Origin of the sequence: Aureimonas glaciei (genome assembly GCF_014643375.1) — a bacterium.
Classification (GTDB): domain Bacteria; phylum Pseudomonadota; class Alphaproteobacteria; order Rhizobiales; family Rhizobiaceae; genus Plantimonas; species Plantimonas glaciei.
In genome coordinates this window covers 166,653-223,031 of the sequence record NZ_BMJJ01000001.1, presented here as the reverse complement: position 1 = coordinate 223,031, position 56,379 = coordinate 166,653, and the positions used below count along the sequence as shown (strand labels likewise).

At 68.7% G+C, this 56,379-nt stretch carries 51 protein-coding genes and 1 pseudogene (1 of these 52 cut by a window edge); 35 read left to right on the top strand and 17 right to left on the bottom strand.

What is annotated here, in order from left to right:
- Window positions 1-584: 584 nt before the first annotated feature.
- The 5 genes from IEX88_RS01065 to IEX88_RS01045 all read left to right on the top strand — a co-directional run bounded on the left by IEX88_RS01065 (window position 585) and on the right by IEX88_RS01045 (window position 3,991).
- The gene (locus IEX88_RS01065; RefSeq protein ID WP_188848700.1) at window positions 585-920 is read left to right on the top strand and encodes a hypothetical protein; all 336 of its coding nucleotides are present in this window, start codon (window positions 585-587) and stop codon (window positions 918-920) included.
- Window positions 921-1,098: 178 nt separating this feature from the next.
- Window positions 1,099-1,410 (top strand): ATPase inhibitor subunit zeta, encoded by a 312-nt coding sequence (locus tag IEX88_RS01060; RefSeq protein ID WP_188848698.1) that lies wholly within the window; start codon window positions 1,099-1,101, stop codon window positions 1,408-1,410.
- Between the two features lie 181 nt (window positions 1,411-1,591).
- A complete protein-coding gene (locus IEX88_RS01055; protein ID WP_188848696.1) occupies window positions 1,592-1,882 on the top strand; it encodes a helix-turn-helix domain-containing protein in 291 nt (96 codons plus the stop codon).
- A gap of 100 nt (window positions 1,883-1,982) precedes the next feature.
- The gene (locus IEX88_RS01050) at window positions 1,983-2,636 is read left to right on the top strand and encodes a DUF1345 domain-containing protein (protein WP_188848695.1); all 654 of its coding nucleotides are present in this window, start codon (window positions 1,983-1,985) and stop codon (window positions 2,634-2,636) included.
- A gap of 191 nt (window positions 2,637-2,827) precedes the next feature.
- A complete protein-coding gene (locus IEX88_RS01045) occupies window positions 2,828-3,991 on the top strand; it encodes an HPP family protein (RefSeq protein ID WP_188849264.1) in 1,164 nt (387 codons plus the stop codon).
- A 346-nt stretch (window positions 3,992-4,337) separates the two neighbouring features.
- On the opposite strand, the gene IEX88_RS01040 is transcribed toward IEX88_RS01045, so the two are convergent.
- From IEX88_RS01040 to minC, 4 genes are all read right to left on the bottom strand, one after another.
- A complete protein-coding gene (locus IEX88_RS01040; RefSeq protein WP_188848693.1) occupies window positions 4,338-4,493 on the bottom strand; it encodes a hypothetical protein in 156 nt (51 codons plus the stop codon).
- Window positions 4,494-4,653: 160 nt separating this feature from the next.
- Window positions 4,654-4,929, bottom strand: a complete 276-nt coding sequence (gene minE / locus IEX88_RS01035) for a cell division topological specificity factor MinE (RefSeq protein ID WP_188848691.1) — start codon at window positions 4,927-4,929, stop codon at window positions 4,654-4,656.
- A complete protein-coding gene (minD, locus tag IEX88_RS01030; protein ID WP_188848689.1) occupies window positions 4,926-5,741 on the bottom strand; it encodes a septum site-determining protein MinD in 816 nt (271 codons plus the stop codon). Before minD ends, minE begins: the two co-directional genes overlap by 4 nt.
- 29 nt (window positions 5,742-5,770) lie before the next feature.
- A complete protein-coding gene (minC, locus tag IEX88_RS01025) occupies window positions 5,771-6,502 on the bottom strand; it encodes a septum site-determining protein MinC (protein WP_188848687.1) in 732 nt (243 codons plus the stop codon).
- A gap of 247 nt (window positions 6,503-6,749) precedes the next feature.
- Between minC and IEX88_RS01020 the strand changes: the two genes are divergently transcribed.
- Window positions 6,750-9,422, top strand: a complete 2,673-nt coding sequence (locus IEX88_RS01020) for a bifunctional acetate--CoA ligase family protein/GNAT family N-acetyltransferase (protein ID WP_188848685.1) — start codon at window positions 6,750-6,752, stop codon at window positions 9,420-9,422.
- A 105-nt stretch (window positions 9,423-9,527) separates the two neighbouring features.
- Here IEX88_RS01020 and IEX88_RS01015 read toward each other — a convergent pair whose 3' ends face one another.
- Together IEX88_RS01015 and IEX88_RS01010 are read right to left on the bottom strand one after the other, a co-directional pair.
- Window positions 9,528-9,809, bottom strand: coding sequence for a hypothetical protein (locus IEX88_RS01015; RefSeq protein ID WP_188848683.1), 282 nt, complete (start codon window positions 9,807-9,809; stop codon window positions 9,528-9,530).
- A 230-nt stretch (window positions 9,810-10,039) separates the two neighbouring features.
- Window positions 10,040-10,603: an NADPH-dependent FMN reductase gene (locus IEX88_RS01010; RefSeq protein WP_188848682.1), complete on the bottom strand. Its 564-nt coding sequence runs from the start codon at window positions 10,601-10,603 to the stop codon at window positions 10,040-10,042.
- A 344-nt stretch (window positions 10,604-10,947) separates the two neighbouring features.
- Between IEX88_RS01010 and IEX88_RS01005 the strand changes: the two genes are divergently transcribed.
- The 7 genes from IEX88_RS01005 to IEX88_RS00975 all read left to right on the top strand — a co-directional run bounded on the left by IEX88_RS01005 (window position 10,948) and on the right by IEX88_RS00975 (window position 17,771).
- Window positions 10,948-12,543, top strand: coding sequence for a peptide ABC transporter substrate-binding protein (locus IEX88_RS01005; RefSeq protein WP_188848679.1), 1,596 nt, complete (start codon window positions 10,948-10,950; stop codon window positions 12,541-12,543).
- A gap of 203 nt (window positions 12,544-12,746) precedes the next feature.
- Window positions 12,747-13,670, top strand: a complete 924-nt coding sequence (locus tag IEX88_RS01000) for an ABC transporter permease (protein WP_188848677.1) — start codon at window positions 12,747-12,749, stop codon at window positions 13,668-13,670.
- 59 nt (window positions 13,671-13,729) lie between these two features.
- Window positions 13,730-14,587, top strand: coding sequence for an ABC transporter permease (locus tag IEX88_RS00995; protein WP_373289541.1), 858 nt, complete (start codon window positions 13,730-13,732; stop codon window positions 14,585-14,587).
- A gap of 250 nt (window positions 14,588-14,837) precedes the next feature.
- Window positions 14,838-15,893, top strand: coding sequence for an ABC transporter ATP-binding protein (locus tag IEX88_RS00990; protein ID WP_188848674.1), 1,056 nt, complete (start codon window positions 14,838-14,840; stop codon window positions 15,891-15,893).
- A complete protein-coding gene (locus IEX88_RS00985) occupies window positions 15,890-16,969 on the top strand; it encodes an ABC transporter ATP-binding protein (RefSeq protein ID WP_188848672.1) in 1,080 nt (359 codons plus the stop codon). The genes IEX88_RS00990 and IEX88_RS00985 overlap by 4 nt, the downstream gene beginning before the upstream one ends.
- 276 nt (window positions 16,970-17,245) lie before the next feature.
- Window positions 17,246-17,488 (top strand): type II toxin-antitoxin system ParD family antitoxin, encoded by a 243-nt coding sequence (locus IEX88_RS00980; protein ID WP_188848670.1) that lies wholly within the window; start codon window positions 17,246-17,248, stop codon window positions 17,486-17,488.
- Window positions 17,469-17,771 (top strand): type II toxin-antitoxin system RelE/ParE family toxin, encoded by a 303-nt coding sequence (locus IEX88_RS00975; protein ID WP_188848667.1) that lies wholly within the window; start codon window positions 17,469-17,471, stop codon window positions 17,769-17,771. The genes IEX88_RS00980 and IEX88_RS00975 overlap by 20 nt, the downstream gene beginning before the upstream one ends.
- Before the next feature lie 18 nt (window positions 17,772-17,789).
- On the opposite strand, the gene IEX88_RS00970 is transcribed toward IEX88_RS00975, so the two are convergent.
- The 3 genes from IEX88_RS00970 to IEX88_RS00960 form a co-directional block, all read right to left on the bottom strand.
- Window positions 17,790-18,572: an ATP-binding cassette domain-containing protein gene (locus tag IEX88_RS00970; protein WP_188848666.1), complete on the bottom strand. Its 783-nt coding sequence runs from the start codon at window positions 18,570-18,572 to the stop codon at window positions 17,790-17,792.
- Entirely contained in the window at window positions 18,569-19,669 is a 1,101-nt protein-coding gene (locus tag IEX88_RS00965; protein ID WP_188848664.1) for an ABC transporter permease, read from the bottom strand. Before IEX88_RS00965 ends, IEX88_RS00970 begins: the two co-directional genes overlap by 4 nt.
- Before the next feature lie 284 nt (window positions 19,670-19,953).
- Complete coding sequence (locus tag IEX88_RS00960; RefSeq protein ID WP_188848662.1) at window positions 19,954-20,988, bottom strand: sugar ABC transporter substrate-binding protein; 1,035 nt, start codon at window positions 20,986-20,988, stop codon at window positions 19,954-19,956.
- Window positions 20,989-21,368: 380 nt separating this feature from the next.
- On the opposite strand from IEX88_RS00960, the gene IEX88_RS00955 reads away from it, so the two are divergent.
- The 6 genes from IEX88_RS00955 (at window position 21,369) to IEX88_RS00930 (ending at window position 29,098) form a co-directional block, all read left to right on the top strand.
- Complete coding sequence (locus tag IEX88_RS00955; RefSeq protein WP_308423811.1) at window positions 21,369-22,631, top strand: ROK family transcriptional regulator; 1,263 nt, start codon at window positions 21,369-21,371, stop codon at window positions 22,629-22,631.
- Window positions 22,632-22,736: 105 nt separating this feature from the next.
- Window positions 22,737-23,126: a GFA family protein gene (locus tag IEX88_RS00950; protein WP_188848660.1), complete on the top strand. Its 390-nt coding sequence runs from the start codon at window positions 22,737-22,739 to the stop codon at window positions 23,124-23,126.
- 217 nt (window positions 23,127-23,343) lie between these two features.
- Window positions 23,344-23,967, top strand: coding sequence for a transcriptional regulator BetI (gene betI, locus IEX88_RS00945; RefSeq protein WP_188848658.1), 624 nt, complete (start codon window positions 23,344-23,346; stop codon window positions 23,965-23,967).
- Window positions 23,968-24,039: 72 nt separating this feature from the next.
- Window positions 24,040-25,704, top strand: a complete 1,665-nt coding sequence (gene betA, locus IEX88_RS00940) for a choline dehydrogenase (RefSeq protein ID WP_188848656.1) — start codon at window positions 24,040-24,042, stop codon at window positions 25,702-25,704.
- A gap of 9 nt (window positions 25,705-25,713) precedes the next feature.
- Window positions 25,714-26,706: a small ribosomal subunit Rsm22 family protein gene (locus IEX88_RS00935; protein WP_244639756.1), complete on the top strand. Its 993-nt coding sequence runs from the start codon at window positions 25,714-25,716 to the stop codon at window positions 26,704-26,706.
- A 235-nt stretch (window positions 26,707-26,941) separates the two neighbouring features.
- Window positions 26,942-29,098 carry a malate synthase G gene (locus IEX88_RS00930; RefSeq protein WP_188848654.1) on the top strand — a complete coding sequence of 719 codons (2,157 nt, stop codon included), beginning with the start codon at window positions 26,942-26,944 and terminating at the stop codon, window positions 29,096-29,098.
- Between the two features lie 25 nt (window positions 29,099-29,123).
- Here the strand turns inward: IEX88_RS00930 and sugE are convergent, their stop codons facing one another.
- On the bottom strand, window positions 29,124-29,447 hold the full coding sequence (gene sugE, locus IEX88_RS00925) for a quaternary ammonium compound efflux SMR transporter SugE (RefSeq protein WP_188848652.1): 324 nt from the start codon (window positions 29,445-29,447) through the stop codon (window positions 29,124-29,126).
- Window positions 29,448-29,967: 520 nt separating this feature from the next.
- The gene (locus tag IEX88_RS00920) at window positions 29,968-31,587 is read right to left on the bottom strand and encodes a pilus assembly protein (protein ID WP_188848650.1); all 1,620 of its coding nucleotides are present in this window, start codon (window positions 31,585-31,587) and stop codon (window positions 29,968-29,970) included.
- 137 nt (window positions 31,588-31,724) lie between these two features.
- On the opposite strand from IEX88_RS00920, the gene IEX88_RS00915 reads away from it, so the two are divergent.
- A complete protein-coding gene (locus IEX88_RS00915; protein WP_188848648.1) occupies window positions 31,725-32,417 on the top strand; it encodes a ceramidase domain-containing protein in 693 nt (230 codons plus the stop codon).
- 104 nt (window positions 32,418-32,521) lie between these two features.
- On the opposite strand, the gene IEX88_RS00910 is transcribed toward IEX88_RS00915, so the two are convergent.
- Window positions 32,522-33,310: a L,D-transpeptidase gene (locus IEX88_RS00910; protein ID WP_188849261.1), complete on the bottom strand. Its 789-nt coding sequence runs from the start codon at window positions 33,308-33,310 to the stop codon at window positions 32,522-32,524.
- Window positions 33,311-33,552: 242 nt separating this feature from the next.
- On the opposite strand from IEX88_RS00910, the gene cueR reads away from it, so the two are divergent.
- The 7 genes from cueR to IEX88_RS00875 all read left to right on the top strand — a co-directional run bounded on the left by cueR (window position 33,553) and on the right by IEX88_RS00875 (window position 40,410).
- Window positions 33,553-33,972 carry a Cu(I)-responsive transcriptional regulator gene (gene cueR / locus IEX88_RS00905; RefSeq protein ID WP_188848646.1) on the top strand — a complete coding sequence of 140 codons (420 nt, stop codon included), beginning with the start codon at window positions 33,553-33,555 and terminating at the stop codon, window positions 33,970-33,972.
- A gap of 65 nt (window positions 33,973-34,037) precedes the next feature.
- Window positions 34,038-34,529, top strand: coding sequence for an MmcB family DNA repair protein (locus tag IEX88_RS00900; RefSeq protein ID WP_188848644.1), 492 nt, complete (start codon window positions 34,038-34,040; stop codon window positions 34,527-34,529).
- A 512-nt stretch (window positions 34,530-35,041) separates the two neighbouring features.
- On the top strand, window positions 35,042-36,964 hold the full coding sequence (gene dnaK / locus IEX88_RS00895; RefSeq protein WP_188848642.1) for a molecular chaperone DnaK: 1,923 nt from the start codon (window positions 35,042-35,044) through the stop codon (window positions 36,962-36,964).
- A 301-nt stretch (window positions 36,965-37,265) separates the two neighbouring features.
- Complete coding sequence (gene dnaJ / locus IEX88_RS00890) at window positions 37,266-38,417, top strand: molecular chaperone DnaJ (protein WP_188848640.1); 1,152 nt, start codon at window positions 37,266-37,268, stop codon at window positions 38,415-38,417.
- 142 nt (window positions 38,418-38,559) lie between these two features.
- A complete protein-coding gene (locus IEX88_RS00885; protein WP_188848638.1) occupies window positions 38,560-39,171 on the top strand; it encodes a class I SAM-dependent methyltransferase in 612 nt (203 codons plus the stop codon).
- A gap of 31 nt (window positions 39,172-39,202) precedes the next feature.
- Window positions 39,203-39,814, top strand: a complete 612-nt coding sequence (locus tag IEX88_RS00880; protein ID WP_244639755.1) for a class I SAM-dependent methyltransferase — start codon at window positions 39,203-39,205, stop codon at window positions 39,812-39,814.
- The gene (locus IEX88_RS00875; RefSeq protein WP_188848636.1) at window positions 39,811-40,410 is read left to right on the top strand and encodes an NADPH-dependent FMN reductase; all 600 of its coding nucleotides are present in this window, start codon (window positions 39,811-39,813) and stop codon (window positions 40,408-40,410) included. Before IEX88_RS00880 ends, IEX88_RS00875 begins: the two co-directional genes overlap by 4 nt.
- 143 nt (window positions 40,411-40,553) lie before the next feature.
- Here the strand turns inward: IEX88_RS00875 and IEX88_RS00870 are convergent, their stop codons facing one another.
- Window positions 40,554-41,312 (bottom strand): SDR family NAD(P)-dependent oxidoreductase, encoded by a 759-nt coding sequence (locus IEX88_RS00870; RefSeq protein ID WP_188848634.1) that lies wholly within the window; start codon window positions 41,310-41,312, stop codon window positions 40,554-40,556.
- Window positions 41,313-41,507: 195 nt separating this feature from the next.
- On the opposite strand from IEX88_RS00870, the gene IEX88_RS00865 reads away from it, so the two are divergent.
- The 5 genes and pseudogenes from IEX88_RS00865 (at window position 41,508) to hrpB (ending at window position 48,371) form a co-directional block, all read left to right on the top strand.
- Complete coding sequence (locus tag IEX88_RS00865; protein ID WP_188848632.1) at window positions 41,508-42,728, top strand: ABC transporter substrate-binding protein; 1,221 nt, start codon at window positions 41,508-41,510, stop codon at window positions 42,726-42,728.
- 42 nt (window positions 42,729-42,770) lie between these two features.
- Complete coding sequence (locus IEX88_RS00860) at window positions 42,771-43,112, top strand: HVO_A0114 family putative DNA-binding protein (RefSeq protein WP_188848630.1); 342 nt, start codon at window positions 42,771-42,773, stop codon at window positions 43,110-43,112.
- Between the two features lie 296 nt (window positions 43,113-43,408).
- Window positions 43,409-45,094, top strand: coding sequence for an ABC transporter permease (locus IEX88_RS00855; RefSeq protein ID WP_188848628.1), 1,686 nt, complete (start codon window positions 43,409-43,411; stop codon window positions 45,092-45,094).
- Window positions 45,091-45,729, top strand: a pseudogene (locus tag IEX88_RS00850) (ATP-binding cassette domain-containing protein); the annotation flags it as partial. The gene IEX88_RS00855 and the pseudogene IEX88_RS00850, both read left to right, overlap by 4 nt.
- A 146-nt stretch (window positions 45,730-45,875) precedes the next feature.
- Window positions 45,876-48,371, top strand: coding sequence for an ATP-dependent helicase HrpB (gene hrpB, locus IEX88_RS00845; protein WP_188848626.1), 2,496 nt, complete (start codon window positions 45,876-45,878; stop codon window positions 48,369-48,371).
- 149 nt (window positions 48,372-48,520) lie between these two features.
- Here hrpB and bdcA read toward each other — a convergent pair whose 3' ends face one another.
- Complete coding sequence (gene bdcA / locus IEX88_RS00840; protein ID WP_188848624.1) at window positions 48,521-49,234, bottom strand: SDR family oxidoreductase; 714 nt, start codon at window positions 49,232-49,234, stop codon at window positions 48,521-48,523.
- Window positions 49,235-49,307: 73 nt separating this feature from the next.
- Here bdcA and IEX88_RS00835 point away from each other — a divergent pair, with 73 nt between their 5' ends.
- From IEX88_RS00835 to IEX88_RS00825, 3 genes are all read left to right on the top strand, one after another.
- Complete coding sequence (locus IEX88_RS00835; RefSeq protein ID WP_188848621.1) at window positions 49,308-49,901, top strand: TetR/AcrR family transcriptional regulator; 594 nt, start codon at window positions 49,308-49,310, stop codon at window positions 49,899-49,901.
- A gap of 97 nt (window positions 49,902-49,998) precedes the next feature.
- A complete protein-coding gene (locus IEX88_RS00830; protein WP_188848619.1) occupies window positions 49,999-51,354 on the top strand; it encodes an ActS/PrrB/RegB family redox-sensitive histidine kinase in 1,356 nt (451 codons plus the stop codon).
- Window positions 51,355-51,475: 121 nt separating this feature from the next.
- Window positions 51,476-52,048, top strand: a complete 573-nt coding sequence (locus tag IEX88_RS00825) for an ActR/PrrA/RegA family redox response regulator transcription factor (RefSeq protein WP_188848617.1) — start codon at window positions 51,476-51,478, stop codon at window positions 52,046-52,048.
- 187 nt (window positions 52,049-52,235) lie between these two features.
- Here the strand turns inward: IEX88_RS00825 and IEX88_RS00820 are convergent, their stop codons facing one another.
- The 3 genes from IEX88_RS00820 to IEX88_RS00810 all read right to left on the bottom strand — a co-directional run.
- Complete coding sequence (locus IEX88_RS00820; protein WP_188848615.1) at window positions 52,236-54,821, bottom strand: transglycosylase domain-containing protein; 2,586 nt, start codon at window positions 54,819-54,821, stop codon at window positions 52,236-52,238.
- Between the two features lie 358 nt (window positions 54,822-55,179).
- Entirely contained in the window at window positions 55,180-56,001 is an 822-nt protein-coding gene (locus IEX88_RS00815; protein WP_188848613.1) for an alpha/beta fold hydrolase, read from the bottom strand.
- A 193-nt stretch (window positions 56,002-56,194) separates the two neighbouring features.
- Window positions 56,195-56,379 carry the 3' portion of a MipA/OmpV family protein gene (locus IEX88_RS00810; protein WP_188848612.1) on the bottom strand. It continues 634 nt past the right edge of the window, so the window shows 185 of its 819 coding nt (coding positions 635-819); the start codon falls outside the window, past its right edge; its stop codon occupies window positions 56,195-56,197.

The window sequence follows — 56,379 nt, the reverse complement described above, 5'->3', positions numbered from 1 at the left end:
GTGTCCGGTCCCGACACAGTTACGCAGTCCCGCGTAAGCTCTCGATACGGATTTGCCGTGCTGGCGATAAGGAAGCCGTAAAGATCGGCCTGTTTCGCTGTCCTCGGCGCGCCGGACCGGACGCCGGGAGTGATTTGGCCCGTCTCTATGATCGGCAGTCAGTCCGCCACTGCATCGGGTGTTCGAAGAGGCGCTGCCGTCCGGCCTTCCGCCCCGATCGATCCCGCCTTCGAGCGAGAAGCGTGCCCTTGCCGGCGTGGTGGGGGATCTCATGAAGGGGGATGGACGGACGTGAAGTCCGTGCCTGCGATCACGTTTCGGTCAACCCGACACGCCGGCAGGTCTCGAACCCGCCCTCCATCGCGGGAGGACGACCGATGCCACCGTCTCCTCGCCCCGCTCAAGGGTCGAAACAGGCCGGAAACGCGGGGGTCCGACGACGGGTCCGGCGCAGCGGGCAGGCTCCGGCCGTTGCGGCAAAAATGTCGCTGCAGCAAGGTGATAGGCGGCCGGAGAGGCTGCCGTTAACGCTTCATTAACCAGGTTCTCGGCATTTTGGAACCTGTCCAAAGCGAGGTCCCACCATGCACAGCCGCTATGCCCCCAACGAAGCCAGCTGCCCCATCGCCCTGGAACTTCTGGCCCTTCTGCTGCGCTCCAGCCAGGAGCGGATCGAGGAGGTCGTCGGCCGCCTGCCGCCGCAGCAGCGGGCGGCGCTCGCCGCCTTCGCCTACGGTCGCTCGCACATGCGGGCCCTCGGCCTGATCGTGGCGGCGCAATGCGACGAGCGCTCCCTGATCACCGTCGCCGGAACCGCGGGCGAGGTGCTGTTCGACCAGTCCCGCACCGCCGCCGCCGTCGACACCGAGCTCAACCCGCAGCGCCGCAAGCGGATCTCCCTGTCCAAGGTCGCGGCCTGACACCCGGCCGGGCTCGGGCAGACCGTCCAGAGGCCGGCATAGTAACGCTCGCTTATTTCCTCAGCGTCACCGTCAATATCTTCTGAAACCCGGCCGCCGATTTGTCGGGGTAATTCGGACGAGTTCTTATCGGCCCTCTGCCATCTTTCTCCTGCCAACAGTGGAACAGGGGAATGTCATGCAGGTCAGCGCCATCCGCACCCAACTCGCCCAGAGAAACTACGTCATCCGCGAGGAGCGGTCCTTCTACAGCCGCGCCCATGCCGACCTGATCGTCGGGCTCTGGGCCGCCGAACAGCTCGGGATCGAAGGCGACGAGGCGATCAAGGCCTATGCGGCGAACATCCTGGCGACCGGCGTGATCGTGCCCGGCGGCCGCGGCGGCTTCGAGAAGCTGGCAGCGGACCTGGCCGGCACGAGCGTCAGCCTCGAACAACTGCGGGCGCGCTACGGCCAGGCGATGCTGAACTCCTTCGTCGGCGCGGCCTGACCGCTCGGCAGCCTGATCCGCGGCGGCAGACCATGGCGCCAGGCGCCTGAGCCGGACGTTCCGCGTCTTCAAAGCCCTGCGGTCGCGGCGCCGGGGTCGGCGAGGGTCCGTCGGCCGCCTTGCGGGGGCTTTCGCCACGCGGTACTGCCGGGGATCCGCCAGAGCTCAAACGGTCCTCGCCATGCCCCTGTCCCCCGCCCAATGCCGTGCCGCGCGCGCCCTTCTCGGCTGGTCCGAGGAGCAGCTGTCGGCCGCTTCCGGCGTCGCCCCGACCGCCATCGCCAATTTCGAGGCGGGCCGGCCTTCGCCGCACGATCCCGCGCTGGCCGATCTGCGGACGGCCTTTGCCGCGGCCGGCGTCGACGTCTTCGGCGAGGATGGCGCGGGCGGGCCGGGTGTCCGCTGGTACAGTGTTCGCCCTGCCGACGAGGGTCGCCGGCCCGAGGACCTCAACGCCACCAACGACGACTGACGCGGGCGGCCGGCGCCAGACCCTGGCCGGCGACAAGCGCGCTCGGCCGGCGCATCGTCGCCGGGACGATCCGCGCCCTTTCCGGCTGGAGCTCCGCCGCATGCTCGACAACCCCTATACCCGCCATCACAAGCGCTTTCTCCTGGCGGCCGCGCTGGCGATCCTCGCCTGGTGGCCGCTGGCCGGGCTGCCGACGACGCTGCGGCTCCTCGTCGTCGGCGACGTCTTCTTCTTCCTCTACCTCGCACTCCTCCTGCACATGACCGCAACCCACGATCTCGACGACCTGCGCCAGCGCGCCCAAACCGAGGACGAGGGTATCGTCATCATCGCGCTCCTCACGCTGGCGGCAATCGGGCTCAGCCTGGTGTCGATCTTCGGCCTGATCAACCGCAGCGGCGGGCCGGAGGGCACCGGCCTTTGGATCGCGCTCGTCAACGTGCCGCTCGGCTGGGCGAGCCTGCATGCCATGGCGGCGCAACACTACGGCCGCCTCTATTACGGCCCGACAGAGGCGGGAGACGGCCAGACGGAACGCGGCGGCCTCGACTTTCCCGGCGAGGACGATCCGGGCTCCTGGCATTTTCTCTACTTCTCCTTCGTCATCGGCATGACGGCGCAGACGGCGGACGTGGCGATCACGGCGCCCGTCATGCGCCGGGTGGCGCTGGCCCATTCGGTCGCGTCGTTCTTCTTCAACACCGTCCTCGTCGCGCTCGCCGTCAACGTCGCCGTCGCCGTCGGCGCCAGGTGATCCGCTTGGACGCTGCGGGGAACGCGCTTGCGACCGGATCGGCCCCGACGAAGGGAGCGCGGCAGAACTCGGCGGTGACGGGGCCCGCCTTGACAGAGCGCGACCCGGCACGGCCTTCATGCCCGGAAGGCGCCAAGCCGGGTCCCGCGATTCGGCCGGCTCCGGGCGGGGCGCCGGCATCAGGGAGCCCGATCCTGGCCTTCTTCTCCCATCTCGTTCCCTCTCTGTCGCCGGTCAGCGTGCGCGAGCGCCTGCGCAGCGCGCTCGGCGCCGGGCTCGGCATCCTCGTCACCGGCCTCGTCAGCCGCCTGGCGCTCGGCGAGGACTCGGGACTGCCGCTGCTGATCGCGCCGATGGGCGCGTCCGCGGTCCTCCTCTTCGCGGTGCCGGCGAGCCCGCTCGCGCAGCCCTGGTCGATCGTCGGGGGCAACACGATCGCCGCCCTCGTCGGCGTTTCCGCCACGCTCGCAATCCCCGATCCGTTCCTCGCCGGGGCCGTCGCCGTCGCCCTCTCCATCGCCCTGATGATGACGCTGCGCTGCGTGCATCCGCCAAGCGGCGCGGTCGCACTGACGGCGGTGCTCGGCGGGCCGGCCATCCACGCGCTCGGCTTCGGCTTCGTGCTCTGGCCGGTCGGCGTCAATTCGCTGCTGCTGCTCGCCACGGCGCTGGCCTTCAACAATGCCAGCGGCCGCTCCTATCCGCACGTGCCCGCCGCCCGGCCGGTCGACCGCCACACCGCGGACCCCGCGCCGAGCGCGCGCGTCGGCTTCAGCCCGGCCGATCTCGACGCGGCGCTGGCCGAGTTCGACCAGCTGCTCGACGTCGACCGCGGCGATCTCGAGGCGATCCTGCGGCAGGCCGAAATGCGCGGCTACCAGCGCCGGGCGGGCGACACGACCTGCGGCGCCATCATGTCGCGCGACGTCGTCGCGATCTCGCCCGATGCGCCGCTGCGCGAGGCCTTCGACCTGATGCGCCATCACCATATCAGGGCAATCCCGGTCACCGACGACAATGCCCGCATCCTCGGCATCGTGACGCAGAGCGATCTCCTGCAGAAGGCGGTCTGGGGCGCCGGCGGGCCGCGGCTTGCCCTGCGGCACCGGTTGCGTCTCACCGCCACGCACGGCCGCGCGCCGCGCGCCTCGATTGGCGACATCATGACGACGCCGGTGATTCAGGTCGGGTCGCAGACGCCGATCGCCGACCTCGTGCCAGTGATGACCGATGCCGGCCTGCACCACCTGCCGGTGGTCGACGACAACGGCAAGATGGTCGGCATCGTCTCGCAGACCGATCTCATCGCCGCCCTCCTCGCCGACCGTGTGGCCGGGCGGTCCGCGGCGGGCTGACGCCGGCGGTCGATCAAGTTGAAAGGGGTTTTGCGCCCTCAGGCGGCCGGGCTTGCCGGCCGACCACGATGGCGGGCGGGCACGACCGTCGCGGGACAGGGCAGCGGCAAGGCGGCTGTCATTCTCGGTCTGCGCGGATTTCCGGCAAGGGACCCGCGTCAGTCGGCCTGGCGGGCGGCCGCCCTGTCAGGACAGCGGCGCAACCGTTCTCGGGCCAAGGCACCCCGGGGGGGCGAGCCCCGGGTCGGCAGGTCGGGCGCGGCGGAAGGGGCTGTGCCCTGTGCCCGCCGCAGAGGGCCGTCCGGCCGAAGCGGCCGGCCCTGTCAGACGCCCGCAGGCGCCGGTGTCAGTGACTGCGGCCGGCGGCGGCCTCGCAGACCTCGACATGCTTGCGAAGGGCGTCCATGCCGAGCATGGCGGTGATGCTGCGCACGTCGCGGCCCTTGAGCTGCGGCGCGTCCTGCACTTCCTGCAGGCGCTTCAGAAGGTCGGCTCTGGTCATCGCTCAGTTCCTTTCAGCTGGCGGGACGGCCGGATGATTCGGCCGTCGCGCGCGTGTCGTCGGCACCGATGAGGACGGCGCCGGCCCACGGCCCTTCCGGACCATGGCTCAGTGTGGAGGACCAAGCTTGCGGCAGCCCGGACTCTCCCGACGCCGCGGCTCAGTGCGCCGCGGCGAAGGACTTGGTGGCGGCAAGGTCCGGCAGCTCGATGTCGACTTCGAGCGTCGAGACGACGTCGCCGCGCTCCATCTTCACCTTCACCTTGTCGCGGTCGATGGCGACATGCTTGGCGATGACGGCGAGGATCTCCTCGCGCAGGACGGCGACGAGGTCCGACTGGCCGATGGTGGCGCGCTCGTGGGCGAGCAGCACCTGCAGCCGCTCGCGCGCCGCCGGGGCGGTCGAGCGCTTGTTGAAGAAGCCGAAAAGGCTCATGCCGCCCTCCTACCAAACAGCCGGCCGAGGAGGCCCTTGCGGTCGCCGGGAATGGTCATCGGGATGTCGGCGCCGTTCAGGCGCCGTGCCGCGTCCATATAGGCCCGGGCCGGCGCGCTGGTGGCGTCGCTCAGCGTCACCGGCGTGCCGGTGTTGGAGGCGCGCAGCACTTCCGGGCTTTCCGGGATGATGCCGAGGAGCGGGATCGACAGGATCTCCAGGACGTCCTCGACCTTCAGCATGTCGCCGCGCTCGGCGCGGGCGACGTCGTAACGGGTGAGGAGAAGGTGCTTCTCCATCCGCTCGCCGCGCTCGGCCTTCAGCGTCTTGGCGTCGAGAATGCCGATGATGCGGTCGGAATCGCGCACCGAGGAGACTTCCGGATTGGTCACGACGACGGCGACGTCGGCATGGCGCATGGCGAGCGTCGCGCCGCGCTCGATGCCGGCCGGGCTGTCGCAGATCACCCAGTCGAAGCGCTCGCGCAGTTCGGCCATGACACGGTCGACGCCCTCGGTGGTGAGGTTGTCCTTGTCGCGGGTCTGCGAGGCCGGCAGCAGCGACAGCGTGTCGATGCGTTTGTCGCGGATGAGCGCCTGCGACAGTTTTGCGTCGCCCTGGACGACGTTGATCAGGTCGTAGACGACGCGGCGCTCGGCGCCCATCACGAGGTCGAGATTGCGCAGGCCGACGTCGAAATCGACGACGACGACGTTCTGTCCGCCCTGCGCCAGCGCCGCCCCGAGGGCCGCCGTCGACGTCGTCTTGCCGACCCCGCCCTTGCCCGACGTCACCACCATCACTCTGGCCATTTGGATATCCTTGTTCGTTCGAATTCGTGTCAGCCGAGAGCTACGGTCTTCAACTCGTCGCCGTCGAGCCAGGCCTGCACGGACTGGCCGATGAAGCGCGCCTCGATGTCCTCGGCGGTCTTGTAGAGGCCGTCGATGGCGATCAGCTCGGCCTCGAGCTTGCGGCAGAAGATGCGCGCGGTGGGCTGGCCGGCGGAACCGGCGAGCGCCCGGCCGCGCAGCGAGCCGTAGACGTGGATCGAGCCGCCAGCGATGACCTCGGCCCCGGAGGCGACCGAGCCGAGTATGGTGACGTCACCTTCCGGAAAGACGATCGACTGGCCCGAGCGCACCGGCGAATCGATCACCAGCGAGCCCTGCAGCACCGGCACGATCGGGGGCGAGCCCACGACCTGCGGCTTTCCGGCATCGGCCTCGGTCGGCGTCTCGTCCGGGACGATGTCGCCGGCAGCCCGGCCGCCGCGCATTTCCGGCGGCATGCCAGGGCCGAGCAGCGAGGACGCCGCGCCCTCGATGCCCATGATGCGCACGTTGCGGCTGGCGAGCTGCGCGATCAGCCCGGAGAGATCCTCCTTGGTGATCTTCAGCCCGGCGACGTCCAGGACGATCGGCCGACCCAGGAAAAAACCGGTCGAGCGGGCGGCCAGATCGTCGAGGCTGGCCAGCCAGTCGCGGAAGGGGAGTTCCGGCGACAGCACCAGCGCCAGGAAGGAGCGGCCACGCAGGCGAACCGGTTTGATCATGGTTAAGGCTTCGGTCATATTGGTTAATTCTTGGTTTCCATGTCGATCTAAGGGCTGCGTCGTTAATAAGGCGTTAAGATGAATGCACCGGCTTGAGCGAAGCCTGCGGCCGTCCCGATCGGCCGGGCGGTCCAGCGATCCGGCACCGCACCGCGCTTGCGTCCGGCTCTCCCTCGCATGCCGGGGATGACCTGGGGCTTGCTTTCCACAGCAAGGTGGCGACCTTGCGGGAGACCCCGGCGAAGGGGCGAAAAAAGGAGCCGCGGTGACCATCCGCCATCTCGACGCGCTGTTTCAGCCCCGCGCCATCGCGCTCATCGGCCCCGCGCCCGGCGGATCGCCGATCGGCGAGGTGCTGGCCCGCAATCTCCTGGAGAGCGGCTTCAAGGGGCCGATCCTGCCGGTCGACGCCGCGCGCCAAGCGATCCGCTCGGTGCTGACCTACGCCTCCGTCGCCGACCTGCCGCTGACGCCCGATCTCGCCGTCATCGCCGCGCCGGCCGCCGAGGTACCCGGCCTCGTCGCTGCGCTCGGCGGGCGCGGCTGCCGGGCCGCCGTGGTCATCAGTTCAGGCTTCGGCGAGGACGGCGACGCGGCGGGGCTCGCGCTGCGCCAGGCGATGCTGGACGCCGCCAGGCCCCATCTCCTGCGCATCGTCGGGCCGAACTGCCTCGGGCTGATGTCGCCGGCGGCGGGGCTCAATGCCAGCATCGCCCCCCGCGCGCCCCTGCCAGGGTCCATCGCCTTCCTCACCCAGTCGGGCGTGGTCGCCACCTCGGTGCTCGACTGGGCCGCGGCGCGCGGCATCGGCTTCTCGCATGTCGTCTCGCTCGGCGGCATGAGCGACGTCGACTTCGGCGACCTCCTCGATTTCCTCGAATCCGATCCGCACACCCGCACCATCCTCCTCTATGTCGAGCAGCTGACGGCGGCGCGCAAATTCCTATCGGCGGCCCGGATCGCGGCGCGCACCAAGCCGGTCGTCGTGGTCAAGGCCGGCCGCGGCAGCGACACGGGCGCGGCGGCGCCCGGCGACGCCGCGCCCAGCGCCGATGCCGTCTACGACGCCGCCTTCCGCCGTGCCGGCATGCTGCGCGTCGATACGCTGGATGAGCTGTTCCAGGCGGTGGCGACGCTGTCGAGCGGCCTGCGCGTGCGCGGCAACCGGCTCGCCATCGTCACCAATGGCGCCGGCCTCGGCGTCATCGCCGCCGATGCCGTGGCCCGGTCCGGCGCGCGCCTCGCCGATCTCGGCCCCGGCGGGCCCGACGGCCCTGGCGACCGCGGCGGCCGCGGCAACCCGGTCGACATCCTCGCCGGCGCCGATGCCGGGCGCTACCGCGCGGCGATCGAGGCGATCCACGCCGGCGACGCGGCGGACGCCATCCTCGTCCTCAACGGCCCGACCGCGCTCGCCGACCGCGTGGCCGCCGCCGAGGCCGTCGCCGAGACGCCCTCCGTCGCGCGCCGCCCGCTCCTCACCTGCTGGCTCGGCGGCGATTCGGCGCTGGCGCCGCGCCGGCTTTTCGACACCAGGCGGATTGCGACCTACGAGACGCCGGAGCGGGCGATCGCCGCCTTCGTCCAGCTCGACGAGTACCGGCGCAACCAGGAACTCCTGATGGAGACGCCCGTCGCCGAGGGCTTTGCCATCGACCGCGCCCGGGCCGAGGCGATCGTCGCCGAGGCGCTGGCCGAGCACCGCCTCGTCCTCACCGGCCCGGAGGCGCTCGAGCTTCTCGCGGCCTTCGCCATACCGGTCATCCGCACCATCGTCGCCCGCACCCCGGTCGAGGCCTGCGCAGCGGCGACCGCGATCGGCCTGCCGGTGGCGCTGAAGATCCTGTCGCGCGACATCACCCACAAGTCCGACGTCGGCGGCGTGCACCTGGCCATCGCCTCGCTGCCGATGGTTCGGCAGGCGGCCGAGGACATGCTGGATCTGGTCCGCCAACGCGCGCCGGAGGCCCGGATAGACGGCTTCATCGTGCAGCCGATGATGCGCCGGGGCGCCACCGAGCTGGTGCTGGGCATTTCCGAGGACGCCATCTTCGGCCCGGTGCTCTCCTTCGGCGAGGGCGGCACGGCGGCGGAGGTGATCGGCGACCACGTCGTCGGCCTGCCGCCGCTGAACGATGTCCTGGCCCGCGACATGATCTCGCGCACCCGCGTCTCGCGGCTCCTGGCCGGCTACCGCGACCATCCCCGCGCGGATCTGGCGGCCGTCGCCTCGACGCTGGTGAAACTGTCGCAGCTCGCCGCCGAACTGCCGGCGGTGACCCAGCTCGAGATCAACCCGCTGCGCGCCGACGCCGAGGGTGTCGTCGCGCTCGACGCCCGCGTCGTGCTGCGCCGGCCGGAGACGGTGCGGCCGCTGCCGGCGATCCGGCCCTATCCGCGCCGCCTCGCCCATGCCGCCGTCACCAAGCGCGGCATCGCCTATGACATCCGGCCAATCCGCCCGGACGACGAGGCGGCGATCGTCGACATGCTCCAGCGTTCTTCGCGCGACGACGTGCGGTTGCGCTTCTTCGCGCCGCGCAGCGATTTCGGCCATTCCTTCGCCGCCCGGCTGACGCAGGTCGACTACGACCGCGAGATGGCCTTCGTGGCCCTGGAGCCAGGGAGCGCCGACATCAGCGGCGTCGTCCGGCTGATCGCCGCGCCCGACAACGACAAAGGCGAATTCGCGGTGATGGTGCGCTCGGATCTCAAGGGAACCGGACTCGGATCGCTGCTGATGACGGAGATCCTGCGCTATGCGCGCGAGCGCGGCATCGGCCGGGTCGAGGGCGAGGTTCTCAGGGAAAACACCAGCATGCTGCGTCTCGTGCGCTCGCTCGGCTTCACGGTTCAAGCGAGCGCGGACGATTCGAGCGTCGTCCATGTCGCCACGTCCGCCGTACCTTTCACGGCTTCGGAGCCGGAGAAAAAGTAGCCGCGCCGTTTGCCCGCCCCCGAGGTGGGCCGACGCCACGCACGACAAAGCCGCCGGATCTCTCCGGCGGCTTCATCAGTGTCGACAGTCGAAAAGCCGAGGCTCTTAGTTGGCCGGGGCCGGGGTCGCAGGCGTCGGCTCAGCCGGGGCCGGCTCGACCGGGGTCGGGGCGGGCTCAGCCGGGGTCGGCGCAGGCTCGGCGGAAGGCGCCGGCGTGGCGGGCGCTTCGATCGTCGTGTTGTTCGTGTCGCCTGCAGTCGGCGTCTCGGCGGGGCCACCGGCGAAGAAGGCGAAATACAGGACCGCCAGGATCACCAATCCGCCCAGAATGAACCAAACGGCATTGAGGCTTCCGCCCTGGCGCGGCGGGGGAGGGGTATGGGTCATGGTGTCAATCCTCTTCTAGGCAGAGCCGGCGGCGCCGGCTGAGTCGGTGTGGTAACAATGCCGTGCGCGAAAGGTTCCGGCCTGAAAATCTTAAATGCCCGGAAAACGGCCGGCACTATATCCAGCGCGAAACAAGCCGCCTCGTCGTAAAGAGCTGCGTAGAGATCTGCTTAAGACTTTGATCAAAAGAACTTTTTCATGGCGACGAGCCGCTCGGCGAACCCCGACCCCTAGGAACGCAACGGTTTCAACGCACCGGCCCATTTCTGAAGTTCGTTCAGCATGGCCGTGGCGGAGGAAAGGTGAAAGGCCTCCGGCGAAAAGCCCTGGTCGGAGATGTGTTGGGTGAAACTCTGTACGACGAGGCTTTCCGGGATGGGCATGGCCTTCACCGTGGTCATCAGCAGCTTAGCCTCCTGCACCGCCCGCATGCCGCCGGAGACGCCGCCATAGGAGGCAAAGCCGACCGGCTTGTAGTTCCATTCGCGGCTGAGATAGTCGATGGCGTTATAGAAGCTCGGCGGCGGGCAGTAGTTGTATTCCGGCAGCACGAAGACGAAGGCGTCGGCCGTCGCCGTCAGCGCCGCCCAGCGCTTGGTGTGGTCGTGCTGATACTGCTGCTTGGCCGGGTGCTCCGGCTCGTCGAAGAGCGGCAGCCCAATTTCTTTCAGGTCCACCGCCACCACGTTGAAGCCGCCATGCTCGCGGGCGAAGCCGGTGAACCAGTCGGCGATGATTGGCCCCTTGCGGCCCGGGCGCGTGGAAGTGGTGACGACGTTGAGGGTGAGGGCCATGACCGGCTTTCTGCTGCTGCGGAGGATTGGTGAGATAGGGTGGTCGGGCCGGTCGGCGACACTCCATCCGACGCAAGCTTCCGCCCCTCCCCTTCGATGCCGGGCCCTGACTAGCCCGAGACGGTGGGATCCGCGCTCCGCCGAAGGCTTCACTGACTCCTTGAAAGTCTCTGATTATACCGGCGGATTCTCACTCTGCCGTGATGTTCGACAGCCCGCGGTTTTGCCCACAATTCCATCTTCCGGCGGTTTACAAGCGCGGCGCCGGCGTGATTGATGACCGCTTCGGTGACGTTTACGTCACCCCCGCATGACTCCGATCAACGCAACGAGCGAGAGCCGCGATGACGTTTTTCTCCCGATCCACGAGCCTCACGACCGGCGCCCTGGCGCTGGCGGCGCTTCTCGGCCTGACGCCGGCGCAAGCGGCCCAGCTCAATCTCCACAATGGCGGCGACGTCACCTCGCTCGATCCGCAGAAGCTGTCGGGCGACTGGGAGAACCGGGTCTCGGGCGACATCTTCGAGGGGCTGATGACGGAGGATGCCAAGGCCGAGCCGATCCCCGGCGCCGCGGAAAGCTACACGCTCTCCGACGACAAGACGGTCTACACCTTCAAGATCCGCGCCGATGCCAAATGGTCCGACGGAAAGCCCGTGACGGCGGGCGATTTCGTCTTTTCGTTCAAGCGCCTGATGGATCCGAAGAACGCCGCCGAATACGCCTATCTGCAGTATCCGATCAAGAATGCCGAGGGGATCAACACCGGCAAGATCACCGATCTGGATCAGCTCGGCGTCAAGGCGATCGACGACAAGACGCTGGAGATCACGCTCGAGCGCCCGACCGCTTATTTCCTCGGCGCCCTCACCCACTACACCGCCTATCCCCTGCCCGAGCACCTGATCAAGGAAAAGGGCGACGCCTGGGTGCAGGTCGGCAACATCGTCACCAACGGCCCTTACAAGCCGGTCGAGTGGGTGCCGGGCAGCCACGTGCTGACCGAGAAGAACGACCAGTGGCACGACGCCGCGACGCTGAAGATCGACAGCGTCAAATTCTTCACGCTCGAGGACAACGCCGCCGCGCTGCGCCGCTACCGCGCCGGCGAGTTCGACGTCGTCACGTCCTTCCCGACCGACCAGTACCAGTGGCTGCAGGAGAACATGCCGGGCCAGGCGCATGTCGCCCCCTTCGCCGGCCTCTACTACTACGTCGTCAACTCGTCGAAGCCGCCCTTCGACAACGCCAAGGTGCGCGAAGCGCTGTCGATGGCGATCAACCGCGAGGTGATCGGCCCGAAGATTCTGGGCACCGGCGAGCTGCCGGCCTATGGCTGGGTGCCGCCGGGCATGGCCAATTACGATGGCCCCGAAGTGAAGGTCGCCTGGGCCGACCTGCCCTATGGCGAGAAGCTGGAAAAGGCCAAGGCCATGCTGACGGAGGCCGGCTACGGCCCGGACAAGCCGCTGAAGGTCACGCTGCGCTACAACACCGACGACAACCACAAGCGCGTCGCCGTCGCCATCGCCTCGATGTGGAAGCCGCTCGGCGTCGATGTCGATCTCGTCAACACCGAGGTGAAGGTCCACTATGCGGACCTACGCCAGGGCTCCTTCGAGGTCGCCCGCGCCGGCTGGCTCGCCGACTACAACGATCCCGACAATTTCCTGAACCTGCTGAAGGGCGGGGTCGAGATGAACTACGGCCAGTGGTCGAACGCCGAATTCGACAAGCTCCTCACCGATGCCAATGCCGATACCGACATGGCCGCGCGGGCAAAGCTGCTGAAGCAGGCCGAGAAACTCGCCATGGACGATACGGCCGCGATCCCGATCTACTTCTACGCCTCGCGCAGCGTCGTCTCGCCGAAAATCACCGGCTACGAGGACAACGCCTTCGACATCCACCGCACGCGCTGGCTGACCAAGGCGGAGTAGGCAAAGCTGCTTCTTCTCCCCGACGGCGAGAAGGTCGCGGCAGCGGGATGAGGGGCGGCGCTAAGCGCCGTCGACCAGCGGCGGGTAGTCCTCCACCGTCGCCCCCTCTCCCGGCTGCTCGCTCTCGCTCGCATCCACCCTCTCCCCTTTGGGGCGAGGAATGGCACTCCCTTCGTCTCCGTCCCACCAGGAGTCGCGCGCGCATGCTGCGTTTCGCCTTCCACCGCCTCCTGACGGCCATCCCCGTCGTCCTGATCGCGGTGACCGCCTGTTTCTTCATCCTGCGGCTCGCGCCCGGCGGGCCGTTCGACATGGAGCGGGCGCTGCCGCCGCAGATTCTGGAGAATCTGAGGGCGCACTATCACCTCGACCAGCCGTTGCTGGCGCAATATTTCAGCTATCTCGGCGGGCTCGTGCAGGGCGATCTCGGGCCGTCCTTCACGTCGGACGATTTTTCGGTGTCGCAGCAGATCATGATCGGCCTGCCCTACACGCTGATTCTGGGCGGCGGCGCCTTTCTGCTCGCCATCGTCGTGGGTCTGGCCGCCGGCATCTACGGCGCGCTCTACCAGAACAAGGCGCCGGACTATGTCATCGCCGGAGTGATCATGATCGGCCTCGTGGTGCCGAATTTTCTCGTCGCGCCGGTGCTGCAGCTGGTCTTCGGGCTGAAGCTCGACTGGCTGCCGGTCGGCGGCTGGGGCGATGGCTCGCCGCGCTTTCTCGTGCTGCCGATGGTGGTGCTGGCGCTGCCGCATGCCGCGCGCATTTCGCGGCTGATGCGCGGCTCGATGATCGAGGTGCTCAACGCCAACTTCATCCGCACCGCCCGCGCCAAGGGCATCGGTGCGAGGCGCATGGTGCTCGGCCACGCGCTGCGCCCAGCGCTGACGCCGGTCGTCTCCTATCTCGGGCCCGCCGCCGGCTATCTCCTCACCGGCTCCATCGTTGTCGAGCAGATCTTTGGCATCCCCGGCATCGGGCGGTATTTCATCCAGGCGGCGCTGAACCGGGATTACGGCATGGTGCTCGGCACCGTGGTTTTCTACATGATCCTGATCGTCGTCCTGAATCTCCTCGTCGATCTCGCCTATGCCTGGCTCGATCCGAAGGTGCGGACGCGATGACCCTCTTCACCGACAAGCGCGCGGCGCTCGAACCTTTTGCCACGATCCAGGCCGAGGCCATGCACGGTAAGCCGCGCTCGCTGACACGGGACGCCATGCGCCGGCTCTTCGCCAACAAGGCCGCCATGGTCTCGCTGGTCGTGCTCGTCTCCATCATCCTCGCCGCCATCGCCGGTCCGTGGTTCCTCCCCTTCGACTATGAGACACCGGACTGGGCCGCCTTCCGCGAGCCGCCGTCCTGGGCCTCGGGCCACTATTTCGGCACCGACCAGAACGGCCGCGACCTCCTCGCCCGCACCCTCTACGGCACCCGCGTCTCGCTGCTCGTCGCCCTTATCGCCACCCTCGTCTCAGTCGTCGTCGGCGTCCTCTACGGCGCGGTGTCGGGCTTTCTCGGCGGGCGCATCGACCAGGCGATGATGCGCTTCGTCGACGTCATGTACGCCCTTCCGTACATCCTCTTCGTCATCCTCCTGATGGTGATGTTCGGCCGCAACGTCTACCTCCTCTTCGCCGCCATCGGCCTGTTGGAATGGCTGACCATGGCGCGCATCGTGCGCGGCCAGACGCTGTCCCTGAAAGAGCGCGAGTTCATCGAGGCAGCGCGGGCGGCGGGCGTTTCGACCTTCACCATCATCCGCCGCCACATCGTGCCGAACCTCATCGGCCCGGTGGTGATCTTCGCCACGCTCACCGTGCCGGAAATCATCGTCACCGAGAGCTTTCTCTCCTATCTCGGCTTCGGCGTGCAGGAACCGCTGACCTCGCTCGGCACGCTGATCTCGGAAGGCGCCGACACCATGGAGACCATGCCCTGGCTGCTCGGCTTCCCTGGCCTCGTCCTCGTCTCGCTGCTCCTCGCCTTCGCCTTCGTCGGCGACGGCCTGCGCGACGCTTTCGACCCGAAGGACCGGTGATGATGATGTTTTCGGACGCAAGGAATGACAGGCGCGAAGATATGACGTTCGTCATCCCAGGCTTGACCCGGGATCCATTCCAAATCGTTGAACGGGTTCGAGGACGGTCGACAGGCATCCTGACCCGATTGGGCAGCGACGCCGCCTCGGCATGGATCCCGGCTCAAGGCCGGGATGACGAAGCGGGGGAGTGGGCATCGCGTTCTGAAACGAAGCCGGCCGTGCCGGTTCGTCAAGCGGAGCGCCCGGCATGACCGCCCCCCTCCTGCAGCTGCAAAACTACTCCATCCGCTTCTCCACGCCCGACGGCGAGGTGCAGGCGGTCTCCGATCTCGACCTTGCCGTCATGCCGGGCGAGACGCTGGCGATCGTCGGCGAATCCGGCTCGGGCAAGAGCCAGACTTTCAACGGCGTCTTCGGCCTGCTGGCGCGCAACGGCCGCACGGAGGGGCAGGCGCTGATGGCGGGCGAGGACCTTCTGGCGATGAAATCCCGGGACCTCGACAAGATTCGCGGCCGCGACATGGCCATGGTCTTTCAGGACCCGATGACGGCGCTGAACCCGGCGATGAAGATCAAGCGCCAGCTCTCCGAGGCGCTGGAGGTGCACAAGGGCCTGTCGCGCCGCGCGGCCGAGGCCGAGGCGCTGGCCATGCTGAGGACGGTCGGCATTCCCGAGGCGGAGCGGCGCTTCAACCAGTATCCGCACGAGCTCTCCGGCGGCATGCGCCAGCGCGTCGTCATCGCCATGGCGCTGATCTGCCGGCCGAAACTGATCGTCGCGGACGAGCCGACGACGGCGCTCGACGTCACCATCCAGGCGCAGATCCTCGATCTCTTCCGCGACCTCACAGCCGATTTTGGCACCGCGCTGGTGCTCATCACCCACGATCTCGGCGTCGTCGCCGGCATCGCGACCCGCGTGGCGGTGATGTATGCCGGCCGCGTCGTCGAGGAGGCCGGCGTCGACGACCTCTTCGCGTCGCCGGCGCATCCCTATGCCGCGGCGCTCCTGCGCTCCATCCCGCGCGCCGACCGCGACATCGCCGGCGTCGACCCCATTCCCGGCCGCCCGCCGAACCTGATGAACCTGCCCACCGGCTGCGCCTTCCACCCGCGATGCCGCCACGCCACCGAACGCTGCGTCGCCGAGCGGCCGCCGCTCGCCCCCGTGGGCGGTGATCGACGGGCGGCCTGCTGGCACCCCTTTTCCGACGCTCCGCAGCTCTCGGTTTACGACGCAGGACTCGATTCGGCCACGCAACGTTTTCCCGACACGATGCCTGGCGATGGGAGACCCGCATGAGCACGGCCGAGATTCACGTGAAACAGGCGGCCCCCATTCTCAGCGTGGAAAACCTGTCGACGGAATTCACCCTCCGCAGCCGCAGCTTCTTCGGCCGCGCCGCGACGCTGAAGGCGGTGAACGACGTTTCCTTCACGCTCGGGGACGGCGAAACGCTCGGCATCGTCGGCGAGTCCGGTTGCGGCAAGTCGACCCTCGGTCGCTCGATCCTGCGCCTCGTCGAGCCGACCGCCGGCCGCGTCGTCTGGCAGGGCCGCAGCCTGACGACGCTGTCGGCCGAAGACATGCGCAAGGCGCGAAAGGAGCTGTCGATCATTTTCCAGGACCCGATCGCCTCGCTCGACCCGCGCATGACCGTCGGCGACATCATCGCAGAACCGCTGGAGGTGGCCGAGCCCGGCCTCACGCGCCAGGCCCGGAACAAGCGGGTCGAAGCCGTCATGGACGAGGTCGGTCTCGCGCCGGAGATGATCCGGCGCTATCCGCACGAGTTCTCGGGCGGGCAGGCGCAGCGGATCGGCATTGCGCGCGCGATCATTACGGAACCGAAACTGATCGTCTGCGACGAGCCGGTCTCGGCCCTCGACGTGTCGATCCAGGCGCAGATCATCAATCTTCTGAAGGGCCTGCAGAAGAAGCATGGACTGAGCCTGCTCTTCATCAGCCACGATCTCTCCGTCGTCCGCCTGATCTCGGACCGGATCCTCGTCCTCTATCTCGGCCGCGTGGTCGAGATCGGCAGCCGCGCCGATGTGTTCGAGAATCCGGCGCACCCCTATGCGCGCGCGCTGCTCTCCGCCGCACCCGTGCCGGACCCGGCGATTGCCCGAGCGCGCGGCCGCACCGTCCTCCTCGGCGACCCGCCCTCGCCGATCAACCCGCCCTCCGGCTGCGCCTTCCGCACGCGGTGTCCCATCGCCGAGGCCGTCTGCGCCGAAGTCCCGCCGCCGCTGGTCGAGGTCTCGCCCGGCCATCGCGGGGCGTGTCACTTTGCGGGGGAGGAAGCGGCGCGGCGGATGGCGGCGAAGGCGGACACTCGGGATAACGTCCGCATAAGCGTGTCCGAGGCGGGATGAAATTGAGGAAGCGTGCGCGCCTCGGAAATTCGTCATCCCGGCCTTGAGCCGGGATCCATTCCAAATCGCCGGAACCCGAGGTGTGAGCAGGCCTTCACCCCTGATTTGAGCCGGAGAGACGCTGTTGCGTGGAGGAATGGATCCCGGCTCAAGGCCGGGATGACGAACACGGTATTGCTCGTACGCAGCGGCCGACAGCGGAGAGCGTGGCCTTGCTCCTGCTTGAGCCTGGCAGACCTTGGGCTTATGTTTGGCTTCCGTCAGGAGTTAGCGGCGATGTCCAAGACGACTTCGGTCACCCTCGATGATCATTTTGCCGACTTTGTCGCCTCGTCCGTCGACCAGGGTCGGTATGCCTCGGTCAGCGAGGTCGTGCAGGCCGGGCTCGAACTCCTGGAACGCGAGAGCAAGCGGCAGGCCCTGCGCACGGCGTTGATCGAAGCCGAAGAGAGCGGCCCGTCGGTCCCCTTCGACCGCCGGACCTTCCTGGCAGAGATGCATGCCAAGTACGGTCTCTAGGCTCCGTCTCAACCCGAAGGCCAGCGCCGATCTCGACGGCATCTTTCTCGATACGGCCGTGCGATGGTCGTCCGAGCAGGCCGATCGCTACATCGCCGAGATCGACGATGCCATGCGGGCTCTCGCTCGCTCTCCCGGGCTCGGCCAGAAGGTCGACGACGTTCGCGCCGGCTACTATCGGTATCGCGCCGGGTCGCATCTCATCTTCTACCGTCGTGTCGAACCTGGCATCGAGGTCATGCGCGTCCTGCACCAGCGCATGGACATCGATCGCCATCTCTGACGAGGGCCGCTTCGCCCCCTACGCCGCCAGCATCGACGTCTCTGGCGCCTTGGCGCCGGTCATCAGCGCCACGGCGTCCGACATGGTCGCGCTCTTCGGGTCGATGACGCAGAGGCGGCGGCCGAGGCGGTGGATGTGGATGCGGTCGGCGATCTCGAAGACATGCGGCATGTTGTGCGAGATCAGGACGATCGGCAGGCCGCGCGAGCGCACCTCGAGGATGAGGTCGAGAACTTTTCGCGACTCCTTCACGCCAAGCGCCGCGGTCGGCTCGTCGAGGATCAGGACTTTTGAGCCAAAGGCGGCGGCACGGGCCACGGCGACGCCCTGGCGCTGGCCGCCGGACAGCGTCTCCACCGGCTGGTCGATGTTCTGGATGGTCATCAGGCCGAGTTCGGAAAGCTTGTCGCGGGCGATCTGGCGCATCCTCGGCTTGTCGAGCATGCGCAGCCAGTCGCCGAGAAATCCCTGGCGGCGGATTTCGCGGCCGAGGAACATGTTGTCGGCGATCGACAGCGCCGGCGACAAAGCGAGCTGCTGGTAGACGGTCTCGATGCCGGCGTCGCGCGCGCCCTGCGGATTGTCGAAGGTGATCGGTGCGCCGTCGAGCAGAACCTCGCCGCTGTCGGGAATGACGGCGCCCGACACGGCCTTGATCAGCGTCGACTTGCCGGCGCCGTTGTCGCCGATGACGGCGAGGATCTCGCCGGGGCGCAGGTCGAAGTCGGCATTGTCGATGGCGACGACCCGGCCGTAGCGCTTGTTCAGGCCGCGGGCGGAGAGGACGGGGACCTGGTTCATGCCGAGACCTTTCTGATCCACTGGTCGGCGGCGACCGAGAGGATGATCAGCGCACCGACGGTGAGCTGCGTCCATTGCGGATCGGTGCCCCAGATGCGCAAGCCCATGGCGAAGACGCCGACGATGAGGGCGCCGATCAGCGTGCCGAAGACCGAGCCCCGGCCGCCGAACAGCGAGGTGCCGCCGATCACCACCGCGGTGATCGACTGGATGTTCGCCTCCTGGCCGGAGGTCGGGCTGACCGAGCCGATGCGCCCGATCAGCGCCCAGCCGGCCAGGCCACAGATGAGGCCCGCGACGGCGTAGACCGAGATCAGCGTGCGCGTCGTCGAGATGCCGGAGAGGCGGGCGGCGTCGGCGTCGTCGCCGAGCGCGTAGACGTGGCGACCCCAGGCCGTGTTGTTGAGGATGTAGAAGACGACGACGACGAGCGCGACCATCAGCACCGCGCCATAGGTGAAGGTGGCGCCGAAGAGGCGGAAAGTGGTGCCGAAGAACTGCAACAGGGGCGCGGCTTCGCCGATGTCACGGGCGCGGATGGTCTCGTTCGCGGAATAGATGAAGTTGGCGGCGAGGAAGATCGACCAGGTGCCGAGGGTGACGATGAAGGGCGGCAGCTTCAGCTTGGCGACGAGGAAACCGTTGATACAGCCGCAGCCGAGGCCGACGGCGAGGCCGCAGACGATCGCCAGCGGCGTCGGCAGGCCGAGATTGACGGCGAACTGGCCCATCACCACCGAGGACAGGACCATGATCGCGCCGACCGAAAGGTCGATGCCGGCGGTGACGATCACCAGCGTCTGCGCAACGCCGATGATGCCGACGATGGTCACCTGCTGCAGGATGAAGTTCAGCGTCTGCGGGCTGAAGAAGCGGCTGCCGAGCATGAGACCGAAGACGGCGACGCTGACCGCCAGCACCAGAACCGGCACCATGGTCGGGTTGGCGTGAAGGAAATGCTGCAGGCTGGCGAGACCGCCCCGATGGCTGGCGTCGAAGGCGGCGACCTTCGATTCCCCCTGGGCCGCCACCTGTTCGAAGTCGGCAGCGGACGGCTTTGCCGGCGGCACCGGGGGCTTTCCGGACGTCTCACTCATGGGCTTACCTTCTCATCGACGGCATCGAGGGCGATCGGCCGCCGGATTCAGTCGATCCTATCGACACTGACTCCTGTCGCAAGAGGCCGATCATGCGGCAGTGCGAGAAGAGACGGGGAGACCGACCGCGCGGGCCAGGGGGGCCGTGACGCCGGAGCGTCCTGGCCAAGCTCCATGCCGCGACGCCAAACGCGCGAGCACAGGCAACAGACGGGCCGCGACGCCGGAGCGCCGCGGCATAGGCGACAGGGAGGCCGCGACGCCGGGGCGCCGCGGCCGGGACATCAGCCCCAGCAGGCCTTGAGAGCCTCTTCCGAGGTCATCGAGGCGACGCCGTCGACCGGCTTGTCGGTGACGAGGTCGACACCGGTGTCGGTGAAGTCGAGTCCTTCGGTCTTCTCCGGCTTCTTGCCGCTGTCGGCAAAGGCCTTGACCGCCTCGACGCCGAGGGCCGCCATCTTCAGCGGATACTGCATCGAGGTCGCGCCGATGAGACCGTCCTTGACGTTGTTGACGCCGGGGCAGCCGCCGTCGATCGAGACGACGAGCACGTCCTTCTCCATGCCGAGCTGCTTCAGCGCCTCGTAGGCGCCAGCGGCAGCGGGCTCATTGATGGTGTAGACGACATTGATGCCCGGCTCCTTCTGGAGAAGGTTCTCCATCGCCGTGCGGCCGCCCTCTTCGTTGCCATTGGTGATGTCATGGCCGGCGATGCGCGGGTCTTCCTCGTCGCCGATGACGTTGACGTCCTTGGTGTCGATACCGAAGCCCGTCATGAAGCCCTGGTCGCGCAGCACGTCGACCGAGGGCTGGGCCGCGATCAAATCGAGGAAGGCGATCTTGGCGTCGACCGCCTTGTCGCCGAGCGTCGCCTTGGCCCATTTGCCGATCAACTCGCCGGCGGTGAAATTGTTGGTGGCAAAGGTGGCGTCAGCCGAATCGATCGGCTCCAGCGAGGTGTCGAGCGCGATCACCAGGATGCCGGCCTTGCGGGCCTCCTGCAGCGGGGCGACCATGGCCTTGGTGTCGGAGGCGGTGATCAGAATGCCCTTGGCACCGCCGGCGATGCAGCTTTCGACGGCCGCGACCTGGCTCTCGGTGTCGCCGTCGATCTTGCCGGCATAGGTCTGCAGCTGGACGCCGAGTTCCTCGGCCTTGGCCAGCGCGCCTTCCTTCATCTTGACGAAGAAGGGATTGGTGTCGGTCTTGGTGATCAGGCAGACCAGCGGCCCTTCGGCGGCGACGGCGGGCGTCGACAGCGTGGCGAAGCCGGCGACGGCGGCCAGAGCGGTGGTGGCAAAAAGGGTGCGAAGCGTCACGGATATCCTCCCAGATATGATCCGATGTCGGTGCGGCGCGGCGCTGCAGCGACGGTTGTCCGAACGCGGCCTCCTCGCCCCGTCGGTTCGAGACCAGACAAGCGGACTGCCGCCGGCCTGTCAAGATAAATAACTCATGTGGATTTAAATATTGACAGCCGGCCTTGCGGCGATCAACCTTTGTCGCGAACCGGCTGAAGCAGCGATCGAATTCCTGATTCGAGCCGTGCCGTGCGGTCACGAAACGGCAGCGATCGGCGCCTTCCCTGGAGGGCAGAATGCGCCGATCGCCTCGTGGTGACAAGACACAAGCCGCCGGCCGTGCGGTGCCTTGCCGATCACGCCGCACCGGCCGATGCGGCAGCTGAGGAGTGGACGGCGTGGACGAGCTCAAGGCCAAGCAAGCGATGCCGGCGGAGGCCGCGGGTGAGGCGGCGGCGCCCACCGAGCGGATGCGCGGCTCGAACCAGTCGGGGCTGAGAGCCCACAACGAGCGCGCCGTGCTGTCGCTGATCCGCCGCCACGGCGTCATGGCCAAGGCCGACATCGCCCGCCGCACCGGCCTGTCGCCGCAGACCGCCTCGGTGATCATGCGCGTGCTCGAGGCCGAGCAGCTGGTGCTGCGCGACGCGCCCCGGCGCGGCAAGGTCGGCCAACCCTCGATCCCGATGCGCCTGAACCCGGACGGGGCCTTTTCCCTCGGCCTGAAGATCGGCCGCCGTTCGATCGAGCTGGTGCTGATGGACTTCGTCGGCACGATCCGGGCCCGGCGGCGCCGCACCTATCCCCTGCCCAAGGTCGCCGAGATCAAGGAGTTCGTCGCCGAGGCGGTGACGGACGTGCTGCAGCCGCTGGACGTTCGCGGCCGGGCGCGCGTCGTCGGCCTCGGCGTCGCCATGCCGGACGCCTTGTGGGACTGGGCCGAGGAGCTCGGCGCCCCGGCCGGCGAGATGGACGAATGGCGGCATGTCGATATCGCCGCCGAGCTCGCCGCCCTCACCGGCCAGCCGGTGCATCTGGCCAATGACGCGACGGCGGCCTGCGCCGCCGAGCACGTGTTCGGCACGTCGAAATGCGCCGACTACGTCTATTTCTTCATCGGCGCCTTCATCGGCGGCGGCATCGTCATCGACGGCGACCTGGTGATCGGCCGCTCCGGCAATGCCGGGGCGCTCGGCTCGATGCTGGTGCCCCGCCCCGACCTGCCGGGAGGACGCCCGGGAAGCTACGACCAGCTGATCAATTCCGCCTCGATCCACATTCTGGAAAAGATGCTGCAGGCGGAAGGCCGCGATCCGCAGGATCTTTGGAAAGTCGAGGGAGAATGGCCGGAGCTCGGGCCGATCCTCGACAGCTGGATCGCCTTGGCGGCCTGTGGTCTCGCCCATGCGATCGTCTCCGCGACCTCGGTCTACGACTTCGAATGCGCCATCATCGACGGCAGCTTTCCGCAAGACGTGCGCGACCGGTTGGTGGCCGAGACCGCCGCCGCCTACGGCCGGATCCGCAAGGAGGGCCTGTCGCCGGTCACTATCCGCGCCGGCACGATCGGCGTCACCGCGCGCGAGATCGGCGGCGCCAGCCTGCCCTTCTTCGCCCGCTTCCTGCTCGACCACCGCGTGCTCTACACTGAAAAGGCCTGAGCGCTCGCCTCACCAGGCGCGCTGGCGGACGGCCATTCTCAAGGCCACCGCGGGAACAGCGAACCGGAAGCGGCGTTCGGTCGGATGAAGTACGGGAGGCGAAGCATGGAAAACGTCACCGGCGGCTGCCTGTGCGGCAGCGTGCGGCTCACGGCATCGGGACAGCCCGACCGGGTCGGGATCTGCCATTGCCTCGACTGCCGCAAGCATCACGGCGCCCTGTTCTATGCCGCGGCGATCTTCCCGCAGGATGCGGTGACGGTCGAGGGCGAGACGCGCGACCATGCCGGACGTTTCTTCTGCCCGCGCTGCGGCTCGTCCGTCTTCGCCCGTAGCGGCGACGAGATCGAGGTCGCCCTCGGATCGCTGGACGCGCCGGACCGGTTCGTGCCGAGCTATGAATGCTGGACCATCCGGCGCGAATCCTTCCTGCCGCCCTTCCCGGCCCTAAAGCGCTACGAGCGCGACCGCGACGCGCCGGGCCGCGGGGCGTAACCCGGCCGGAACGGCGCGGCCTCCTCGTCGGTCGCCCGCGGCAGGAGTACGGCGCGCCACCTTCCTCCGCTCCCCTTTTCCCTTATCGCCTCGTCCGTTCGCGACGGCGGGCCCGTTCCAGCCTTCCGGCGCGACACTCCGGCCGGGCGCGGGCGCGCTGTTGATTGATCAATCAATCAACTTTCGTTAGGGTCCCACGCATCACGGGGACACGACGATGACGAAGCGGGACATCGAGGAGGTGCGGCGCGGCGCGCTGATCAGGGCCGCAATCGGCGCAATCGACGGCGAGGGCTCGCTCGGCGTCACCATGGCCGAGATCGCCCGGCGCGCAGCCGTATCACCGGCGCTGGCGCATCACTATTTCGGCGGCAAGGACGATTTGATGCTCGCCGCCATGCGCCATCTCCTCGGCGAATACCGCAGCGGCGTCACCCAGCGGCTGCGCCTGGCCGAGACGCCGCGGGCAAAAATCTCCGCCATCGTCGAAGGCTGCTTCGATCCGCGCCAGTTCACCGGCGAGGCGATCGCCACCTGGCTCGTCTTCTACCTCCATGCACGGCGCAACGCGGAAGCGGCGCGGCTCCTCGCCGTCTATTTCCGGCGGCTGGAATCCAACCTCGTCTCGGCCCTCGCGCCGCTGGTCGGGCGCGAGGCGGCACGGCCGATCGCCCGCTCTACCGGGTCGCTGATCGACGGCGTCTGGCTGCGCCATGCGCTTGTCGGACACGGCGACGCGCCCCTGCATGCGCCAACGCGGAGCGACGCGTCGGCTCTCGTCGAGCGTTTCGTCGACGCCGAGATCGTCGCCGCCATCGCCGTCGATTCGGCAGCGAAATGAGTCGTTTCGGGGGTGCCCTCCTTCGCGTGCCGTCTGCCCCACGGCCGTCTTTCTCTTTTGCCGGAGCCTTTCATGCGTAAACTCGACGAAGCCGATTATGTGGTGGTCGGGTCCGGTTCGGCGGGCGCGGCGCTGGCCTACCGCCTGTCCGAGAACGGCCGCTACGACGTGCTGGTGATCGAGGCGGGCGGCACCGATGCCGGGCCCTTCATCCAGATGCCGGGTGCCCTGTCCTTCCCGATGAGCATGAAGCGCTACGACTGGGGCTACCGGGCCGAGGCCGAGGCGACGCTCGGCAACCGGCAGCTGGCGACGCCGCGCGGCAAGGTGATCGGCGGCTCCTCATCGATCAACGGCATGGTCTATGTCCGCGGCCACGCGAAAGACTTCGACCACTGGGCGGAAGCCGGCGCGAACGGCTGGGCCTATGGCGACGTGCTGCCCTATTTCCAGCGGATGGAGGCGATGGAGGACGGCGACCCGGTCTGGCGCGGCCTCGACGGCCCCCTGCACATGAAGCGCGGCGCCATGGCGAACCCACTCTACGGGGCCTTCATTGAGGCCGGGCGGCAGGCCGGCTTTCCCGTCACCGACGACTACAACGGCGCGCAGCAGGAGGGCTTTGGCCCGATGCAGCACACGATCTGGCGCGGCCGCCGCTGGTCGACGGCGAACGCCTATCTCAGGCCGGCGATGCGCCGCGGCAATTGCCGGCTGATGACCGGCGAGGCGCTGAACGTCGTTTTCGAGGGCACCAAGGCGGTGGGCGTGCGCGTCCGGCGCGGGCGGCGCCTGCCCGGGCTGGTCCGGGCCCGCAAGGAAGTCATCCTCGCCGCCGGCGCGATCAATTCGCCACTGCTGCTCCTGCGATCCGGCATCGGCGCACCGGAGGAGCTGAAGGCGGCGGGCGTCACGCCGCTGGTGGCGCGGCCGGGCGTTGGGCGCAACCTGCAGGACCATCTCGAGGTCTATATCCAGCAGGAATGCACCCAGCCGATCACCCTCAACGGCTATCTCAACCTCTTCGCCAAGGGCCGCGTCGGTCTGGAGTGGATGCTGCTGCACACCGGCCACGGCGCCACCAACCATTTCGAAGCCTGCGGCTTCGTCCGCTCGGCGCCGGGGGTCGACTATCCCGACATCCAGTATCACTTCATCCCCGCCGCGGTGCGCTACGACGGCACCTCGGCGGCGCCCGGCCACGGCTTCCAGGCGCATGTCGGGCCGATGCGCTCGAAGTCGCGCGGCGCCATCACCCTGACCGGCCCGTCTTCCTCCGACGCGCCGTCGATCCGCTTCAACTATATGAGCCAGCCCGAGGACTGGGCCGACTTCCGCACCGCCGTGCGCCTCACCCGCGAGCTCTTCGCGCAGGACGCCTTCGCGCCTTATCGCGGCCGCGAGATCCAGCCGGGTTCCGCGGTCGACAGCGACGAGGCGATCGACGCCTTCATCGCCGAGCATGCCGAGAGCGCCTACCATCCCTGCGGCGCCTGCCGCATGGGCGCCGCCGACGATCCGCTGGCCGTCGTCGATCCGCAATGCCGGGTCATCGGGACCGAGAATCTGCGCGTCGCCGATTCCTCGATCTTTCCGCGCATCACCAACGGCAATCTCAACGGCCCGTCGATCATGGTCGGCGAAAAGGCCGCCGACCACATTCTCGGCGTGCCGATGCTGCCGGCCTCGGACCTCTCCCCCTGGCAGCATCCCCGTTGGCAGGAAAGCCAGCGATGAGCCGCCGTCGTGGCTGAGCTTCCCGACGCGCTCGGCACCGCCATCGATGCGCTGATGGACGGGCGCAAGCGCCCGGACCTCCATGCGCGTGCCGGGCGGATTTCCGATGCCTACCGCGCCGGCGAAAACTCGACCGGCGTGGTGCGCGAGGAAGCCGACGCGCTCGCCTATGCGGTCAGCCGGCTGCCCGCGACCTATGCCGCGGCGGTCGAGGTTCTGGCGCGCCTCGCCGAACGCTGCCCGGATTTTTCGCCCGCCTCCGGCCTCGATGTCGGCGCCGGCCCCGGCACCGCCAGCTGGGCCATGGCCGAGATCTTTCCGAACATGGCGTCGCTGACGCAGGTCGACCGCAACCGTTCCTTCCTCGACCTCGCCCGGAAACTCGCCGCCGATGCGGAAGCGCCGGCCATGCGCCAGCCGGCGCAGCTGCTCGCCGATCTGGCCGGAGGCGGTGCGCTGCCGGCGAGCGACCTCGTCGTCCTCTGCTATGCCCTGGCCGAACTCGCACCGCCGACCCAGGCCGCCACCGTCCGCCGCCTCTGGGCGGCGAGCGCCGGCGCGCTGGTGATCGTCGAGCCGGGCACGCCGGCCGGCTATTCCCGCATCCTCGCTGCCCGCGATGCCCTCATCGCCGAGGGCGCAAAGATTCTCGCGCCCTGCCCGCACCAGGCGCCCTGCCCGCTGGTCGCGCCGGACTGGTGCCATTTCGCCGTGCGGCTGTCGCGCAGCCGCGACCACATGGCGGCCAAGGGCGCGACGCTCGGCTACGAGGACGAGAAATTCTCCTATCTCGTCGCCGTGCGCCCGGCCTTGTTCACGCCGGCCGAGGCCGGCCGCATCCTCGACCGGCCGGAAACCTCGAAGATCGCGGTCGCGGCAAAACTCTGCGGCACCGACGGCAGCCTGTCGCTCGCCCTCGTCCCGAAGCGCCAGAAACAGGCCTACGCCGCCGCGCGGCGGCTGAAATGGGGCGACGAACTCAGGCTCGACGCGCCGGACTGACGCGGTCCCGGCGGGGCCGGACGTGCCTTGCCGCCGGCGTTTTTCGGTGGCGCGGCAGGGGCTTCGGCCGGGGACCCGCGCAAAGTCCCCGCCCATGGTCGGATTGACAGACGCGCCTCCATGGCCGATTTCCGGGCGGCGTCGATCCCGGCGGCGGGCCGACGGCGCGCCGCGCGGGTTCCCCGGCGTCCAGCCGATGGCGCCTTTGCGGCGCCGCCCGCCCTGAGGAGAGAACATGTCCGACACGATCGACGTCCATGGCCTGAAGGTCGCCGCCGAGCTGAAAACCTTCATCGACACGGAGGCCTTGCCGGACACGGGACTGACGCCGGCGCATTTCTGGAAGAGCTTTGCCGAGATCCTCAAGGACCTCGCGCCGAAGAACCGCGCCTTCCTTGCCACCCGCGACGACCTGCAGGCGCAGATCGACGCCTGGCACGTCGCGCGCCGCGGAGAGAAGATCGATCCGGACGCCTACCGCGCCTTCCTCACGGAGATCGGCTACATCGTGCCGGAAGGGCCGGACTTTTCCATCGAGACCGCGAACATCGATCCGGAGATCGCCACCATTCCGGGTCCGCAGCTCGTCGTGCCCCTGATGAACGCCCGCTACACGCTGAACGCGGCGAACGCCCGCTGGGCCTCGCTCTACGACGCGCTCTACGGCACCGACGCCATGGGCGACGCCGCCCCGGCCGGCCCGTTCGACCCCGCCCGCGGCGCCCGCGTCGTCGCCTGGGCGAAGGCATTTCTCGACGGCGCCGTGCCGCTCGCCGGCGGCAGCCATGCCGATGTCACCGCCTATGCCGTCGCGGACGGCGCGCTGATGGTCGACACGCCGAAGGGCCGCACCGGCCTTGCCGACCCCTCGGCCTTCGCCGGCTACCGCGGCGACGCCGCCCAGCCGACCGCGATCCTCCTCGTCCACAACGGCCTGCATGTCGAGCTCGTGATCGACAAGGCGAACCGCATCGGCGCCACCGATCCGGCGGGCGTCGCCGACATGCTGATGGAATCGGCGATCTCGACCATCTGCGACTGCGAGGATTCCATCGCCGCCGTCGACGCCGAGGACAAGACTGCCGTCTACCGCAACTGGCTCGGCCTGATGAAGGGCGATCTCGAGGACAGTTTCGAGAAGGGCGGCAAGACCGTCACCCGCCGCCTCAATCCAGACCGCGACTACACCGCGCCGGATGGATCGGCGCTGACGCTGCCGGGGCGCTCGCTGCTGCTCATCCGCAATGTCGGCCACCTCATGACCAATCCGGCGATCCATCTCGAAGACGGCTCGGAAGTGCCCGAGGGGATCATGGACGCCATGGTCACCGCGATGATCGCCATGCACGACCTGAAGAGGAGCGGCGGCAATTCCCGTGCCGGCTCGGTCTACATCGTCAAGCCGAAGATGCACGGGCCGGAAGAGGTCGCCTTCGCCGCCGAGATTTTTGGTCGCGTCGAGGATGCGCTGGGCCTCGCCCGCTTCACCATCAAGATGGGCATCATGGACGAGGAGCGCCGCACCACGGCGAACCTCAAGGAATGCATCCGCGCGGCAAAGTCGCGCGTGTTCTTCATCAACACCGGCTTCCTCGACCGCACCGGCGACGAGATCCACACCTCGATGGAGGCGGGCGCCATGGTGCGCAAGGCGGCGATGAAGGATGCAGCCTGGATCAGCGCCTATGAGAAGTGGAATGTCGATGTGGGTCTGGCCTGCGGCCTTGCCGGCAAGGCGCAGATCGGCAAGGGCATGTGGGCGATGCCGGCTTTGATGCACGCCATGCTGGAGGCGAAGATCGGCCATCCGCAAGCCGGCGCCAACTGCGCCTGGGTGCCGAGCCCGACGGCGGCGACGCTGCACGCGACGCACTACCACCGCGTCGACGTGCTCGCCCGGCAGACGGAAATCGCCGCCGAGGGAAGGCGCGCCGACCTTTCCGAGATCCTCACCGTGCCGCTCGCCGACGGCGTGAACTGGCCGGAGGCCGATGTCGTCGCCGAGGTCGAGAACAATGCGCAAGGCATTCTCGGCTATGTCGTGCGCTGGATCGACCAGGGCGTCGGCTGCTCGACCGTGCCCGACATCAACGATGTCGGGCTGATGGAGGACCGTGCGACCTGCCGCATCTCTTCCCAGCACATCGCCAACTGGCTGCACCACGGCGTCGTCTCGGAGGAAGAGGTGATGACGGCGATGCAGAAGATGGCGGCCAAGGTCGACGCGCAGAACGCCGGCGACCAACTCTACCAGAAGATGGCGCCGGACTTCGACGCCTCGATCGCCTTCCAGGCTGCCTGCGACCTCGTCTTCAAGGGCCGCGAGCAGCCGAACGGCTATACCGAGCCTGTCCTGCACCGCCGCCGGCTGGAGAAGAAGGCGCGCGGCTGATCCAGCCGCAGTTTCGACCGGCGATCTACGCGTCGCCGGTCGAAACCTTCATCAGGACGAGGCCGGACAGGATCAGGGCCGCGGCCAGAAGGCGCAGCGGCGTCGCCGCCTCGCCGAGCACGACAATGCCGACGGTGAAGGCGCCGATCGCGCCGATGCCGGTCCAGATCGTATAGGCGGTGCCGAGCGGCAGGGTCTTCATCGACGCGGCCAGAAGCGCGAAGCTCGCCACCATCGTCACAAGCGTGACGACGCTCGGCACCAGCCGGGTAAAGCCGTCCGACTGCTTCATCGCCAGCGACCAAACGACTTCGAGAAGTCCGGCCACCACCAGCATGATCCAGGCCATGTCGGCCCTCCCTATTAAGGGCCGGGTCGTCCCGGTCGAAAAACCCAGATGGGGGAGGGCGTGGCCTCGCCCTTGGATTATGGGTCCTGTCCGGGCCGGCGGCAAGCCGCCCCTCGGAGGGCGAGGCCATGCGGCAGAAGATGGGGGGCAACGATCTGCCGAACCTGCGGCTCGTGCTCGGCCAGAGCCTGAAGGCGGATTTTGGACTGCGGACGGATGTGGGATGAAGACAATGCTGCAGTGAAGCGTCTGGCGGCCGCGGCGCAGGATTTAGTTTTTCTCCCGTGCGGGGAGAAGGTCGCGGCAGCGGGATGAGGGGCGGCGCAGCCGACATCATCAAAGTCAGCCGCACGCCACAAGACGCTGCCGCCTTCGGCGCCCCTCATCGGCCTGCCGGCCACTTCTCCCCGGAGGGGAGAAGAACCGGCTTTGCCGTCGCGGCTCGCCGAGCCCCTATTGCGCCGCGAGCGGCTTCACCCCGTGGCTGGAGATCAGCGGCCGGCGGCTGCCATGGCAGCGCCTACGACGTGATCCGCAGCTTCAGGATGCGCTGGGTGATGGCGTCGAAGATCGCCGGCAGGTCGGCGGCGCTCTTGGCGTCGAAATAATGCGCGGCGTCGCTGGCGCAGTTCGACAGGAGGGTCGAGCTCGTCGTCGTATTGACCTCCAAGCGGATGGTGTAGACCTCCTGGCCCGACTCCTTCGCACTGTCGCAGGCGGCCAGCGTGTCGGCGTTCATCGCCGTCAGGATCTGCGCCTGCGTCACCGCGGTGACGTCAGCGCCCTTCTTCTTCGAACAATTGCCGTCGCCGTCGGGCACGTCGCCATTGTTGCAGAGCTTGCCGTAGCCGCCGTTCTTGTACGACTTGTCCCAGCGCCAGTCCGAGAGATAGCCATAGGCCGAATAGGCCGAGCCCTTGGCATTGGGGAGCTGCGTCATCGTGTTGTCGCCGTCGGTCAGGAGCACGATGATCTTCTCGACGTCCTGGTCGGGATCGAGACCCTCGGTGAAGGGCTCGCCCGGCGAAAGCACGCGCGCGCCCCAGGCCATGCCCTCCGTGATATTGGTCGACCCTTCCGCCTTCAGCTGGGTAATTTCCGACTTGATCGCCGCGAAGTCGTCCGTCAGCGGCGTCAGCGGCCGCGCGCTGCAGCCATTGTTCGGGCCCTGCGGATCGCTGCTGTTGCCGTAGAACAGGTAGGAGCCGACATTGAGCACCGCCTGCAGGTACGAGACGACGCCGGCGCTGGAGATGGTGACGCCGAGCCCCTTCAGCGTGTCGTCCTTGGTGAAATTGTTCGGATAAAGCGGACGTCCCCGTCCGTTCGTGTCGGCCGGCTCGTCCGGCGAAAGCATCGGCACGAAGAGCGTCCGCGGATTGCTCTTCGACGGCGCCGTGTCGTCGACCGAGAAGGTCTCCGTGCCGCTCTCGATCCGTGCTTCGACGCAGCCCTTCCAGCCCTCGCCGGGAAAACCCGCCTGAAAGATCCGGGTGCGGCTGACGCCGGTCGGAATGATGCTGCCGGGCAGGTGGACGAGGCCCTCGGTGTCGATCCACGCAGCGTTCTTGTTGTCGCCACCGACGTTCACATAGGTCGAGAACGGCACCAAAGCGAAGCGCACGCGCTGGCGCAGGAGCGGCGTCGCGCTGAGTTCGTCGACCATGGCAGCCGCCGCCTTCTTCATCTCGGCGAGCTTGGTGCCGGCCATCGAGCCGGTGGTGTCGAGGACGAGGCCGATCTCGTAGCGCGTCTGCGGATATTCCACCGTGCCGGTGACCTGTGCGGTCATCTCCTTGTAGCCGAACACCGCGGTCAGCGTCGTCGGCGTCACCACCTCGGCGCTGACCCGGGCGCCGGACTCCGAGAGTTCGACTGAGAGGGCGCGGTAGTTCGGGCCGAAGTTCGCGAGCAGCATCCGCTCGGCGATGGCGTCGGCCGCGGCCTTGTCGAAGCCCGACTCCTTCACCACGGACAAGGCCGCCGAATCAATCGCCTGCTGCAACTGCACGCGGGCCGAATACATGCGCGAGACGTCGAGCCCGGCACCCGTCGCAAAGATCAGCGGCACCGCGCCGAGGGCCGCCATCACGGCGAAATTGCCGTCCCGATGTTTCAGGAATTTTCCGAGAATGGCCATGCGCGTCCTCGTCACCGCAGAGAGGAACGATCATAGCGCCTGAACACTTGACGATTGGTATGTTCCGGCGGTGCGATTTGAAGCAATGCGTGTGAGGGTTGTGCCGACGGACGATGACGGCGGGCCGGGAGAACGCCATGCAGTGGACAGCGCCGATCGACGGCTATTGCGAGCGCCTGACCGAGGCTTTTTGGGCCGAGCCGATCAACGCGCTCTCTAACCTCGCCTTTCTCGTCGCCGCGGGTCTCGGCCTCGCTCTGTGGCGGCGCCATGATCGCCGCGACCGCGGGCCGCGGCAGGGGCGCGATTGGGTCGGTCTTGCGTTCGTCGTGCTGGTCGCCACGATCGGCCTCGGCTCCTTCCTCTTCCACACCTTCGCCAATGTCTGGTCGAGCCTTGCCGACGTCGTCCCGATCGCCGTGTTCATCTACGCCTATTTCGCCCTGGCGCTGCGCCGGCTGGTCGGGCTGTCCTTCTGGCTCACGGCCCTCTCGACGCTCGGCTTCTTCGGCTTTTCGTTCCTCGCCGACCCATTGTTCGGCCCGCTCGTCGGCGGCTCGGCCGCCTATGTGCCGGCGCTCCTCGCCCTCGTCGCGATCGGCGCCTTCCTGCTCGGAACGGGCAAGCCGGAAGGCGGCACGGTGCTCTCGGCGGGTCTGGTCTTCACGGCGTCGCTGGCGCTGCGGATCGCCGACGAGCCGCTCTGCGCCGACTGGCCGCACGGCACGCATTTCCTCTGGCATGGGCTGAACGCGGTGACGCTCGGCCTCTTGCTCGTCGCCGCCATCCGCCATGCGCCACCGCCCCGCCCGGGCCGCATCACCGCCTGAGACCGGGGCTGAATCCACAAAAAAGGCCGGATGCTTCCCCCGAAGCATCCGGCCCACCCCCGTCGATCCTGTCTGTCGCCGGCCCCGCGGGCCGACAAAAGGGCTCAGCTCTGCTTGGCGCGGCGCTTGCTCTGCTTCGGCTTTTCCTGGTCGACCAGCCGCTCGCTGCCCTGCAGCACGACGACGCGGGCGCCGAGCGGAATGCGCTCGTAGAGGTCGATGATGTCCTGGTTCATCAGGCGGATGCAGCCCGAGGAGGCGGCGGTGCCGATCGAGCGCCATTCCGGCGAGCCGTGCAGGCGGTAGAGCGTGTCCTTGTTGCCCTGGTAGAGGTAGAGTGCGCGGGCGCCCAGCGGGTTGTTGATGCCGGGATCCATGCCCTTGCCGTCGCGGAATTTCTCCAGGTCGTCGCGGCGATCGATCATCTCCATCGGCGGGAACCAGCGCGGCCAATGCTGCTTGTCGCCGATCTTGGCCTCGCCGGCCCAGGAGAAGCCGGCCTTGCCGACGCCGATGCCGTAGCGCATGGCGGTGCCGCCGCGCTCGATCACGTACAGGAAGCGGTTGCCGGTATCGACGACGACCGTGCCCTCCTCGTAGCCGCCGGCATCGTAGACGACGCGCTGGCGCAGGTATTTCGGGTCGATCTTGTCGGAGGGAATTGCCGGCAGGGCGAAATCGCCGTCGACGGTGGCGGCATAGGCCGTCGCCGGCGCGACGCCGAAGGAGCGGTCGTCGTTCCCGGTCGGCGAGGCATAGGCGGTGATCCGCGCCACCGCCGCGGCCGCAGGATTCTGCGCCACGACCGTGTTGGAAGACGTCGCGCAGCCGGACAGGAGCGTCATCGAAAGGGCCGCAACGCCGGCGGAAAGGCATTTCAGGCTGAAGGACATGGCGGCGAGGATCCAGGGCGTCGGAGTGGTTGCAAAGGCCGGGCCAGGCTCGCGCCGCAGGCAGCCCATCGCAGGAAGAACTGCTTCTGGATAGGCCGTGCCGCCGAGTCTGACAACGCCGACAATAGACAGCGTCATGGTTAATAAAGTCTTTGTTGCGACCCTGTCACAGTTGACGCTGGCGGCGGCCGCGACATCTCCTTGCGTCAGGAATGATGTCGCAGACGGATCGAGGACTTCTCATGAACATCGGGGAAGCGTCACGGCGCTCGGGACTGCCGCCCAAGACCATACGATACTATGAGGAGGTCGGTCTGGTCAGGCCGGCGCGGGCTCAGAACGGCTATCGCGACTATCGCGACCGCGACGTGCATCTCCTGCGTTTCCTGCAGCGCTCGCGCTCGCTCGGCTTTTCCATCGAGGAGGCCCGCAAGCTTCTCGCCCTCTATGCCGACGACAACCGGCACAGCGAGGATGTCAGGTCGATGGCGAGCGGCCGGATCGCCGAGATCGATCGCAAGATCGCCGAACTGCAGTCGCTTAAGCGCTCGCTGGTGCTCCTGGCCGAGCAATGTCCCGGCAATGCCGGGCCCGATTGTCCCATTCTGGACGAGATCGCGGGCGACGGCACTTTTTCGCCGCGGCGCGGGACGGCGGTCTGAGACGGCGTATTCCTGATTTGTTCTTTTGGCTTGCCGGCCTTTAGCCTGCGGGCTAAGCTGCAGACATGCCGATCGTTTCGCCTCATCCCTTCCAGCCCCTGGTGGACGGACGCCAGTCCGACCGGGCGATGCTGGTGCGTCGGGGCGTGCAGCGGCTGATGTTGGATCGGCGCATTGCACTGTTGCCCGAGGTCTCGCTCGCCTCGGGTCGGCGGGCCGATCTCCTCGGCCTCGCCGGCGGGGGCGACCTTCTGATCGTCGAGATCAAGACATCCCTGCAGGATTTTCGCGTCGATCGGAAATGGCCTGAATACCGGCTGCATTGCGACCGGCTCTATTTCGCGACCCATCCCGGCGTTCCCGCCGAGATTTTTCCCGAGGATTGCGGGCTGATCGTCACCGACGGCTATGCCGCCGAGATGCTGCGCGAGGCGCCCGAGCACCGATTGCCGCCGGCCCGCCGCAAGGCGGTGACGCTGGCTTTCGGACGGCTGGCCGCCGACCGGCTGATGCAGGCGGAATGGTCGGCCAATCCTGTCGCCCTGCCCCGGCCCTGACCTCGATGGTCCAAGGGGGCGGACGGCGATGGACCGGCACCTCTCCAGGCACGGCGGCGCCGGCCAGAGAGGTCAGCGCAGTCTTTAGAAGTCAGCGCAGGCCGAGGAAGGACGCGATAACGAGAACGACGACGACCAGACCGACGAGATAGATGATACCATTCATGACCATTTTCCTTTTTGCTGGGCGCGAAGCGCCAAGAGGGCCGGCAAGGCGCCGGCCAGACAGCGACCGCAGCATCTCCGCTGGGATCTTCGCGCCGCCTCTGCGCCGTTAAGTCCGCAGGGCGCCAAGGGTTCCCTGCCTCGGTGACAGCATCGCCGGTCACCAAGCTTGTCGATCCACCCCCATCGTCCGCCTTGCGCGCCCCCGGGCACCTTCATATATACCCACCAGCCTCGGCGGGACGGTCGTTTCGGACGATCGACCGCCGGTAACCGAATGAATCAGGAGCCGCCATGAGGAACGCCTCGTCGAGGGTCCGGGCGGCTTGCTCAAGAAGGAGAAGAATATGGCGAAGGTGATCGGTATCGACCTTGGCACTACCAATTCCTGCGTTGCCGTCATGGACGGCAAGACCGCGAAGGTCATCGAGAATGCCGAGGGTGCGCGCACGACGCCGTCCATCGTCGCCTTCACCGATGACGGCGAGCGGCTCGTCGGTCAGCCGGCCAAGCGCCAGGCGGTCACCAATCCCGAGGACACGCTGTTTGCGGTCAAGCGGCTGATCGGCCGTCGCTACGAGGATCCGACCGTCGAGAAGGACAAGAAGCTCGTGCCCTTCGGCATCGTGCGCGCCGACAATGGCGACGCCTGGGTCGAGGCCGCCGGCGAAAAATACTCGCCCTCGCAGATCTCGGCGATGATCCTGCAGAAGATGAAGGAGACGGCGGAAGCCTATCTCGGCGAGAAGGTCGACAAGGCCGTCATCACCGTGCCCGCATACTTCAACGACGCCCAGCGCCAGGCGACCAAGGACGCCGGCCGCATCGCCGGCCTCGAAGTTCTGCGCATCATCAACGAGCCGACGGCGGCCGCGCTTGCCTACGGTCTCGACAAGAACGACGGCAAGACCATCGCGGTCTACGATCTGGGCGGCGGCACCTTCGACGTTTCCGTGCTCGAGATCGGCGACGGCGTGTTCGAGGTGAAGTCGACGAACGGCGACACCTTCCTCGGCGGCGAGGATTTCGACATGCGCCTCGTCGACTACTTCGCCGGCGAGTTCAAGAAGGACCAGGGCATCGACCTGAAGAACGACAAGCTCGCACTCCAGCGCCTGAAGGAAGCGGCCGAAAAGGCCAAGATCGAGCTGTCCTCGGCCTCGCAGACCGAGATCAACCTGCCCTTCATCACCGCCGACGCCTCCGGGCCGAAGCATCTAACGATGAAGCTGACGCGCTCGAAGTTCGAGAGCCTCGTCGACGATCTGGTGCAGCGCACCGTCGGCCCGTGCAAGTCGGCGCTGAAGGATGCCGGCCTGACCGCGGCCGACATCGACGAAGTTGTGCTCGTCGGCGGCATGAGCCGCATGCCGAAGGTGCAGGAAGTCGTCAAGCAGCTGTTCGGCAAGGAGCCGCACAAGGGCGTCAACCCGGACGAAGTCGTCGCCATGGGCGCGGCGATCCAGGCCGGCGTGCTGCAGGGTGACGTCAAGGACGTGCTGCTGCTCGACGTGACGCCGCTGTCCCTCGGCATCGAGACGCTGGGTGGCGTGTTCACCCGCCTGATCGACCGCAACACGACGATCCCGACGAAGAAGAGCCAGGTCTTCTCGACCGCCGAGGATTCGCAGAACGCCGTGACCATCCAGGTCTTCCAGGGCGAGCGCGAAATGGCCCAGGACAACAAGAGCCTTGGCCGCTTCAACCTCGAGGGCATTCCGCCGGCACCGCGCGGCATGCCGCAAATCGAAGTGACCTTCGATATCGACGCCAACGGCATCGTCAACGTCTCGGCCAAGGACAAGGGCACCAACAAGGAGCAGCGGATCACGATCCAGGCCTCCGGTGGCCTGTCGGATGCCGAAATCGAGGCGATGGTGAAGGAAGCCGAGGCCAATGCCGAGAGCGACAAGAAGCGTCGCGCCGCGGTCGAGGCCAAGAACCAGGGCGAGAGCCTCGTCCACTCGGCCGAGAAGTCGCTGGCCGACTACGGCGACCGGGTTTCGGAACCCGACCGCACCGCCATCTCCTCCGCCATTGCGGATCTGAAGACGGCGCTGGAAGCCTCCGAGCCGGATGCCGAGACGATCAAGGCCAAGAGCGAGATCCTCGCTGCCGCCTCGATGAAGCTCGGCCAGGCCATGTACGAGGCCTCGCAGAACGAGCAGGCCGATGCCGCTGCCCAGCCGACCGGCGACGGCGCGCAGGACGACGTGGTCGATGCCGACTTCGAGGAAGTCAACGACGACGACCGCAAGAAGTCCGCCTGATCGCTCAAGCGGCCACTCTCGAAGCCCCGGCGACCGTCGCCGGGGCTTTTTCATGTCGGCCGCCGGACCCGGTTGCGGCATAGCGGCGGCCTGTCCGCCAGCGCGGGCGCAGGCGGCCTGGCACGGCTGATCAAGGCTGCGACCGGCATCCGGGGCCGCCCACTTGCGCGCTCCGGCTTTCCCTGGCGGCTTTTCCTATGGTAACGCCCCGTCAACGCCCCCACATGCGGGACGAGGACAGCACCGCATCCGCGCGTGCCGGCGCTGCCCCGAACTCACGACAAGCGATGGACCCGTCTCGATGAAAGTCGACTATTACGAGATGCTCGGCGTCACCAAGACGTGTGACGACAAGATGCTGAAGACCGCCTTCCGCAAGCTCGCCATGCAGTTCCACCCCGACAAGAATCCCGGCGACGCCGCGGCGGAAGCGAAGTTCAAGGAGCTCGGCGAGGCCTATGAGGTCCTGAAGGATCCTCAGAAGCGCGCCGCCTACGACCGCTACGGCCATGCCGCCTTCCAGAATGGCGGCCCCGGTGGCGGCGGCGGCGGTTTCCGCGGCGATTTCGGTTCGTCCATGGCCGACGTCTTCGACGACATTTTCGGCGAGATGATGGGCCAGCGGCGCGGCCGCGGCGGCGCCGGCGCGGGCGGCAACGGCCGCGAGCGCGGCTCGGACCTGCGCTACAACATGGAGATCGGCCTCGAGGAGGCCTATGCCGGCAAGACCGCCGAGATCGGGGTGCCGACGACGATCCAGTGCGACGAGTGCACCGGCACCGGCGCCAAGCCCGGCTCGTCCCCGAAAGCCTGCCCGACCTGCGGCGGCGTCGGTCGCGTGCGCGCCGCGCAGGGCTTCTTCTCCATTGAGCGCACCTGCCCGACCTGCCAGGGCCGCGGCCAGATCATCGCCGACCCCTGCGGCAAGTGCGGCGGCGACGGCCGCCTGCCGGAAGAGCGGCAGCTCTCCGTCAACATTCCCGCCGGCATCGAGGACGGCACGCGCATTCGCCTCGCCGGCGAGGGCGAGGCGGGCCTGCGCGGCGGACCGGCGGGCGATCTCTACATCTTCCTGTCGGTGCGCAGCCACGACCTGTTCCAGCGCGAAGGCGCCGATCTCTACTGCACGGTGCCGGTGTCGATGACCGCGGCGGCGCTCGGCGGCAGTTTCGAGGTGACGACGCTCGACGGTGCCAAGACGCGCGTGAAGGTGCCGGAGGGAACCCAGAGCGGCACGCAGTTCCGCGTCCGCGGCAAGGGCATGACGGTGCTGCGCTCCTCTCAGACCGGCGACCTGTTCATCCAGGTCCAGATCGAGACGCCGCAGAACCTCAACAAGCGCCAGCGCGAACTGCTCGAAGAATTCGAAAAGACCTCGTCCTCCGACAACTCGCCGCAGTCGACCGGCTTCTTCGCCCGGATGAAGGATTTCTTCGAGGGCCTCAGCGACTGAGATTGCCTCGCTCGGCGCCCTGCCGTCACCAAGGCGGGGCGCCGTGAGGGCGCAAGCACCGTCGCGAAATGGTCACGGACACGGACCATCATCCTCCCGCACCGCCATCCGGCGGCCTGCGCTCCCGGAGCCGAAAGCCGCCATGACCGTTTCCAAGCCGCGTGCCTCGGACCCCTGCAACCGGTCTGCCGACGATGCCCGCTTCTTTCGCGGCTGGCTGAAGCGGCCGCTGCAGATGGGGGCCGTCTCGCCCTCTTCGCGCGGGCTCGGGCGGGCGATGGCCGCCTATGTGCCGCTCGGCGCGGTGGAGGCGGGCATGGCGGTGCTGGAGATCGGGCCGGGGACCGGCGCCGTCACGCAGTGCCTGATCGATCGCGGCGTGCCGGAAGAGAGCCTCGTCCTCGCCGAGTATTCGCCGGAGTTCTGCGAGCTCCTGGCCGCGCGCTTTCCCCTTGCCCGGATCGTCCGCGGCGACGCCTATGCGCCGAACGGCGACCTCGACGCGGCCCTCGGCGGGCGCGCCGTGGCCGCCACCGTCTCCAGCCTGCCGCTGTTCACCAAGCCCGATGCCCTGCGCGAGCAGGTGATCGGCGGATCGCTTGCCCGGATGGAACCCGGCCACCCCTTCATCCAGTTCTCCTATGCGCTGACCGTGCCGGTGAAGCCGGAAAAGGTGGGCGCCTCGGTGGAAATCAGTCCCTGGGTGAAACTCAACCTGCCGCCGGCGCGCGTGCTCGTCTATCGTCGCGGCTGACGCGGGGGCATCAAAAAGGAGGAACGGCGACGTGACGCAGAGCGCCAAGGAGATACAGGGCAAGCGCAGCGGCGACTGGGCCCGCTTCCTCGCCAGCTGGGTGCGCCATCCCGGCCAGATGGGGGCGATCGCGCCCTCCTCGCCGAGCTATTGCGCCATGATGGTGCGGCACGCCACCACCGAGATCGACGGGCCGATCCTCGAGCTCGGCCCCGGTCTGGGCGTCGTCACTCAGGCCTTGCTCGACAAGGGCGTCGCGCCCGAGCGGATCACCTCGATCGAGTATGACGGCGATTTCGCCCGGACGCTGAAGCAGCGCTTTCCCGGCGTCAACGTCATCCACGGCGACGGCTTCGACCTCGACGGGACGCTGGGCGAGCGGCGCGACGAAAAGTTCGCGGCGATCCTTCTGGCCATCCCCATCGTCGGCTTCAATCAGCCGAAGCGGCAGGCTCTGATGCGGGACTATTTCGCGCGCCTGCGGCCCGGCGGCAACGTCACCCAGCTCTCCTATCTCGTGACCGCGCCGATCAAGCCGCTGCCCGGCGTCTTCACCGTCTCCTCTTCGAGTGTCGTCTGGGACAATATTCCGCCGGCCAGGGTCTGGGTCTATTCCCCGGACGAGACGGACGCGGCGGCATGAGCGGCGCCGCAGGGCCGCATATCCTCGTCCTGCCCGGCTCGGCCCGTCTCGGCTCGCCGAACCGGCGCCTTGCCGCGGAAGCCGCCAGGCGGCTCGCCCTCACCCACGCCACGGTGACGCTGATCGACCTCGAGGCCTACGCCCTGCCGCCCTATGACGCTGACGGCGCCGAGCCCGAAAACTTTCCGCCAAACGCGCTGCTCCTCGCCGAACGACTGGCCGAGCAGGACGGGCTGCTCCTGGTCGCGCCCGAGGTCAACGGCGCGGCCGCGCCGCTCCTGATGAACGCCCTCGCCTGGACGAGCCAGGTGCGCAAGGTGCGGGGACGGCCGCTGCAGCCCTTCGCCCGCCTCGTCGTCGGCCTCGCCTCGGCCTCACGCTCGCCGCTCGGCGGCCTCAGGGGTCTCGCCGCGCTGCGCGGCACCTGCCAGGCGCTCGGGGCCGAGGTGCTGACGCCGCAGGTGACGCTCGCCGATGCCGCGAAGGGTCTCGACGACCGCGACAGGATCACCGACGAGGCCGCGAGCATGGCGCTCGACATCCTGGTCGAGCGGCTGCTGGAGTTTTCCCGGACCCTGGGACGCCACCGCTTCTGAACGCTGCGCCCTGCCGGTCCGGTCAGCCGCGTTTCCCGCGCGACGGGGGCTCGTGCCGCGTCCCCCGATCTCGGTCCGCGCTCGTGACCTGACCCTGCAGCCCGGCTCGGCGGCCCAGCGGGCCGGCTTCGGCAGCCCGTCCCTCAGACGTGCTGGCCGCCATTGATGTGGATCTCGCCGCCGGTGACGTAGCTCGCCTGGTTCGAGCAGAGGAAATAGATGATGTCGGCGACTTCCGAAGTCTGGCCGAGGCGGCGCAGCGGAATGTTCTCGATCAGCTTCTCCGTGCCCGGCGACAGGATCGCCGTGTCGATCTCGCCCGGCGCGATGGCGTTGACCCGGATGCCGGCCGGGCCGAAATCGGCCGCCATCTCGCGCGTCAGCGAGGCGAGCGCCGCCTTCGATGTGGCATAGGCCGTGCCGGCGAAGGGATGCACGCGGCCGCCGGCGATCGAGGTGACCGAGACGATCGACCCCTGCGCCTTCGACAGCTCCTTGAACAGGCCGCGCGCCAGCATGATCGGCGCGAAGAAATTCACCTGGAAGACGTCGCGCCACATGTGCATGGGCGTGCGGATGGAATCCAGCCGCGAGCCGCTCTCGCCCTTCGGCGAGATCGCGGCATTGTTGACGAGGGCGTGCAGGCTGGAGCCGTTGGCCTCGAGCCGCCGGCGGATCTCGGAAATGGCAAAGCCGACATCCTCGGGATCGGAGAGGTCGACCTGGATGTGGTCCTCGGGACCGGCCGGCCAGGGGCAGTCCTCGGCAAAGGGCTGGCGCGAGCAGGTGATCACCCGCCATCCCTCGCGCGAAAAACGCTTCACCGTCGCATGACCGATGCCGCGCGAGGCGCCGGTGAGGACGAGGGCCTTGCGGGAATCTGTGGCGGCGTCGCTGGGCATGGTGTGTCCTCGTCTGTCGCGGATTCGACGGCCGCCTTCTGCCGCCCGTCCATCACGGTGCGGTCATCGCGCGGTTCGCGGCGTCTCAGGCCGTTGCCTTCGTCGCCATTGTCGGCACATTTAGGACTTCCCGAAGCCCTTGTCGCGGTCGATTTGCGTAAGGGGCAGGCGTCGGGGAAGGCTCGGGGTGAATATATGAGAAATTTCGTCAGCTTCGCCAGCGCGCTCGGCCTAGCTCTGCTCGTCCAGTGGCCTGCCGGCGCTTCGGCCCGGGCCGAGGACTGGCCGGCGACGCTCGCCGAAGCACGGGGCCAGACCGTCTATTTCAACGCCTGGGGCGGCTCGGAGGCGATCAACCGCTATCTCGAATGGGCTGCCGACCGGATCGAGGCCGAGCACGGCGTGACGCTCGAGCACGTGAAGCTCGAGGATACGGCCACCGCCGTCGCGACCGTCGTGGCGGAGAAGGCGGCCGGCAAGACCAAGGACGGCGCCATCGACCTGATCTGGATCAACGGCGAGAACTTTGCCGCGATGAAGAGCCAGGATCTGCTCGCCCCGGGCTTTGCCACCGGGCTGCCGAACTGGGCCTATGTCGACACGGTGAACAAGCCGACGGTCAGCGTCGACTTCACCCTCCCGACCGACGGCCAGGAATCGCCCTGGGGCATGGCCAAGCTCGTCTTCTTCGCCGACACCGCCCGCACCGGCCCCGTTGACGCCATGCCAAAATCCGCCGCGGAGCTTCTGACCTGGGCCAAGGCCCATCCCGGAAAATTCTCCTATCCCGCGCCGCCCGATTTCATCGGCTCGACCTTCCTGAAACAGGTGCTGGCGGAAACCGCCGCCGACCCGGCCGTGCTGCAGAAGCCGGTCGAGGAGGCATCCTTCGCCGCCGTCGCCGCGCCGCTGTTTGCCTATCTCGACGAACTCACGCCGGTGATGTGGCGGCAGGGCCGGGCCTTTCCGCAAAACTATCCGTCGATGAAGCAGCTGCTCGCCGATGGCGAGCTCGGCATCGTCTTCGCCTTCAACCCGGCCGAGGCCTCGAGCGCCATCGCCGCCGGCGAACTGCCGGACACGGTGCGCTCCTTCACCTTCGCCAAGGGCACGCTCGGCAACACGCATTTCGTCGCCATCCCCTTCAATTCGAGCGCCAAGGCCGGGGCGAAGGTCGTCGCCAATTTCCTCCTCTCGCCCGAGGCGCAGGCCCGCAAGGAGGACCCCGCGTTCTGGGGCGACCCGACCGTGCTGGCCATGGACAAGCTTTCCCCAGAGGATCGCGCCGCCTTCGCCGCCATCGACCGTGGCGTCGCGACCCTCGCCCCGGAGGCGCTGGGGCCCGTCCTGCCCGAGCCGCATCCGAGCTGGATGGTGCGGATCGAGGCGGAATGGCTGAAGCGGTATGGGTCGTAGGCGCCGCCCCTTCTGGGCCGCAGTGGATGAATGGAGGCGACAATGACCATGGTGACACTCTCGGTGGCATCGCGTGATGCCGTCAGTCGCCGCTTCGCCGACGCCATGAACGGAGAAAAGCAGGGGGCTCACATCTCTTTCGCCTCTCCCGATCTGATTTGGCAGGTTCTGACCGCCAAGCGCTGGGCGCTCCTGAAGACCATGACGGGTGCCGGGCCGATGTTGATCCGCGCCCTCGCGCGGGGCGTCGGCCGCGACGTGAAAGCGGTCCACGCCGACGTCACGGCTCTCCTGTCGCAGGGCATTCTGGATCGCGAAGAAGACGGCCGCATCGTCTTCCCGTACGAGGGCATTCATGTCGATTTCCATCTGCATGCCGCATGAGCGGGTGGAACCGCTGCACCTCGCGAGCGAACCTATCCGGTTAGTCATTCTCGGGCTTGACCCGAGAACCCATGCCAAGAGGGCCGACCGGGCTGCAACGGAGACGACCGTCTCGGTGCCGAGAGTTCGACAAGGCCCTGTAACGCATCGAGATGGTCCTTTGGCCGGCTGGACCTGCAGCCGTTCTCGGCATGGGTGCTCGGGTCAAGCCCGAGCATGACTATCTCCGGGGGCTGCGGGTCGCACGACCGGGGAGCCTGCTGGCCTGCCCCCCGTCTGCATGCAGGTTTCCCCATATGAACCGCTGGCCGCATCCGCTGGCGCTGCTCCTCGCCGCGCCGGTCGTCGTCGGTCTTCTCGGCGTCGTCCTGCCGGCCTTCGGCTATCTGCCGGCGCTGGGCGGAACGGCATTCTCGCTGCAGCCGTTCCGGGACCTGTTCGCCGAGCCGGGCCTTGGCGCCTCCGCGCTCCTCAGCCTCGCCGCCGGCTTTTTGACGACGTTCGTCTCGGTCGGCGCGACGCTTCTGTTCACCGCGGCCTTTGCCGGCACGCGCGGCTTTCGCCTGGCGCGGCGGGGGCTCGGGCCGCTGCTCGGCGTGCCGCATGCGGCCGCGGCCTTCGGTCTCGCCTTCCTGATCGCGCCCTCGGGCCTTCTCTTCCGGCTCGTCGCCGTCCCGCTCGGCCTGACGGCGCCACCCGATCTCCTCATCGTCGGCGATCCCTCGGGCCTCGCGATGATGGCCGGGCTGATCGTCAAGGAACTGCCCTTCCTCCTCCTCGTCGTCATCGCCGCGCTGCCGCAGGCCGATCCCGAGCGGCGGCTGAAGCTCGCGCGCGCGCTCGGCTACGGGCGAATGGCGGGCTTCACGCTGGCGGTCTGGCCCGCGGTCTACCGCCAGATCCGCCTGCCGGTGCTGGCGGTCGCCGCCTTCGCCTCGTCCGTGATCGACGTCGCGCTGGTTCTCGGACCGATGACGCCGGCGCCGCTCGCCGTGCGCCTCGTCGGCTGGATGGGCGATCCGGACCTCTCCTTGCGCTTCCAGGCCGCCGCCGGGGCGCTACTGCAGCTCGGGCTGACGCTCGCCGTCCTCGGCCTCTGGCTGGCGGTCGAACGCTTCGGGGCCTTCGCCTGCCGGATCATGGCCGCGCGCGGCGGACGCTACCGCCGCGACCGCCTGCTGCGCCGCGCCGCCGCGCTGCCGGTGGCGCTCGCCTTTGCGGCCACCGGGTTCGGCCTCCTCCTCCTCGTGCTCTGGTCGGTCGCCGGGCTCTGGACGTTTCCGGACCTCTGGCCGCCGACGCTGACGCTGCGCAGCTGGCAGGACAGCCTGCCGTCCCTCGCCGAGCCGCTGGCACGGACGGCGATCGTCGGCTTCGGGTCGGGCCTCGTCGCCCTCGTCCTCGTCATCGCCATGCTGGAGCAGCGCCGGAAGGCGCACCGCGGCGCCGGGCCGGCGCGGCTGTCGCCGGGCGTCGCGGCGCTGATCTACCTGCCGCTGATCGTGCCGCAGGTTGCCTTCGTCTTCGGCCTGCAGATCCTGGTGCTCGCCGCCGGCCTCACGCCCTCGACCGGGCTTCTCGTCGCCGTCCACCTCGTCTTCGTCGCGCCCTATGTCGCGCTGGCGCTGGCGGCGCCCTGGTTCGCCCTCGACCCGCGCTACGACCGGATGGCGGCGAGCCTCGGAAGGTCGCGCCGCACCGCCTTCTGGCGCCTGCGCCTGCCGCTCCTCGCCGCGCCCGTCCTGACGGCCCTCGCCATTGGCTTCGCCGTCTCCGCCGGCCAGTATCTCCCGACGCTCTTGATCGGCGCCGGCCGCCTGCCGACCATCACCACCGAGGCGGTGGCGCTGGCGTCCGGCGGCAACCGCCGCGTCATCGGCGTCGCCGCCCTCCTGCAGACGCTGCTGCCCGCTTTCGTCTTCCTCACCGCCAGCCTGCTGCCCGCCTTGCTTCACCGCGGCCGGCGCGGCATGAGGGCATGATGGGTCTCGTCCTGGAAAATTTTCGCCTGTCGCTCGCCGGCCGCCGCCTGCTCGCGCTCGACCGTCCGATCGCGCCGGGCGAAATCCTGTCGGTGATGGGTGCCTCGGGCTCGGGCAAGTCGACGCTGTTCGACGCCATCGCCGGCTTCCTCGACCCGGCCTTCACGGCAACCGGAAGGGTCCTGCTCAACGACCGCGACATCACGAATGCCCGGCCCGAGGAGCGACGCGTGGGCCTGCTGTTCCAGGACGCGCTGATGCTGCCGCATCTCTCCGTCGGCGAAAACCTTCTCTTCGGCCTCGTCCCCTCCGTCGCCGGGCGCGCGGCGCGCCGGGCGGCGGCGGAAGCCATGCTCGCCAAGGTCGGCCTCGCCGGCCTGTTTGCGCGCGACCCGGCGACCCTCTCCGGCGGCCAGGCGGCGCGGGTGGCGCTGGCCCGCACGCTGCTGGCCGAGCCGCAGGCGCTCCTCCTCGACGAAGCCTTCTCCCGGCTCGACACGGCGCTGCGCCAGAGCGTTCGCGGCCTCGTCTTCGACCTCGTGCGCGAGCGCGCCATCCCTGCCATCCTCGTCACCCACGACCGGGCCGACGCCGAGGCGGCCGGCGGCGCGATCGTCGATCTCGATGCGCAGGACACCGGGGCAGAGGGTGCCGTGACCGGTTCGCTAAGAGAGGGCGCGCCAGGAGACACGACGCCAGGCAGCCAGGCGAGAGTTACCGGGGCGCCCGCGACCGAGGCGCTCCCGGGGAAGCCGCCCGCTGCTTCGCGCGGAGCGGCAGGATGACCCCCCGCCCGATCCTCCCCGTCTCCGACGTCCTGCCGCAGCTCCGGGCGGCGCTCGCCGAAGGGCCGAACGCCGTCCTCGTCGCGCCACCCGGCGCCGGCAAGACGACGCTGGTGCCGCTCGATCTCCTCGACACTCCCTGGCTCGGCACCCGCAAGATCTTGCTGATCGAGCCGCGGCGCCTCGCCGCCCGCGCCGCCGCGCGTCGCATGGCGGAGATTCTCGGCGAGGATGTCGGCGCGACCGTCGGCTGGCGCATGCGGCTCGACACCAAAGTCTCCGGCCGCACCCGCATCGAGGTCGTGACCGAGGGCGTCTTCACCCGCATGATCCTCGGCGCGCCGGATCTGCCGGATGTCGGCGCCGTCATTTTCGACGAGTTCCACGAGCGCTCGCTCGACGGCGATTTTTCGCTGGCACTGGCGCTCGACGTGCAAAGCGCGCTGCGCGAGGACCTGCGGCTTCTGGTGATGTCGGCGACGCTCGACGGCGCCCGCGTGGCGGCGCTCCTCGGCGATGCGCCCGTCGTCGAAAGCCTCGGCCGGGCCTTTCCCGTCACCGTCTCCTACCGCGACCGGCCGGGCACGCAGCCGATCGAGGACGCCGTCGCCGAGGCCGTGCGCGCCACGCTCACGGAAACGACGGACAGCCTCCTGGTCTTCCTGCCGGGCCAGCGCGAGATCGAGCGGGTGGCCGAGCGCCTCGGCTCCCTCGCCTCCCCGACGCTCCTCGTCGCGCCGCTCTACGGCGTCATGGAGGCGGCGGCGCAGGACGTCGCCATCCGACCCGCACCAAAAGGCGTGCGGAAAATCGTGCTGGCGACCTCGATCGCGGAGACGTCGATCACCATCGACGGCGTCGGCACGGTGATCGATTCCGGCCTCCGCCGCCTGCCTTTGTTCGAACCGGCGACCGGCCTGTCGCGGCTGGAGACGGTGCGGGTCTCGCGCGCGGCCGCCGACCAGCGGGCCGGCCGCGCCGGGCGCACGGGGCCGGGGCGGGCGATCCGGCTGTGGCGCGAGGCGGAGGGGCTCGTCGCCTTCGACCGGCCGGAAATCCTGTCGAGCGATCTCGCCGGCCTCGTCCTCGACTGCGCCGCCTGGGGCGTCGCGGACCCGCAGAGCCTTGCCTTCCTCGACCCGCCGCCGCGCCCGGCGCTGACGGAAGCCGCAGCCCTCCTCACCGACCTCGGCGCGCTCGAAGCCGACGGCCGCCCGACGCCGCAGGGCGCTGAGATGCGCGAGTTGCCGCTGCCGCCGCGCCTCGCCGCCATGGTCGTCGGCGCTGGCACATCGCGAAAACTCGCGGCCGACATCGCCGTGCTTTTGACCGAGCGCGGCCTCGGCGGCCCGGACGTCGATCTGGAAAGCCGTCTCCGTCGCTTCCGCAGCGACCGCGGGGCGCGGGCGCAAGCGGCGAAGATCCTGGCCCGCCGCATTGCCGGTGACAGCGGGCGGAAGGGGAGCGTTCGCGGGGAGAGCGGCGAGGGCGCAAGCCCGACACAGGCGGCCGAGACGGCGGAGTTCCTCGAGCCGGGCGCCCTGCTCGCCCTCGCCTTTCCCGACCGGGTGGCGGTGGCGCGCGGTGCGCGCGGCCATTTCGTCCTCGCCAACGGGCGCGGCGGGGTCGTCGACGCTTCCTCGGGCCTTGCCGATGCCAAGCTGCTGGTCGTCGCCGAGCTGCAGGGCCAGGCGCGCGATGGTCGCATCCATGCGGCCCTTACTGTTTCACGTGAATCGCTGGAGAGCCTGTTCGCCGGCCGCATCACCGACGAGGAGGTCGTCGCCTTCGACTCGGCGAGCGGCCAGGTCCGGGCAAAGCGGGTGCGGCGGCTCGGCAAGGCGACGCTCTCGGAGACGCAGATCAAGGTGCCCGAAGGCACTGCCGCGAGCGCCGCTTTTGCCGCCGGCATTCGCGCGCGGGGCCTCGCCGCCCTCCCCTTCGGCAGCGACGGCGAGCGCCTGTTGTTGCGCCTGCGCTTTCTCGCCGCCGCCTTCGGCGCGCCCTGGCCGGATTTTTCCGACGACAGTCTCCTTGCCAGCCTGGAGGAATGGCTGCTCCCCTTCTTGCCGGGCGTGACAAAACTGTCGGGCATCGACGCCGGCACGCTGCGGACCGCGCTCGGCGCGCTCGTCCCGGCCGAGCTGCAACGGCGGCTGGAGTCGCTCGCGCCCTCGCACATCGACGTGCCCTCGGGATCGCGCCTGCCGATCCGCTACGATGCGGAAGGGCCGGTGCTGTCGGTGCGGGTGCAGGAACTGTTCGGCCTGACGGAGCATCCGGCGATCGCCGACGGCAAGCTGCCGTTGACGCTCGAACTGCTCTCGCCGGCGCACCGGCCAATCCAGATCACCCGCGACCTCCCCGGCTTCTGGGCCGGTTCCTGGCGCGACGTGCGGGCGGACCTGCGCGGCCGCTATCCCCGCCATTCCTGGCCGGAGAACCCGGCCGAGGCGGCGGCCACGGCACGGGCGAAGCCGCGGGGAACGTAAAGGATCGGCGACCAGGGGCAGACCGATCGCTTCTCGCCTCGTCAGAGCCGGCGCCGTCGCCGACACCAGTGCCGCCAAAGGCCATCGAGGGCTGACCACGGGGCGAGGCCGGGCCCCGGCCCGCCCTCGCTCGCCCGCCCCGAAAGGGGTCAGGCGCCGAAGGCGCCGTCTATCGTGTGCATGGCGCCGGTGACGAAACCCGCCTCGGGTCCGGCGAGCCAGGCGACCATGCCCGCCACTTCCTCCGGCCGTCCGTGGCGCTTGATGGCCATGAAGCTGTGCATGAGGTCCCTCATCGGGCCGTCGGCCGGGTTCGCGTCGGTATCGACGGGGCCGGGCTGCACGACGTTGATGGTGATCCCGCGCGGGCCGAAATCGCGCGCCAGTCCGCGCGCCAGGCCCTGGAGGGCGGACTTGCTGAGCGCATAGGAGGCCATGCCGGGAATGGGCATGCGGTCGCCGTTGACCGAGCCGATCACGATGATCCGCCCGCCCTCGGGCATCTGCCGCGCGGCCTCGACGGCCGCGTGATAGGGGGCGTGGATGTTGATCCTGAACAGCCGGTCGATCGCGTCCGGATCCTGGTCCAGCGCGTCGCCGAAGACGGCGATCCCGGCATTGACGACCAGGATGTCGAGCGGCCCGCTGCCGCGCACCGTGGCGATCACCGCGTCGCGGTCGGCGCTGTCGGTGGCGACCGCCGCGGTGCCCGTCTCCCGCGCCAGCTCTTCCGCCGCCCCGCGCGACCCGGAATAGGTGAAGGTGACCTTGGCACCCTCGGCGGCAAAACGCCGGACGATGGCCGCCCCGATGCCGCGGCTGCCGCCGAGGACGAGAACCGACTTGTCTTGAAATGCGGCCATGGGGCGCTCCTTGAGAATTAACGTAACGAGCGCTACATAAAACTGGCGCCACCCTCCGTCAAGGCATTATGTAATGGATACTACAAAACCACTCCGCCCCCGGGGCCGCCCCCGCGGCTTCGACCCCGAGGCGGCCGTCGCCACGGCCCAGCAACTCTTCCATGCGCGCGGCTACGACGCCGTCAGCGTCGCCGACGTCACCGAAAGCCTCGGCATCAACCCGCCGAGCTTCTATGCCGCCTTCGGCAACAAGGCGGGCCTCTACGCCCGCATTCTCGAGCGCTATTCCGGCGCCGACGCCATCCCCCTCGCCGACCTACTGCGGCCCGACCGGCCGGTGGCGGAGGGCCTGGCGGCGGTCCTGGAGGAGGCCGCCCGCCGCTATGCCGCCGACCCGGTCGCCGCCGGCTGCCTGGTCGTCGAAGGCACGCGCGCCAACGACGGCGAGGCGCGCGCGGCCGCCTGCGCCTACCGCGCCGCCGGAGAGGCGTTCATCCGCGCCTACATCGCGGACCGCCATCCCGAGGCGGCCGACCATCTGACCGACTTCGTCAGCACGGTGATGACGGGACTGTCGGCGGCCGCGCGCAGCGGCCATGACCTCGACCGGCTGCTCGCCACTGCCCGCCTCGCCGGCCTTGCCCTCGCGCAGGCGCTTCCCGCCTGAGCGCCGGGCGCGCCGGGCGCGCCGTGCGTTTTGCCGCGACGCCACGCCCCTTCTGCGCCGGCTGGCGGCCCAAGCCCGCCCGCGCTACTGATCTCCCATGGAACACATCTCGCGCGCGCCTTTCCGCCTCCCGCCTTTCGTCACCACCATGCGCGAGAGCCAGCGGCTGCGCCTGGCGACGCTGACGCGGCTGCGCTGGCTGTCGGTCGGCGGCCAGACCGCCGCCTGCCTCTTCGTCGCCTACGGCCTCTGGTATCCCTATCCCGTCGGACCCTGCCTTCTCCTGATCGCGCTGTCGGCGGCGCTGAACATCGGGCTCGGCCTGCGCTATCCCAAGAGCTGGCGCCTCTCGCCCTGGGCGGCGGTCTCGGTGCTGACCTTCGACGTGATCCAGCCTTTCGGCCTCCTCTACCTCACCGGCGGCATCCAGAACCCGTTCTCGGTCTTCCTGATCGTGCCGGTGGTGATGGCCTCGGCGACGCAGCCACCGCAGACGACGGCGGGCCTCGCCCTCCTGTCGATCGTCGCGGCCACCCTGCTCGCCTTCTTCCACCTGCCGCTGCCCTGGGCCGAAGGCTCGGCGCTGCAGCTGCCCTCGTCCTATATCGGCGGGTTGTGGTTCGCGATCGTCTCGACGCTCGTCTTCTCCGGCATCTATGTCTACCGCGTCGCCGCCGAGGCGCGCTCGCTCGCCGACGCGCTGGGGGCGACCGAGCTGGTGCTGCAGCGCGAGCAGCATCTCTCCGCCCTCGACGGCCTCGCCGCCGCCGCCGCCCACGAACTCGGCTCGCCGCTCGCCACCATCGCCCTCGTCGCCAAGGAGATGGGCCGGCTGACGCCGCTCGACGATCCGCAGCGCGAGGACGTCGAGCTGTTGATGGCGCAGTCCGAACGCTGCCGCGACATCCTGCGCCAGATCACCACGCTCTCCTCCTCCAGCGAGGAGCACATGGCGCGGCTGCCGCTCCTGTCGCTGGTCGAGGAAGTCTCCGAGCCGCACCGCCATTTCGGCGTCGAGGTGCGCGTCGAAGCGGGCGAGCGCCATGCCGACGAGCCGGTGATGCGGCGCAATGCCGGCGTCGTCTACGGCCTCGGCAACATCGTCGAGAACGCCGTCGACTTCGCCAAGAGCGAGGTGCTGATCCGCGCCTCCTGGTCGGCCTTCGGCGTCACCCTCCTCATCCTCGACGACGGCCCCGGCTTCACCCCGGAAATCCTCGCGCGGATCGGCGATCCCTACATGTCGAACCGCGAGAATCGCGACCGCAAGGCCGGCGGCGGCCTCGGCCTCGGCCTGTTCATCGCAAAAACCCTGCTCGAACGCTCCGGCGCGACGATCACCTTCGGCAACCGCCGCGACACGCCCGGCGCCTCGGTCGAGATTTTTTGGCCGCAGGCGACCTTCTCCGCGCGCCAGGCCGCCACCGTGGACGGATCGTCACACGGAACCTGAAGGCCTTGCACCCGGTCGAAAGTGACGCCAAGTCAGGGATGATGCAGGCCGCGCCTCTTTGACGCGGCGGAGGGACAAGGAGCCGCAAGGCGCCGCCCCTCATCCGAGGAAAAAAGACCGCATGACCGACGCAGACACCGTCCCGCTCGTCGCCGCCGCCCTGCCGGAGGGCGACCGTTCGCTGCTTCTCGTCGACGACGACCGACCCTTTCTCCTGCGCCTCAGCCGGGCCCTGGAGCAGCGCGGCTTCGCCGTGCGCACGGCCGAGAGCGTCGCCGAAGGGCTCGCCGCGATCAAGGCCGAGGCCCCGGCCTTCGCCGTGGTCGACATGCGGCTCGCCGACGGCAACGGCCTCGACGTCATCGAATCGCTGCAGCGGCGACGGGCCGACGCCCGCGTCGTCGTCCTCACCGGCTACGGCAATATCGCCACCGCGGTGACGGCGGTGAAGCTCGGCGCCATCGACTACCTCGCCAAGCCCGCCGATGCCGACGAAGTGATCGCCGCGCTAATGCGCGCACCGGGCGAAAAGGCGGAGCCGCCGGAGAATCCGATGTCGGCCGACCGTGTGCGCTGGGAGCATATCCAGCGCGTCTACGAGCTGTGCGAGCGCAATGTCTCCGAGACCGCGCGGCGCCTCTCCATGCACCGCCGCACCCTGCAGCGCATTCTGGCCAAGCGCGCCCCGCGCTGACGGCAGCCGCGGCCTAGCACCAGCAAGAGAGGCCGACAGCTGAAGCCCCAACCGCTTCAAGGCGCTTGCCACGCCATCCTGCGGACAGAGCAAAACAGAAAGAAAGGCGGCGACCGTGACCCGGTCGCCGCCTTTTCTGTCGCTGACGCCGATGCACCGACGCCGACTTGAGATGTCCTGAGGAGGCTCAGCCGCCGAACAGGCCGCGGAACAGCGAGCGGTCGCTTTCGCGGCCACCGCCGCCGTCGACGCGGCCCTCCAGGATCGCGCCTGGCGGCGGCGCGCCGCGGACGATGCGCGAGGGGCCGCGGGCCGGCGCGATCTCCTCGGGCGCCCGCATGGCGCCGCCGTCGTCGTAGTAATAGTCGTCCTCCGGCGGCAGCTCCCCGCTGCCGTAGATGTCCCGCTCGCGCGGCAGCGGCGCCACGCCGTAGACGTCCTCGTCTTCGGCGGGCTCGCGGTAGACCGGCTCGGCCTCGACATTGCGGCTCGGCAGATCGCGGCGGCCGGCCGGCTCGCGGCGGGAGGGCAGCTCGTCTTCCTGCAGATCGCCCCGATAGGGATCGGCCGAGGCGGGCGCCGTCTGGCGCGGCAGAACTTCCTGGCCGCCCGCCGGATTCTCCGGCTGCTCGCCGATGACGTCGGCGAGCGGATCGGCGGAGGCCGGCGGCAGCTCGCTGTCGTAGAAGCCGCCGGGATCGGCGACGCCGCCGTTCGAGGCGGTCAGCGGCTCGGGCTCGCCGCCGATCGTATAGTTGCCGGGCAGCGGCATGGCCGGCAGGCCGGCATGCGCGGCGGTCATGAAGGTGTGCCAGGCCTCGGCCGGCAGGCCGCCGCCGGTGACCTTCTTCATCGGCGCACCGTTGTCGTTGCCGAACCAGACGCCGGTGGTGAGGTTGGCGGTGTAGCCCATGAACCAAGCATCCTTGAAGTCCTGGGTCGTGCCGGTCTTGCCCGCCGCTTCCCAGCCCTCGATCGCCGCCTTGCGCCCGGTGCCGGAGGTGACGGTGCCCTTCAGCATGGCGTTCATCATGGCGACGGTGGTGTCGGTGACGATGATCGGCGGCACTTCGGCGCCGCGCTCGTAGAGGATCTTGCCGGCCGTGTCGGTGACGCGGTTCACCAGATGCGGCGTCGCCTGGTAGCCGCCATTGGCGAAGGGGGCGAAGGCCCCGGTCAGCTCGAGCAGCGTCACCTCCGACGTGCCGAGCGCGATCGAGGGATTGTCGACCAGCGGCGAGGTGATGCCCATCCGCGTCGCGGTCTCGATTACCGCCTTGGCGGTGACGTTCTGGGTCAGCTGCGCGGCGATGGTGTTCAGCGAATGCGCCAGGGCGTAGGCGACCGTCACCTGCCCGCGATATTTCCGATCGTAGTTCATCGGCGACCAGTTGCCGATCTGCGTCGGCGAGTCGTCGACCATGTTCTCCGGCTTCCAGCCGAATTCCAGCGCCGTCTCGTAGACGAAGGGCTTGAACGAGGAACCGGGCTGGCGCTTGGCGTCGACGGCGCGGTTGAACTGGCTCTCGGCATAGTCCTTGCCGCCGACGAGGGCACGGATCGCGCCGGTGCCGTCGAGCGCGACCAGCGCGCCCTGGCTGACATTCTGCTTGGCGCCGGCAATGGTGTCGCGGATCGCCGCCTCGGCGTCCTTTTCCAGGCCGAGATCAATCGTCGTCTCGACGACGACGTCGGAATGGACCTCGCCGACCAGCGTCTTCAGATCGCGCATGACGATGTCGGCGGCGTAGTTCTCCGCGCCGTTCCAGTAGGCGCGGGATTTTGTCGGCTGCTCGGCGATAGCCGCGTCGAAATCGGCGCGGTCGATCATCTTCTCGTCCAGCATGGCCTGCAGCACCACGGCGGCGCGCGCCTTGGCGGCGGCGGGATCGCGCACCGGCGACAGGCGCGAGGGCGCCTTCAGGAGGCCCGCCAGCAGCGCCGCCTCGGACAGCGTGACTTCCTTCGCCGACTTGTTGAAGTAGCGCCGCGCTGCGGCCTCGACGCCGGTGGCGCCGGAGCCGAAATAGACGCGGTTCAGATACATCTCGAGGATCTGGTCCTTGGTGAACTTCTGCTCCAGCCAGATCGACAGGATGGCTTCCTGGACCTTGCGCTGGATCGTCTGCTCGGGATTGAGGAAGATGTTCTTGGCCAGCTGCTGGGTCAGCGTCGAGCCGCCCTGGACGGTGGCGCCGGCGGCCATGTTCTCGGAGAAGGCGCGGACGATGCCGAGCGGATCGACGCCGAAATGCGAATAGAAGCGGCGGTCCTCGATGGCCATGACGGCCTGCGGGATATAGGGGCTGATCGCGTCGAGCGAGACCGCCTCGCCGCCGGTGAGGCCGCGATTGGCGAGGAGCTCGCCGGTGACCGAGACGATCTTGACGTTCGGCGGCCGCTCCGGGATGGCCCAGGCCTCCTGCGGCAGCTTGATGGCGAAATAGGCGACGATGCCGGCGACGGCGACACCGCCCCACAGCGCGGTGAAGAAGGCGAGGCGGAAGAGATGGGCGATGAAGCTGCGCCGGCGCCGGGGACGGCGACCCTCGCCACCATCATCGCCGCCGCCGCGCCCGAAAAAGCCGCGACGGCGCGACAGGCGCTCGCCGGCCGCCTTTTCCGCCTGGCGATCAGGCCTGCCCGGCCGCTGGCGAACCGGCCCGGGCTCGGACGCCACGGCCCGATCGTCCGCCGACAGGCGGAAATCGTCGGCCGATCTTCCGGCGTCAAATCTCGGTTCGATGCGTTCGCCCTTGCGCCGTCCGGCCATGAATTCCTTGCCTTACCGTGGAGGTCATCCGGAAATGCAGGCGACGCCGTCTCGCTGATCGGCGTCGGCCGCGGACACCCGCCCCACACCGAAACTGGACCGCCGCCGCCATCGGATACAGCCGGTCGAATCCCACATGTCGGATGGAGAGTAAATACGGCGATTTAACGGGGCGTTAAGGAAAGGCCGCCTTCCCGGCCGATGGTGGGAGCCGAAACCTGGCGCTGCGGCAGGCCACATTCGGGGACGCCATGCCCGGCACGAACAATAGAGCCCGCGCCGGGCATATCGGCTTGTCCGCCCGCCGGCGACGGAAGCGCTTCCGTCGGCCGGAGGACCGTCTTTCGGCAGGAAGGGCCTATCGGCGCGCGAAGGCGATCAGGTCTTCGGCGAGACGGTCCTTGTCGGTGATGTGGAGGCCGTGCGGGGAGCCCTCGTAGACGATCAGCTCGGCCCCGGAAACCATCGCCGGAACCCGGGCCGCCGAGGCCTTCATCGGCACGGTCTGGTCGGCATCGCCATGGATGACCAGCGTCGGCACCCTGAAATGCGCCATGTCGGCGCGGAAATCGGTGCGGCCGAAAGCCTTCACGCAGTCGATCGTCGCCTTGGGCGAGGCCTCCAGCGCCTGATCGACGAACTGCTGCAGGATTTCCGACGAAATCTGGAAATTCAGCATGCCGGCATTGAAGAAGCTCTTGGCGAAGGTGGCGAGGAAATTCGGCCGGTCCTTGCGCAGCCCCTCGATCATGCCGTCGAAAATGCCGCCGTCGACGCCGTCCGGATTGTCGTCCGTCTTGAGAAGATAGGGCGTGACGGCCGAGACCAGCGCCGCCTTGGCGATGCGCCGGCCGCCGTGACGGGACATGTAGCGGGCCACCTCGCCGCCGCCCATAGAAAAGCCGACCAGCATGGCGTCCTGGAGATCGAGGCCGTCGAGGATCGCGGCGAGATCGTCGGCCAGCGTGTCGTAGTCGTAGCCGGCATAGGGTTGCGACGACTTGCCAAAGCCGCGGCGGTCGTAGGCGATGACGCGAAAGCCCGCCTCGACGAGGGGTTCGGCCTGGTATTCCCACATCGCCGAGTTCACCGGCCAGCCATGGATGAGAACGATGGGACGACCTGTGCCCCAGTCGTTGTAGAACAGTTGGGTCTCGTCGGCCGTGGTGATGAAGGGCATGCGGAACTCCTGAGCTTGCCCGCAAGCGGGCGTTGGAGTGTCGGCAATGACAGGACCACGCGCCTGTTCCGCGCCTCGCGCCGTTGTGAGAGAGCCGGGGCGCGCTCCAATCGTGCGCCCAAAAAGCCGGAAGGCCGGCTTCTCCCGAGGGAAAAGCCGGCCTTCTCAAAGCCTGCGATGGGGGCCGAGCCGCCTAGAAGAGGTCGAGCGAGAAGCGCTTGGAGAGGCCGAGGCCGAACGTGTACTGGTTCTCGTCGCCGACATCGACGATCGGCGAGTCCTTGGCGTCGCCGACGAAGCGGCTGTAGGAAGCGTCGGCGTTGAGGAACCAGTCGGGGCGGAATTCGTAGCGCGCCGAGGCGGCGACGCCGACGCTCT

Coding starts and splice junctions, on each gene's coding strand:
- IEX88_RS01065 (WP_188848700.1), top strand. CDS start 585: ATGCACAGCCGCTATGCCCCCAACGAAGCCAGCTGCCCCATCGCCCTG.
- IEX88_RS01060 (WP_188848698.1), top strand. CDS start 1,099: ATGCAGGTCAGCGCCATCCGCACCCAACTCGCCCAGAGAAACTACGTC.
- IEX88_RS01055 (WP_188848696.1), top strand. CDS start 1,592: ATGCCCCTGTCCCCCGCCCAATGCCGTGCCGCGCGCGCCCTTCTCGGC.
- IEX88_RS01050 (WP_188848695.1), top strand. CDS start 1,983: ATGCTCGACAACCCCTATACCCGCCATCACAAGCGCTTTCTCCTGGCG.
- IEX88_RS01040 (WP_188848693.1), bottom strand. CDS start 4,493: ATGACCAGAGCCGACCTTCTGAAGCGCCTGCAGGAAGTGCAGGACGCG.
- minE (WP_188848691.1), bottom strand. CDS start 4,929: ATGAGCCTTTTCGGCTTCTTCAACAAGCGCTCGACCGCCCCGGCGGCG.
- minD (WP_188848689.1), bottom strand. CDS start 5,741: ATGGCCAGAGTGATGGTGGTGACGTCGGGCAAGGGCGGGGTCGGCAAG.
- minC (WP_188848687.1), bottom strand. CDS start 6,502: ATGACCGAAGCCTTAACCATGATCAAACCGGTTCGCCTGCGTGGCCGC.
- IEX88_RS01015 (WP_188848683.1), bottom strand. CDS start 9,809: ATGACCCATACCCCTCCCCCGCCGCGCCAGGGCGGAAGCCTCAATGCC.
- IEX88_RS01010 (WP_188848682.1), bottom strand. CDS start 10,603: ATGGCCCTCACCCTCAACGTCGTCACCACTTCCACGCGCCCGGGCCGC.
- IEX88_RS01005 (WP_188848679.1), top strand. CDS start 10,948: ATGACGTTTTTCTCCCGATCCACGAGCCTCACGACCGGCGCCCTGGCG.
- IEX88_RS01000 (WP_188848677.1), top strand. CDS start 12,747: ATGCTGCGTTTCGCCTTCCACCGCCTCCTGACGGCCATCCCCGTCGTC.
- IEX88_RS00995 (WP_373289541.1), top strand. CDS start 13,730: ATGCACGGTAAGCCGCGCTCGCTGACACGGGACGCCATGCGCCGGCTC.
- IEX88_RS00990 (WP_188848674.1), top strand. CDS start 14,838: ATGACCGCCCCCCTCCTGCAGCTGCAAAACTACTCCATCCGCTTCTCC.
- IEX88_RS00985 (WP_188848672.1), top strand. CDS start 15,890: ATGAGCACGGCCGAGATTCACGTGAAACAGGCGGCCCCCATTCTCAGC.
- IEX88_RS00980 (WP_188848670.1), top strand. CDS start 17,246: ATGTCCAAGACGACTTCGGTCACCCTCGATGATCATTTTGCCGACTTT.
- IEX88_RS00975 (WP_188848667.1), top strand. CDS start 17,469: ATGCCAAGTACGGTCTCTAGGCTCCGTCTCAACCCGAAGGCCAGCGCC.
- IEX88_RS00970 (WP_188848666.1), bottom strand. CDS start 18,572: ATGAACCAGGTCCCCGTCCTCTCCGCCCGCGGCCTGAACAAGCGCTAC.
- IEX88_RS00965 (WP_188848664.1), bottom strand. CDS start 19,669: ATGAGTGAGACGTCCGGAAAGCCCCCGGTGCCGCCGGCAAAGCCGTCC.
- IEX88_RS00950 (WP_188848660.1), top strand. CDS start 22,737: ATGGAAAACGTCACCGGCGGCTGCCTGTGCGGCAGCGTGCGGCTCACG.
- betI (WP_188848658.1), top strand. CDS start 23,344: ATGACGAAGCGGGACATCGAGGAGGTGCGGCGCGGCGCGCTGATCAGG.
- betA (WP_188848656.1), top strand. CDS start 24,040: ATGCGTAAACTCGACGAAGCCGATTATGTGGTGGTCGGGTCCGGTTCG.
- IEX88_RS00930 (WP_188848654.1), top strand. CDS start 26,942: ATGTCCGACACGATCGACGTCCATGGCCTGAAGGTCGCCGCCGAGCTG.
- sugE (WP_188848652.1), bottom strand. CDS start 29,447: ATGGCCTGGATCATGCTGGTGGTGGCCGGACTTCTCGAAGTCGTTTGG.
- IEX88_RS00920 (WP_188848650.1), bottom strand. CDS start 31,587: ATGGCCATTCTCGGAAAATTCCTGAAACATCGGGACGGCAATTTCGCC.
- IEX88_RS00915 (WP_188848648.1), top strand. CDS start 31,725: ATGCAGTGGACAGCGCCGATCGACGGCTATTGCGAGCGCCTGACCGAG.
- IEX88_RS00910 (WP_188849261.1), bottom strand. CDS start 33,310: ATGTCCTTCAGCCTGAAATGCCTTTCCGCCGGCGTTGCGGCCCTTTCG.
- cueR (WP_188848646.1), top strand. CDS start 33,553: ATGAACATCGGGGAAGCGTCACGGCGCTCGGGACTGCCGCCCAAGACC.
- IEX88_RS00900 (WP_188848644.1), top strand. CDS start 34,038: ATGCCGATCGTTTCGCCTCATCCCTTCCAGCCCCTGGTGGACGGACGC.
- dnaK (WP_188848642.1), top strand. CDS start 35,042: ATGGCGAAGGTGATCGGTATCGACCTTGGCACTACCAATTCCTGCGTT.
- dnaJ (WP_188848640.1), top strand. CDS start 37,266: ATGAAAGTCGACTATTACGAGATGCTCGGCGTCACCAAGACGTGTGAC.
- IEX88_RS00885 (WP_188848638.1), top strand. CDS start 38,560: ATGACCGTTTCCAAGCCGCGTGCCTCGGACCCCTGCAACCGGTCTGCC.
- IEX88_RS00875 (WP_188848636.1), top strand. CDS start 39,811: ATGAGCGGCGCCGCAGGGCCGCATATCCTCGTCCTGCCCGGCTCGGCC.
- IEX88_RS00870 (WP_188848634.1), bottom strand. CDS start 41,312: ATGCCCAGCGACGCCGCCACAGATTCCCGCAAGGCCCTCGTCCTCACC.
- IEX88_RS00865 (WP_188848632.1), top strand. CDS start 41,508: ATGAGAAATTTCGTCAGCTTCGCCAGCGCGCTCGGCCTAGCTCTGCTC.
- IEX88_RS00860 (WP_188848630.1), top strand. CDS start 42,771: ATGACCATGGTGACACTCTCGGTGGCATCGCGTGATGCCGTCAGTCGC.
- IEX88_RS00855 (WP_188848628.1), top strand. CDS start 43,409: ATGAACCGCTGGCCGCATCCGCTGGCGCTGCTCCTCGCCGCGCCGGTC.
- hrpB (WP_188848626.1), top strand. CDS start 45,876: ATGACCCCCCGCCCGATCCTCCCCGTCTCCGACGTCCTGCCGCAGCTC.
- bdcA (WP_188848624.1), bottom strand. CDS start 49,234: ATGGCCGCATTTCAAGACAAGTCGGTTCTCGTCCTCGGCGGCAGCCGC.
- IEX88_RS00835 (WP_188848621.1), top strand. CDS start 49,308: ATGGATACTACAAAACCACTCCGCCCCCGGGGCCGCCCCCGCGGCTTC.
- IEX88_RS00830 (WP_188848619.1), top strand. CDS start 49,999: ATGGAACACATCTCGCGCGCGCCTTTCCGCCTCCCGCCTTTCGTCACC.
- IEX88_RS00825 (WP_188848617.1), top strand. CDS start 51,476: ATGACCGACGCAGACACCGTCCCGCTCGTCGCCGCCGCCCTGCCGGAG.
- IEX88_RS00820 (WP_188848615.1), bottom strand. CDS start 54,821: ATGGCCGGACGGCGCAAGGGCGAACGCATCGAACCGAGATTTGACGCC.
- IEX88_RS00815 (WP_188848613.1), bottom strand. CDS start 56,001: ATGCCCTTCATCACCACGGCCGACGAGACCCAACTGTTCTACAACGAC.